49 protein-coding genes and 2 tRNA genes (1 of these 51 running past the window's edge) are annotated in these 57,671 nt (G+C 52.6%); 21 read left to right on the forward strand and 30 right to left on the reverse strand.

Features of this window, described 5'->3' with window-relative positions; genetic code table 11:
• On the forward strand, nucleotides 1-479 hold a 479-nt coding region (locus tag H5P30_RS08045; RefSeq protein WP_185692435.1), incomplete at its 5' end, for a transposase.
• 169 nt (nucleotides 480-648) lie between these two features.
• Here the strand turns inward: H5P30_RS08045 and H5P30_RS08050 are convergent.
• The 4 genes from H5P30_RS08050 to H5P30_RS08065 all read right to left on the reverse strand — a co-directional run bounded on the left by H5P30_RS08050 (nucleotide 649) and on the right by H5P30_RS08065 (nucleotide 7,211).
• Nucleotides 649-4,434 carry a FlgD immunoglobulin-like domain containing protein gene (locus H5P30_RS08050; RefSeq protein ID WP_185692436.1) on the reverse strand — a complete coding sequence of 1,262 codons (3,786 nt, stop codon included), beginning with the start codon at nucleotides 4,432-4,434 and terminating at the stop codon, nucleotides 649-651.
• Between the two features lie 85 nt (nucleotides 4,435-4,519).
• Nucleotides 4,520-5,473: a Gfo/Idh/MocA family protein gene (locus H5P30_RS08055; protein ID WP_185692437.1), complete on the reverse strand. Its 954-nt coding sequence runs from the start codon at nucleotides 5,471-5,473 to the stop codon at nucleotides 4,520-4,522.
• 7 nt (nucleotides 5,474-5,480) lie between these two features.
• Entirely contained in the window at nucleotides 5,481-6,524 is a 1,044-nt protein-coding gene (locus H5P30_RS08060) for a Gfo/Idh/MocA family protein (RefSeq protein ID WP_185692438.1), read from the reverse strand.
• A gap of 285 nt (nucleotides 6,525-6,809) precedes the next feature.
• Entirely contained in the window at nucleotides 6,810-7,211 is a 402-nt protein-coding gene (locus tag H5P30_RS08065) for a hypothetical protein (RefSeq protein WP_185692439.1), read from the reverse strand.
• A gap of 70 nt (nucleotides 7,212-7,281) precedes the next feature.
• On the opposite strand from H5P30_RS08065, the gene H5P30_RS08070 reads away from it, so the two are divergent.
• Nucleotides 7,282-7,464: a hypothetical protein gene (locus tag H5P30_RS08070; protein WP_185692440.1), complete on the forward strand. Its 183-nt coding sequence runs from the start codon at nucleotides 7,282-7,284 to the stop codon at nucleotides 7,462-7,464.
• Nucleotides 7,465-8,058: 594 nt separating this feature from the next.
• Nucleotides 8,059-10,203 (forward strand): glycoside hydrolase family 52 protein, encoded by a 2,145-nt coding sequence (locus H5P30_RS08075; protein ID WP_185692441.1) that lies wholly within the window; start codon nucleotides 8,059-8,061, stop codon nucleotides 10,201-10,203.
• Between the two features lie 272 nt (nucleotides 10,204-10,475).
• On the opposite strand, the gene H5P30_RS08080 is transcribed toward H5P30_RS08075, so the two are convergent.
• Entirely contained in the window at nucleotides 10,476-10,616 is a 141-nt protein-coding gene (locus tag H5P30_RS08080) for a hypothetical protein (RefSeq protein ID WP_185692442.1), read from the reverse strand.
• Nucleotides 10,617-10,768: 152 nt separating this feature from the next.
• On the opposite strand from H5P30_RS08080, the gene H5P30_RS22825 reads away from it, so the two are divergent.
• The 9 genes from H5P30_RS22825 (at nucleotide 10,769) to H5P30_RS08125 (ending at nucleotide 21,623) form a co-directional block, all read left to right on the forward strand.
• Nucleotides 10,769-10,993: a helix-turn-helix domain-containing protein gene (locus H5P30_RS22825; protein WP_185692443.1), complete on the forward strand. Its 225-nt coding sequence runs from the start codon at nucleotides 10,769-10,771 to the stop codon at nucleotides 10,991-10,993.
• 656 nt (nucleotides 10,994-11,649) lie between these two features.
• On the forward strand, nucleotides 11,650-14,982 hold the full coding sequence (locus tag H5P30_RS08090) for a hypothetical protein (protein WP_185692444.1): 3,333 nt from the start codon (nucleotides 11,650-11,652) through the stop codon (nucleotides 14,980-14,982).
• Nucleotides 14,983-15,062: 80 nt separating this feature from the next.
• Nucleotides 15,063-16,970: a polysaccharide deacetylase family protein gene (locus H5P30_RS08095; protein ID WP_185692445.1), complete on the forward strand. Its 1,908-nt coding sequence runs from the start codon at nucleotides 15,063-15,065 to the stop codon at nucleotides 16,968-16,970.
• A complete protein-coding gene (locus H5P30_RS08100) occupies nucleotides 16,951-17,184 on the forward strand; it encodes a hypothetical protein (RefSeq protein ID WP_185692446.1) in 234 nt (77 codons plus the stop codon). The genes H5P30_RS08095 and H5P30_RS08100 overlap by 20 nt, the downstream gene beginning before the upstream one ends.
• A 650-nt stretch (nucleotides 17,185-17,834) precedes the next feature.
• Entirely contained in the window at nucleotides 17,835-18,941 is a 1,107-nt protein-coding gene (locus H5P30_RS08105) for an AI-2E family transporter (RefSeq protein WP_185692447.1), read from the forward strand.
• Between the two features lie 96 nt (nucleotides 18,942-19,037).
• Nucleotides 19,038-19,114, forward strand: a tRNA-Met gene (locus H5P30_RS08110).
• A gap of 41 nt (nucleotides 19,115-19,155) precedes the next feature.
• On the forward strand, nucleotides 19,156-19,425 hold the full coding sequence (locus H5P30_RS08115) for a GIY-YIG nuclease family protein (protein ID WP_185692448.1): 270 nt from the start codon (nucleotides 19,156-19,158) through the stop codon (nucleotides 19,423-19,425).
• 115 nt (nucleotides 19,426-19,540) lie between these two features.
• Entirely contained in the window at nucleotides 19,541-19,696 is a 156-nt protein-coding gene (locus H5P30_RS08120; RefSeq protein ID WP_185692449.1) for a GIY-YIG nuclease family protein, read from the forward strand.
• 418 nt (nucleotides 19,697-20,114) lie between these two features.
• A complete protein-coding gene (locus H5P30_RS08125; protein WP_185692450.1) occupies nucleotides 20,115-21,623 on the forward strand; it encodes a sulfatase family protein in 1,509 nt (502 codons plus the stop codon).
• A 549-nt stretch (nucleotides 21,624-22,172) separates the two neighbouring features.
• Here the strand turns inward: H5P30_RS08125 and H5P30_RS08130 are convergent.
• The 3 genes from H5P30_RS08130 to H5P30_RS08140 all read right to left on the reverse strand — a co-directional run bounded on the left by H5P30_RS08130 (nucleotide 22,173) and on the right by H5P30_RS08140 (nucleotide 26,413).
• Entirely contained in the window at nucleotides 22,173-24,149 is a 1,977-nt protein-coding gene (locus tag H5P30_RS08130) for a sodium:solute symporter family protein (protein ID WP_185692451.1), read from the reverse strand.
• 168 nt (nucleotides 24,150-24,317) lie between these two features.
• Nucleotides 24,318-25,319: a glycoside hydrolase family protein gene (locus tag H5P30_RS08135; protein ID WP_185692452.1), complete on the reverse strand. Its 1,002-nt coding sequence runs from the start codon at nucleotides 25,317-25,319 to the stop codon at nucleotides 24,318-24,320.
• An 83-nt stretch (nucleotides 25,320-25,402) separates the two neighbouring features.
• Nucleotides 25,403-26,413, reverse strand: a complete 1,011-nt coding sequence (locus tag H5P30_RS08140; RefSeq protein ID WP_185692453.1) for a LacI family DNA-binding transcriptional regulator — start codon at nucleotides 26,411-26,413, stop codon at nucleotides 25,403-25,405.
• A gap of 267 nt (nucleotides 26,414-26,680) precedes the next feature.
• On the opposite strand from H5P30_RS08140, the gene H5P30_RS08145 reads away from it, so the two are divergent.
• From H5P30_RS08145 to H5P30_RS08155, 3 genes are all read left to right on the forward strand, one after another.
• Nucleotides 26,681-30,109 carry a hypothetical protein gene (locus H5P30_RS08145; RefSeq protein ID WP_185692454.1) on the forward strand — a complete coding sequence of 1,143 codons (3,429 nt, stop codon included), beginning with the start codon at nucleotides 26,681-26,683 and terminating at the stop codon, nucleotides 30,107-30,109.
• A gap of 86 nt (nucleotides 30,110-30,195) precedes the next feature.
• Nucleotides 30,196-31,059: a hypothetical protein gene (locus H5P30_RS08150; protein ID WP_185692455.1), complete on the forward strand. Its 864-nt coding sequence runs from the start codon at nucleotides 30,196-30,198 to the stop codon at nucleotides 31,057-31,059.
• A gap of 184 nt (nucleotides 31,060-31,243) precedes the next feature.
• On the forward strand, nucleotides 31,244-31,972 hold the full coding sequence (locus H5P30_RS08155) for a type II secretion system protein (RefSeq protein WP_185692456.1): 729 nt from the start codon (nucleotides 31,244-31,246) through the stop codon (nucleotides 31,970-31,972).
• A gap of 176 nt (nucleotides 31,973-32,148) precedes the next feature.
• On the opposite strand, the gene lipB is transcribed toward H5P30_RS08155, so the two are convergent.
• From lipB to H5P30_RS08170, 3 genes are read right to left on the reverse strand one after another with little or no spacing between them, the layout of a single operon-like run.
• Nucleotides 32,149-32,796, reverse strand: a complete 648-nt coding sequence (gene lipB, locus H5P30_RS08160) for a lipoyl(octanoyl) transferase LipB (protein ID WP_185692457.1) — start codon at nucleotides 32,794-32,796, stop codon at nucleotides 32,149-32,151.
• Entirely contained in the window at nucleotides 32,789-33,298 is a 510-nt protein-coding gene (locus H5P30_RS08165; protein WP_185692458.1) for a DUF456 domain-containing protein, read from the reverse strand. Before H5P30_RS08165 ends, lipB begins: the two co-directional genes overlap by 8 nt.
• A complete protein-coding gene (locus H5P30_RS08170; protein ID WP_185692459.1) occupies nucleotides 33,295-35,355 on the reverse strand; it encodes a DUF748 domain-containing protein in 2,061 nt (686 codons plus the stop codon). The genes H5P30_RS08165 and H5P30_RS08170 overlap by 4 nt, the downstream gene beginning before the upstream one ends.
• A 430-nt stretch (nucleotides 35,356-35,785) precedes the next feature.
• Between H5P30_RS08170 and H5P30_RS08175 the strand changes: the two genes are divergently transcribed.
• Together H5P30_RS08175 and H5P30_RS08180 are read left to right on the forward strand one after the other, a co-directional pair.
• Complete coding sequence (locus H5P30_RS08175) at nucleotides 35,786-36,883, forward strand: SGNH/GDSL hydrolase family protein (RefSeq protein WP_185692460.1); 1,098 nt, start codon at nucleotides 35,786-35,788, stop codon at nucleotides 36,881-36,883.
• 507 nt (nucleotides 36,884-37,390) lie between these two features.
• Nucleotides 37,391-38,086: a carbonic anhydrase family protein gene (locus H5P30_RS08180; RefSeq protein WP_185692461.1), complete on the forward strand. Its 696-nt coding sequence runs from the start codon at nucleotides 37,391-37,393 to the stop codon at nucleotides 38,084-38,086.
• A 273-nt stretch (nucleotides 38,087-38,359) separates the two neighbouring features.
• Here the strand turns inward: H5P30_RS08180 and H5P30_RS08185 are convergent, their stop codons facing one another.
• From H5P30_RS08185 to H5P30_RS08195, 3 genes are all read right to left on the reverse strand, one after another.
• Nucleotides 38,360-39,730, reverse strand: coding sequence for a GH1 family beta-glucosidase (locus H5P30_RS08185; protein WP_185692462.1), 1,371 nt, complete (start codon nucleotides 39,728-39,730; stop codon nucleotides 38,360-38,362).
• 140 nt (nucleotides 39,731-39,870) lie between these two features.
• Nucleotides 39,871-40,626 (reverse strand): helix-turn-helix domain-containing protein, encoded by a 756-nt coding sequence (locus H5P30_RS08190; RefSeq protein ID WP_185692463.1) that lies wholly within the window; start codon nucleotides 40,624-40,626, stop codon nucleotides 39,871-39,873.
• A gap of 14 nt (nucleotides 40,627-40,640) precedes the next feature.
• A complete protein-coding gene (locus H5P30_RS08195; protein WP_185692464.1) occupies nucleotides 40,641-42,152 on the reverse strand; it encodes a sulfatase family protein in 1,512 nt (503 codons plus the stop codon).
• A 224-nt stretch (nucleotides 42,153-42,376) separates the two neighbouring features.
• Between H5P30_RS08195 and H5P30_RS08200 the strand changes: the two genes are divergently transcribed.
• From H5P30_RS08200 to H5P30_RS08210, 3 genes are all read left to right on the forward strand, one after another.
• Nucleotides 42,377-42,452, forward strand: a tRNA-Thr gene (locus H5P30_RS08200).
• Between the two features lie 599 nt (nucleotides 42,453-43,051).
• Nucleotides 43,052-43,450 carry a hypothetical protein gene (locus H5P30_RS08205; RefSeq protein WP_185692465.1) on the forward strand — a complete coding sequence of 133 codons (399 nt, stop codon included), beginning with the start codon at nucleotides 43,052-43,054 and terminating at the stop codon, nucleotides 43,448-43,450.
• 53 nt (nucleotides 43,451-43,503) lie between these two features.
• Nucleotides 43,504-44,097, forward strand: a complete 594-nt coding sequence (locus tag H5P30_RS08210; protein ID WP_185692466.1) for a hypothetical protein — start codon at nucleotides 43,504-43,506, stop codon at nucleotides 44,095-44,097.
• Nucleotides 44,098-44,229: 132 nt separating this feature from the next.
• On the opposite strand, the gene H5P30_RS08215 is transcribed toward H5P30_RS08210, so the two are convergent.
• The 15 genes from H5P30_RS08215 to H5P30_RS08285 form a co-directional block, all read right to left on the reverse strand.
• The gene (locus tag H5P30_RS08215) at nucleotides 44,230-44,505 is read right to left on the reverse strand and encodes a hypothetical protein (RefSeq protein WP_185692467.1); all 276 of its coding nucleotides are present in this window, start codon (nucleotides 44,503-44,505) and stop codon (nucleotides 44,230-44,232) included.
• On the reverse strand, nucleotides 44,502-44,852 hold the full coding sequence (locus tag H5P30_RS08220) for a hypothetical protein (protein ID WP_185692468.1): 351 nt from the start codon (nucleotides 44,850-44,852) through the stop codon (nucleotides 44,502-44,504). The genes H5P30_RS08215 and H5P30_RS08220 overlap by 4 nt, the downstream gene beginning before the upstream one ends.
• Nucleotides 44,849-45,097, reverse strand: a complete 249-nt coding sequence (locus H5P30_RS08225) for a hypothetical protein (protein ID WP_185692469.1) — start codon at nucleotides 45,095-45,097, stop codon at nucleotides 44,849-44,851. The genes H5P30_RS08220 and H5P30_RS08225 overlap by 4 nt, the downstream gene beginning before the upstream one ends.
• A gap of 354 nt (nucleotides 45,098-45,451) precedes the next feature.
• The gene (locus tag H5P30_RS08230; RefSeq protein WP_185692470.1) at nucleotides 45,452-46,405 is read right to left on the reverse strand and encodes a hypothetical protein; all 954 of its coding nucleotides are present in this window, start codon (nucleotides 46,403-46,405) and stop codon (nucleotides 45,452-45,454) included.
• Nucleotides 46,402-48,033, reverse strand: a complete 1,632-nt coding sequence (locus H5P30_RS08235; protein WP_185692471.1) for a phage tail tape measure protein — start codon at nucleotides 48,031-48,033, stop codon at nucleotides 46,402-46,404. The genes H5P30_RS08230 and H5P30_RS08235 overlap by 4 nt, the downstream gene beginning before the upstream one ends.
• 6 nt (nucleotides 48,034-48,039) lie before the next feature.
• The gene (locus tag H5P30_RS08240; protein ID WP_185692472.1) at nucleotides 48,040-48,390 is read right to left on the reverse strand and encodes a hypothetical protein; all 351 of its coding nucleotides are present in this window, start codon (nucleotides 48,388-48,390) and stop codon (nucleotides 48,040-48,042) included.
• A gap of 289 nt (nucleotides 48,391-48,679) precedes the next feature.
• Nucleotides 48,680-48,952, reverse strand: coding sequence for a hypothetical protein (locus H5P30_RS08245; RefSeq protein WP_185692473.1), 273 nt, complete (start codon nucleotides 48,950-48,952; stop codon nucleotides 48,680-48,682).
• 3 nt (nucleotides 48,953-48,955) lie between these two features.
• The gene (locus H5P30_RS08250; RefSeq protein WP_185692474.1) at nucleotides 48,956-49,513 is read right to left on the reverse strand and encodes a hypothetical protein; all 558 of its coding nucleotides are present in this window, start codon (nucleotides 49,511-49,513) and stop codon (nucleotides 48,956-48,958) included.
• A complete protein-coding gene (locus H5P30_RS08255) occupies nucleotides 49,510-49,713 on the reverse strand; it encodes a hypothetical protein (protein WP_185692475.1) in 204 nt (67 codons plus the stop codon). Before H5P30_RS08255 ends, H5P30_RS08250 begins: the two co-directional genes overlap by 4 nt.
• A gap of 30 nt (nucleotides 49,714-49,743) precedes the next feature.
• Entirely contained in the window at nucleotides 49,744-49,992 is a 249-nt protein-coding gene (locus H5P30_RS08260; protein WP_185692476.1) for a hypothetical protein, read from the reverse strand.
• Between the two features lie 48 nt (nucleotides 49,993-50,040).
• The gene (locus H5P30_RS08265; RefSeq protein ID WP_185692477.1) at nucleotides 50,041-50,505 is read right to left on the reverse strand and encodes a hypothetical protein; all 465 of its coding nucleotides are present in this window, start codon (nucleotides 50,503-50,505) and stop codon (nucleotides 50,041-50,043) included.
• A 3-nt stretch (nucleotides 50,506-50,508) separates the two neighbouring features.
• Nucleotides 50,509-51,108 (reverse strand): hypothetical protein, encoded by a 600-nt coding sequence (locus H5P30_RS08270; protein WP_185692478.1) that lies wholly within the window; start codon nucleotides 51,106-51,108, stop codon nucleotides 50,509-50,511.
• Nucleotides 51,109-51,307: 199 nt separating this feature from the next.
• On the reverse strand, nucleotides 51,308-53,242 hold the full coding sequence (locus H5P30_RS08275; protein ID WP_185692479.1) for a toprim domain-containing protein: 1,935 nt from the start codon (nucleotides 53,240-53,242) through the stop codon (nucleotides 51,308-51,310).
• The gene (locus H5P30_RS08280; protein WP_185692480.1) at nucleotides 53,242-53,553 is read right to left on the reverse strand and encodes a hypothetical protein; all 312 of its coding nucleotides are present in this window, start codon (nucleotides 53,551-53,553) and stop codon (nucleotides 53,242-53,244) included. Before H5P30_RS08280 ends, H5P30_RS08275 begins: the two co-directional genes overlap by 1 nt.
• Before the next feature lie 826 nt (nucleotides 53,554-54,379).
• Nucleotides 54,380-55,639 (reverse strand): tyrosine-type recombinase/integrase, encoded by a 1,260-nt coding sequence (locus H5P30_RS08285; RefSeq protein ID WP_185692481.1) that lies wholly within the window; start codon nucleotides 55,637-55,639, stop codon nucleotides 54,380-54,382.
• A gap of 700 nt (nucleotides 55,640-56,339) precedes the next feature.
• Here H5P30_RS08285 and H5P30_RS08290 point away from each other — a divergent pair.
• Nucleotides 56,340-56,756, forward strand: a complete 417-nt coding sequence (locus H5P30_RS08290; protein ID WP_185692482.1) for a hypothetical protein — start codon at nucleotides 56,340-56,342, stop codon at nucleotides 56,754-56,756.
• A gap of 190 nt (nucleotides 56,757-56,946) precedes the next feature.
• Here the strand turns inward: H5P30_RS08290 and H5P30_RS08295 are convergent, their stop codons facing one another.
• A protein-coding gene (locus tag H5P30_RS08295) for a YbcC family protein (RefSeq protein ID WP_185692483.1) crosses the window boundary here: on the reverse strand, nucleotides 56,947-57,671 show its 3' end. The gene runs 1,699 nt beyond the window's last position; 725 of the gene's 2,424 nt are visible here — the last part of the coding sequence; the start codon falls outside the window, past its right edge; it ends in the stop codon at nucleotides 56,947-56,949.

The following is a 57,671-nucleotide window of genomic DNA, read 5'->3' on the forward strand; positions in this document are numbered from 1 at the left end:
TCAGACCTCACAAACTCTGGAAAAGCGAGTATAAGTGGAGTTACTGTTACGGAGCCCTCGATGTCGTCGATGGTGAGAGTGTTTTTTTACAGACACCGACGGTAAACCTGCAATGGACCGAGCAGTTCCTTCTGCAGATCAAAAAGCAGTTTCCCGGGCACGAACACATCGTCGTTTGGGATGGGGCTGGTTTTCATCCGCAGTGCAGCTCCCACGAACGGGTTCCGGAGGGGATCTATCCGGTGGCTTTGCCACCTTACAGCCCCGAACTCAATCCGATCGAGAAACTCTGGGACCTAATCCAGGACCATACCTCCAATAGACTCTGGCCCACGATCGAAAGACTCGACCAAGTGGTCGCAATGCACCTGAATGATTGGATCGCCGATCCCATCCAAGTCATACGCCTTGTCGGAAACGGCTGGATACGGGCTTCAGCAAACGGTTCTGCCGCAATATTAAATATCAAACCTTTTTAGATTAGGTATAACCTACAAGCAACCCTTCTCGGTGAAGAGGCCGTCCGTTTACCGATCTATTGCCGGACAGCCATAGCTGCCCTTACTCGAGCAATGGAACGGAACTATCATGCCGCCTCAGAGATTCTGAGTCGCTTGAGGTTACGGATGTTGACGTCCTGTGGCTCGACTAGTCAGCAATCCCGATCACGCCCCAATTTTTCGGGTTGAGTTTCGCTTCCGAGGGCACATCGGACACCATACCGGTGTTCTTGTCGTGCCAGTAGAGGCGGGAAACTCGGTTGGTGCCGGACGGGTCTGAGAAGATGACTCCGACGATCCCAGTGAGATCCTGATCCAGGGATGGGTCGATTCCGAGGTCTTTCAAAGGCACCCTGAGGAGAACACTGTATCCTAGCATTCCTTGGTTTACGGATACTTTTGCGTCTTTAAGAATCTTAACCACGTCAAATTCCTGGGCGTTGCCGGGATTGTTACTGACGACGTAGGTCATCGGATTCTGCGGGTTTTCGGCCTCTTTCTGCCAGTAGATCACGGTGTTCTTGCCATCGATCGGAGCGACAAGAAGGCGAATGGGGCCACGCCCTGGTACGTCCAGCTGGAGGTCGACCGCATCGCCTCCGATAAAGGCATGAGTGAATTGCTTTTCACCATTCTTCCACGGATTTGTATCGTTGACCTGCCAGACGACGGCGAGATCTTGGTTGTCGCGGGCCAGTGCGGCTCGGAACCAGCGGGTCGGATCGCCCGCCTCCTGGACTCGGAAAGTTTCGGCCCCCGTGATCAGTGAATCGTTCGACCGGGTGTCGGCTTCCGGGGCGGATTGAGGGAGTTTGCGAACTTTGGCGATCTGAAGGGCTTCCGGCTCCACGTTTCCTTCTGCGGCTCGTTTCTCGGCCAGAGCAATGCCTTTGAAGATCTGCTCTTCGTTGACGGAGATGGTTTTCACTTCCTTCTCGATCGTCTCACTGCCGAGGAGCTCCATGATGCGGTAGGACGAGCCTCCCGGTTGTAGAAGAATACGATCGTTTTCATCCCTCCAGATGAATCCGCCGAAGGATTCACCGCCAAGATAGGTTTCGTCGAGGGTGACATCACCCTTAATATCCTGAAACAGGTTCGAGAGAAAGAGTCCATCCATTGTCATGAGAAACCACTCTCCCCGATCTCCGCCGATGGCCGTGACGCTGCCGACTTCGGGAACATCCTCCACGACCCCGTTGGTGCGGAATGGGGCGATGAGGAGGCCCCGGCTGGCTGCTGGTGCGTCGTGGCGACCATAGGGATTTGGATAGCTGCCGGTCTTTCCATCGACCGTCGAGTAATTGATCCCGTCGGAGAGATTTCCCTCCAAGTCCATAACGATGGTGCCCGAACGGCTGGACCGGAAATCCGGGTCGAAATGATTTTCCGGAATCTCCGGTTGGTTTAAGTCATAGACCGGAACACCACCCTCGGTGAATTCTTGAACACGGAAGACCTGTTGGTCGGGCGTGATGAAGGTCATGTCTGGACGCATCCATCCATTACTCCAGTAGTGAAGACGGGCTTCGAAACCCTCGACCACTTCGCCCGGATCCTGCTCACCGTTTTCGTTGAGGTCGGTCCAGATCTTGCCGGGTTCACGGTCATCGCCTCGCCCCGAGGGATAGTCGATGCGAACAACGGGGGTGAAGACTCCCTCGTCGTTTCTCTTGGCAATAATTACGTATCTCTGCTTGTTGTATCCAGGAACGGATACCGCGTACTCGTAGCCGTTGAACTCGTAGACCAGACCGCGAGTCTTAGCGAGAGCCGGATGGAAGAAAAGAGGTTGTTCCTGAGTAGGACGATTCTCGATATCCGGATCGGGATCGAGCTGGAACTCCACTCCGTGGGCAATGAAGCGGTTCGAGTCGTAGGTCAGGGGAAATCCGGCCATGGCCCCGTAGTCGGCGGCGCCCCAGAACTGTGCGATGAGTTCGCCGTCAGGAGTCCAATGGGTGATGCGGCGGCAGGTGCCGGAGGCTTCGGCTAGCCAGAGATTGCCATCGGAGTCGAAGTCTAGACCGAGAGGGCGGATAAGATCCTCTTGCACGAATTCACCGGCTGGGCGTTTCCCATCCTTAGCCTCATAGGGCGAGCCGATGGTTTGTACGAGGTCTCCTTGGGGGTTGAATAAGAATACCTGGTTGGTTGCTTGATCGCTGATGGCATAAGTTGATCCATCCTGGCTCAAAGCGAACCGAACCGGGTCTTGCAGTTTATCGCTTTGAAAAACGACCTCAGTGGGCTTCCCTTCTTCGTTGAGCACGCGGATGGAGCCGTCCTCGAAGAGTCCGCGCAGAACTCCATTGCGATCATCCACGGCGATGAGTCCAGGGGCTTCGAATTGGCCTTCCAACGCCCCGGTCGATGCGTCGAGTCGGTAAAAGCTGTTGCCACGAATGAATACGAAGACCTGATCGCCGATTACCGCGATGGTCCCGTCTTTGACCTCCTCGTTCTCAATGGGAAGGACAGAGTTCGGGCTCTTGTCGTCATTTTCAAACAGAACAAGATCCCCGGTTTCCAAATTGTAGCGACGAATGACAGTCTGCTTGATCCAGCTGTCGCGGGAAAAGGCGTAAGCGTATTTCTCGTCGAGGGTGACATCGATCAGTTCATAGGAGTCGTTCCACTGGATTAGGCCATCGGAAGTGATGTTCATTAAACCGGAAGATCCCTCTGTGCCGGTAAAGCCGAGAAGAATGGTGTCGCCCCTTGTCGCAGCGGTAGTCGGGTAGCCGTGGTTGCTGCCCCAGATTTTATGGCCGGTATCAGTCGGCCACGGTGGAGTGGCGGCATTGTAGACACTATTGAGGATTTGGAGTTCGAATGGTTCGTGGTCGACGATGGTGACCGTATATTCACCGGGTGCGACAGGGTTGCCCTGGTCGTCGAGGCCGTCCCAAAAATCAGTGTTTTCCCCAGCTTCGCGCGGGAACTGTCCGAAGAGGTTTCGCACTCGCTCGCCGTTGGCGTTGTCGATGGCGATGGTCACCTCTCCCTCCTTCTCCAGAGTATATTGGATCGGAATGGAGCCTTCGGTCTCGTAGTTGACGAACATCTTAAGACGCTCGGCTTGAAGTTCCTCTTGGGCTCTGGCAATTGCCAGGTCACCCTCTTCGCTGATCACAGCCCGGCCCCATCCGTCGCGAGCCCGGAAGAAGAAGATACGGTTGACCTGATCATTCTTTAGATTGTCCGCCAAGCGGTGAGAAAGCTTCGTCCCGTCGCTATTGCCCCACATCGCTTCGATGCCAAACTTGAACTCTTCCCCGGGTTCAAGCGGTTCGCCGCTGGTACGAAGATAAGACCAGGGCCAGAAGGCTTCCATGTTGTAGCCTTCTCCATCCTCCCATTCCTGAAAGGCGATCTCGCCCCCAAATTTCTCCATTGTTGTACCATACTTTTCCAATTGGTCCGGACGGTCGGGGCCGGTGCCGTCGTAGGGAGGCTTGGATTTAAATCCGCCATGCTTGACGATCATGTAGGGCGTTTCCTCCGGAGTGGAATAGAAGAGATTGATATGCATCTGGTGCTCATCCTCTTCGCCATCCTCAAAGATGACGCGGGTCTGCATCGCGTCGGACCGCCAGCTTTGCATGAAGTCTTTACCGCGGGTTCCATTCTGCAGAGATGAAATGTCATGGAAACGACCGAGTAAGTAGATTCCTTTCTCGTCCCACATCAGTGAGGTCCAGACCGAGTATTTGCCGACGAGGGTGGGATCGTTGTAGCTCCAGATGCTTGCGGAAAGATCCCAGTCGCTTGTCTCTCCGTCGATCACCACTTCTCCCGGCGCGGGAACGACGGTGATCTCACGGTTGTTGGATGTTGGGTTACTCGCGTCGCCTTGAGCAGGGAGGCTTGAAGCGAAGAATATGCCTGAGGCTGAGAGGAGTAGCAGGGCTGCTTTTCGATAGACGGTCATAATTGCTGTTTGTGGGTGAGATTCGATGGATTACGGATTTTGGAAAGATGAATGAAAAAGCTGTGAAGGGGAAAAGTGACGCGGGCTATACGGTCGACTTGGCTCGGATGACCCAGCGGGTCGGGGAGAGCTCTGACTCGAGCGTGATCGGCATCTGGCCTTGCCCCAGGCAATCGCGCAGCACCATGCTCAGCCAGTCTTCGGAGAGTTTCTCTGTGTCGAGGGGACCATGATCCTGATCGCCGATGACGAGACGAGTGATCTCCCCGCCGGAGCGAGATTCGACGTATCCCTGGGTCCCCAGGATTTTCAGGCCTTCCTCCCCCCAGACGCCGGAGCCGGGTTGGTTCAAATAGTTACAGCTGACCGTGGCGACCCCGCCGTTGGTGAGTCGGGCGATGATTGAGCTAGCCATTTGCAGTCCTCCGCCAGTGATCGGATTGCCTAGGCCGGTTTCAATCGCCTGAATCGATTGAATGGGCGTGCCTGCCACGTGCTCGATAAAGCGAAGGGCATGGATCCCGTTCTGACAAATCAAACCGCCGTCGAGTTCTTCGTCCTGTGCACGCTCAGGGTAGTAGGGGTAGGACTTTTCCGAGATGACCTGTACTACCTCGCCGATTCGGCCGCTCAGAACCACATCGCGCATGGCGAGGTAAGGCTGGCCGAAGGCGGTGCCGGCCATTTCGTGAAAGATTTTGCCTGTTCTGTGAGCAGCAGCGAGGATCGCATCCAGTTCGTCTTCGGTCAGTGCGCAGGGTTTCTCTGCATAGACATGCTTGCCTGCTTCGAGGGCCTCAATAGCGTGCTGGGCCTGATCCGATCGGCGGGGCGAGCAGAGACAGACGAGGTCGATTGACCTGTTCGCCAGCATGGCCTCAAGTGAATCGTATTCCTGAATCTGATGTTCCTCTTTGAGTGTGTTTGGAAGTTTCTCGCGGGGGAATTCAGCGATGGCGATCAGTTCAGCCAGCGGATGCTCGACCAGATTGTTGTGAATCTGGTGCCCGTTGATTCCGTAGAGTCCGATTCGTAACATAATTCAACTAATGTTTGACCTTCTCCACTTGGCTGCTGTTTTGGGCGCGGATCATGGCTTCGATGACTTGCACGCCATGCACGATGGCGTCGGCCGGCGTGCTGGTGATGTCGCGCGTGCGCACGGCTTCGCAGAAGTCGGACCAAGCGTATTGGCCACTGCCGCCGGGTTGACGCCATTCGTGGGTTGTCTGCTGGTTGTCGGCGTCTACAGTGACCAAGCGCAAGTGAGACTCCTGCATAGCGGTGCCGAAGTCCTGAATATCGCAGTTACGATAGATGCTGCCGTTCTCGTAGTGGAGGATGAGCGAGTTGCCGTAGTGCTGGCCGTTTTTGACGCAGAAGCTGGCGTAGATATTGCCGATCGCGCCGTTTTCGAAGGTCATGGAGAGGTTGGCGTTATCCATGGTCGGTCGCTTGGTGAAGACCCGAGTGCCGAGCACCTGCAGAGATTCGATGCCTCCCGCGATACGGACCATGTCGTTGATTAGGTAGATGCCGAGGCGAAATATCGGGGCGACCGGGCATCGCTCCGGGTCGTCCAACCAACTGCCATCAGCTTCCTCGCGGTAGGAGGCGGTGGCCTCTCCGCCGAAATAGACCAGTTTACCCAAGTTGCATTTTTGCTCCCAGGCATGGATCTGCTCCATGAAAGCGTTCGGCTTGGGGGTAGGGGAGTTGAGATGGATAATTCGTCCGATCGATTTGGCCTCGTCCAGAACGGCTTTGGTCGCCTCTGGATCCAGCTCAAACGGTTTTGTGGTTATCACGTCCTTCCCCGAACGGATGATGTGACTCAGCAAGCCGGCCCGTCCCTTGGGGCCCGTATAGAGGCCTACAACATCGATATCCGGGTCGGCTAGTAGCTCGTCCATGTCGGTATAGCCTTTCACGGAATACTGTTCGGAGTATTGTTGAACCTTTGCGGCATCGAGATCGCAAACCGCCCCGAGAGAAAGATGCTGGGAGGCTGAGCCTGAATCGAGGTCTGATAAAATATGACGACCAAAATTGAGGCCGATGATTCCTATTCTGAGGCGTCCTGATTGCATGAAATAAAAAAAAGTGGTCCCGGAGCCTCTCGAATCTGTGAAAAAAGGAGTCGAAAAGGATAGGGGCAGTTTTCTTGTAGCACGACATACTTCGTGGTGGAAATACATACACTTTGAATACGATTGGTGGATGGAGGTCCCAACGTCGGAAAGACCCTATCAGAAGCGTGCTCGTTCGCCCGCTGGCTCCCTGTTTACTGGAGGTCGAATTTCTGAAGGCGAATCGAAAGAACCCGAGATTCTAGGGAGAGTTCTTCGCCCGATGTTTTCGCTTCGCTCCGATGCCTAAGGTTGCGAGAGAGCTTTGAGCTTTAGAAAGCGGTGGCCATCGGGTCCCTTACTGATCGAGGCGATGGTTTCTTCGTCGTCGTAAGAATATTCGAATCCATGGTTATCCCAGTGGGATAAGTCGTCGGACCAGAGTGGTTGATATTGAACGGAGTCGCGCAGCGGTTGGTAGCGCAGGTGGATCATGGTCGGTTCCACGTCGATCTGTGGTAGGACCGTGATGTCGAATGCCTGCGCGTGTGGGGTGAGGGAGAACTCCACGATAATCTTTACCCCGTTCTCGTTGTCGTCGGCGTCTTCGTCGGATTCGCTACCGGAAAGTTCCTTTTCCTCGACCCAGTGGGGCGGAATGGGACAGTTGCTGTCCGGACCGGCGGATCGGGATGTCTTTGCCAGCATCCGGCGGTTGGGAGCCGAGAGTGAAACGGATGGGAAATGGCAATTGTTGCCGTTTTATGTAGAGCTGTAGGTGGCGACTACGGCTGCTTATACCGGTGAGTTTGCCGAGGAAGTGGCGGTCGACGAGGATGCGCCGGTCATGTTAGACGCGGACGAAGTGAAGCGCGAGCTTCGCTGGGCCAATGACATCTGGCCGAATGACGGCTTTCAATTGAAAATCTATTCGCCTTTTGGGATGACGGAATCGCCGTAGACTCTGTCTGATCAAACGGCATACCGGCTATCAATTGCGGACCCTCGAAGAGACGGTACCAGATTTGGTCGGTTTTGCATTGGGCCGATAGATGGGGTTTGCCGCGTATCCTAAGTCGATTGAGCGTCGTCTCCAGGCTCTGTGTATCTTTTCTCCGAAGACGTGAACGCATCACCGGGGCTGCACTTGCTCGGTTCGGGGATGGGTGTCGTAGGAATTTTTGGGAGAGGGAGTCTCGTTTGGGATCTAAATCGTCACCGGTACTTATTGTGGCACCCGTGTCGAACGAATCGTTGATGAACCCTTTGGCACTTAGGTATCCACCTGGGAGAATTGGGCAGCAGCAAAGAGAGAAACAGGCTTCAAGTAGTGCGTGGCTTATTCAGGATTGTGTTAGGGGATATGCTCTATTTTCATGTGTTACTTGTGGTAACTTCCAAACGGAATTTGTAGAGTTTGGTATTCTGGCCTTCTGAGATCGCTTCCTAGAACTGAATCTAACTGTTTCAACCCGTGTTTTGCTTTGTTGTTGATATATTGTTGTAAATCAATATAAATAGGACAGTATTCAGTTCTGCTGCATTTCGTTTTATTATGTCTGCTCATTATCATACCCAGCACGCGCCGATGGGCGCTTTTGCGAGTTTCACGATTGGTCTTCCACAATCCCGTGGGGGAATGGGACAGTCGTTGTCCGGCCCGGCGGATCAGGATGTCTTTGCCGGCTACCGGAAGCTTGGTGGTGAAGGCGCCGCAGATGAAAAGTGGCAATTACTTCCGTTTTACATTGAGCCTGATGTGCCGGCTGCGGCTGCTTATACCAGTGAGTTTGCCGAGGAAGGGGCGGCCGACGAGGATGCACCGGTCATGTTAGACGCGGACGAAGTGAAGCGCGAGCTTCGCTGGGCCAGTGACATCTGGTCGCATGACGGCTTTGAATTGAAGATCTATTCGCCCTTTGGGCGTACGGAATCGCCGGAAACCTTATCAGAGGAGGTTGCACGTCTGGCCTTTGCCCCAGTGGTGCAGTTGGAGGTGGGCTTTGACAATCGAACTAGCTCTAAGGCGGTCGAACTGGTCTTTGGACTCGGACATGCGGCTCATCAATTGCGTCCTCTTGAGGATACGGCTCCGGATCTGGCTGGTTTTGCACTGGGTCGGGGAATGGGCTTTGCGGCAGATCCGGAAATGATTGATCGTCGTTTACAAGCGCTGAGTATATTTTATCCAAAGGCATGTACGGACCATCGGGGGCTGCACTTGCTCGGCCCGGAAGGCGCGGTGGTGTTTCGGGTTGGAGCTGGTGAGCAGGCAAGCTTTCCGGTTTCGTTAGGATTTTATCAGAGTGGGGTCATGACCACTGGTCTAACGGCGTCCTACTATTACACGAAGCTTTTCGACGATTTGGAATCGGTGTTGCGGCATGGTCTTGCCCAGCACGCATACTATCGTGAGCAAGCGGAAAATCGCGATGCGGAACTGGCGAGAGCCGATTGGCTGAACGCTGACCAGAAGTGGTTGATTGCGCAGGCCACCCACAGCTACTGGGGTAGCACGGAACTGCTTTGGGACGAGACGGAGAAAAAGCCACTCTGGGTGGTTAACGAAGGGGAGTATCGTATGATCAACACCTTCGACCTGACTATCGACCATGTGTTTTTCGAGCTAGATTGGCAGCCCTGGGTGGTGAAAAACACTTTGGATCTCTTTGTGGAACGTTACTCCTTTCGTGACAGCCTGAATGTGCCCGAAGGTATCGATACCGACGGTGGGATTTCCTTTGTCCACGATATGGGGGTGATGGATCAGTTTACGCTGCCGGGAACTTCCTGCTACGAGTGTGGTCAGATTACGGGCTGTTTCTCGCAAATGACGATGGAGCAACTGATCAACTGGGTCTGCTGTGCTGGCACTTATGTGCTGGCGACCGAGGACCGCGAGTGGTTGCAGGCCAAGCGGGCGACTTTCATCGCCTGCGCCGAAAGCCTGTTGCGCCGGGATCATCCTGATGCGGATCTACGCACGGGGTTGCTCAAATTCGACAGTGATCGTTGTGGTCCGGACGGCGCGGAGATCACAACTTACGACTCACTTGATGTTTCTCTGGGGCAGGCGCGCAACAATCTGTATATTTCTGTCAAAGCCTACGCGGCATGGTCGCTGTTGGAAAAAGTTTTTGCTGAGGCGGCATTGGGCGAGACCGAATGGCAGGCCCAAGCTGTCGCCGCGACGGATCGGGCGGCTGGCGCGATCGCGGCCAAGTTTGAAACTGACTGCGGCATGTTCCCTGCTGTCTTCGAGGACGGTAATCGTTCCCGTATTCTGCCTGCAGTAGAAGGCCTTGTCTTTCCGCACTACCTCGGCCTCGTGGACGGGCTGAAGACGCGTCATGCGGAGCTCTTCGACAAGCTGGGGCAGCATATGCAGAATGTATTGCAACGAGGGGTCTGCCTCGATGCCAAGACGGGAGCTTGGAAAATCTCCAGTACGAGCAAGAATTCTTGGTTCAGCAAAATCGCGATTTCTCAGCACGTTCTTCGTTCAGTTTTTCCCGGCTTGGAAGTTGCCTCTGAAGCTGGCGCACCTGCCGATGCCGTGCACGCAAGGATGCAGCAAACGGCCGTGATCGGACAGTACGCCATGGTCGATCAGGTCAATGTGACCGATGTGGTGTCAATGGGCAGTCGTTATTATCCAAGGATTGTGACGAGTTGTCTTTGGTTGCGAGAGGGAAAATAATAGAGCAAATGTAACGATCGTATAGCTAGCTGGCGATCGCTTACATGACTTTGGATAATTATGATACACTCTTGAAGGTGGAGGGTGCCTGCGTCTGGGATGTGAGGATGGGATATCTATTCCGGTGAATGGTTTGAGAAGTGAAGACGCCAGAGCCTGGTCGAGGAGGCAATTAGTTTGAGGCCGACGCGGAAAGGGACATAGCCGACGTTGTAGGCTCGGAAATACACCTGATTCCAACCTGATTTGAGGGTAACTGACTTATACCGAATTTAGTAAGGTTTGACCGTTATGGTGCAGCACAGAATCGAAGCAGCGTAAGGCGCAGGGATCTGATTCGTATCGAGATACGCTCCGATCCCTGCAACGCCGCGACCTTCGATTCTGGGCGCATCCCCCTCGCTCAGGCTCATTTCTCATCCCGCCATAACTATCAAAACTTCCTAAATTCGGTATTAGAGGACAATTTTCGGGTGTACATATCTGGATCATTTCCGTAATCCTGCTCGGGGTCTTCCAGATTAAGCGGCTCACCGTTGAGCGACCAGCGGATATAAGTCATGAAGTGTCCTTGGAGTTCGAAATCAATCGGCATTTCTTCAGGCGAATAGATCCAAGTGGCGCCATACCAGACCTGAGCGCCGTTGCCGAGGACGATGCACGGGTCGGAGAAATTGGAGAAAGGGTAGGGTGGTCTGATCCCAAGCGATTTGCGGAGAATTTTCGTCGGCACTTCGGAATGAAAGCGAGTGAGTATCGGAGGCGGATGCTAGGACGGGATCGATGTTGAGCCGGAGGGTGGCTTTCGGCACATGCGAAAACAAGTAGGGCTTTCTTTGTAGATATTTTCATTGTGGATATCTGGTTGGAATTCGTTTGAGACCACACAGTTGTCCAGGGAGGATAACCTGAGGGATTCGGCGAAGAGTTTATACTTTTGTAAGCTGAAGGTATAAATTCAGTGACTGTGGTTGACGCATTTTCGTTATAGAATGCACCTTTTGCGCGTTTACTGTTGGAACGTAAACCTCGGAAAAAGTTCGATAATTTGAATGAGGCCGTTTTGACTATGTCAAATAGTTGTAATCGTTTTTTATGGCTCGGTCGTTAGCACCGATCTGGACCTTGTTCAGAGAAATAGGGGTTCTATTGAGCACTTTGGAGGGCAGAGTTCTTGGTTTATGCCTCGTAGTGAAAACGTTTTTTTAGTAGCTGACAGCCATTGAGTTTTCTCCAGGCTTTTGGGGCTGTCGGGGGTGGGATCAGCACTTGGGCTGCTTGTTTTGCGGAGATTTCGGATGGCGTGAAGTATTTTTATTTATATTGACATAGTCAGATGGGTTGTCTCAGTTTTCCGTCACTTTCTGGTGCTTGCGTTCAAGTTCGACTCTAGACGCGAGGCTTCATCAATCACCCTACAGCCCCAATTTATCCATGAATCATAGGATGACTCATCGCCTGGCGACTGCTTGCTGCGTGTTACTATCACTCACTTTGGTGGCTTCTGCTGTCGAAGTTTTACAAAACCCGGGCTTTGAGTCCGGCACTTCTCAATGGTCTGGCATTTCTCTGGAGACGATCGAAGTTTATTCGGGCTCACAATCCGGTAGGATCAACCAAACCTCCTTTTGGCGGATGATTGGGCAGTCGGTTGATTGTGAACCGGGTCAAATCATGTCTTTCGGCGGCTACCTGAAAAGTGAGGATATTGTTACGAGTGGCGGGGGGATTCGGGTGACCTTTTATGATTCGGGGAATCAGGCGATTTCCACGATTTCAGCAGGCAGCGTGTCTGGCACGCAGGATTGGACCTACTGTGAAAATACGGTTCTCGTTCCTACCGCGACGGATTATGCAGTCATTCAACTATATGTAGGGCAAAGTCATTCGACTTACGGGCAGGTCTACTTCGATGACCTCTTTTGTGACCTATTTTCGCACAAGGAGGTAATCATCAACGCGAACGGCGGTTTTGAAAATGGGTTTGCTGGTTGGCATAAAGGCCATGCGAGTTCCAGTAGCAATGCTTACGAGGGAGTGAACGCTTCGGCCATTACGCATGGCAGTTTCTGGAAAAATTCCTGGTATGAGTTTGATTGCGACCCCTCGAAGGAGTATGCGGTCTCTTTTGCGGCAGCTTCGGAGAATGCCACATCGAGTGGAATCATCCAGATTCGTTATTACGATTCCAGTGATTCGCCAATATCAGCCGATGTTTTACTTTCCCTCAGCGGAACCAACGCTTTTGCGGTCTACTACGCGGATGGCATCTACCCACCAGTAGGTGCGGATTATGCACGCTTTTATTTTTCCGCAGCCAAGCCAGGAGCGGGCATTTCTTATCTCGATGATGTCTTGATTTCCACAGATGCATACGAGTCTAGTCTCGTATCGCCGAACTTTATTGATCAAGCACTCACTAATTTGACGCCAGACCCTGGTATGGAAAATGGTGTCTCGGATTGGAGCGGGGGCGCAAACGTTGAAACAACTGTTGTGGCTACTGGCCTTCAGGCGGCTAGATTCGACGGAGCGAGCTTTTATAAATCGTATTCTCATGATTTGATTCCAGCAGACGAGGGCACTTATTATATACTTTCGGTACTCGCTGCGATCGAGAATGTTTCCATTAGCCCGTCGATAAAAATTTCATTTTTCGCTGCGGATGGAACGACGAAATTGGGCGATACCGACAATATTATCGATATTGAGGGTACGGCTCCATACCGAGCCTTTTCCAGTCCTTACTATCTGTCACCAGCTGGAACTGCATATTTGAAAATTTCAATTTCGTTTCCAAAAGAGAATTCGGGCGCGAGACTTTACTTGGATGAAGTGAATCTCTACGAATCAGAGAACCTGTCTGTTCGCTTAGTGCCGACTTATCAATCGGTTGGGGTGTATATTAGTCGCGAGGAACAGATTGCCAATGAAGTGGCGCACGTCTACTATCGAGAGACGGGCACGACGCAGTGGTATGAAGCCTACAAGCCGGAGTTCGACGCCACTCGTGGTGAGTATCGCAGCAGTATTGTCGGGCTGAATGAAGCGACTGATTACGAGGTGCAAGTTGTGCTGGAAGCCGATGGTATAAAGTTTGATGAAGCGGGTGCCCTAGTGGCTACTTGGGATTCTACCCCAACCATTGCGCAGACCATTTCAGTTGCCAGTCTCTATACGGGTGGGCAACTCCTGATTGAAGATATGCATGGTGAGCCCGATGGATGGATCAAGATTGTGGGCACCGGATCGAACGATATCGATGGGGGCTATGCGGATGATATTGCTTTGAGAGTTCTCAACAGCAGCTACTTGATTTTTGAGGGTATCGAAATTGAGGGCGGTCGTCGTCACGCGGTGCAGGTGCAGATGTCTGATCAGATTCGTATCGTTGATTGCGAAATGTCGGGTTGGGCGCGCCAGCCAAATTACATGGGAGGAGTCTACTCTTATGAGACGCTCGAGGATAAGAATAAGGGGAAGAAGTTTGCGATCAACAAAGATGCGGGCGTGCATCTGTATGAGAGTTCACGTGTGACGGTAGAGCGTTGCTATATGCACGACCCGCGGACATCCGCCAACAATTGGGAGGGCCGCAAGCATCCTGCAGGTCCAAGCGCGATCTATGTTCAGAACATTACGGGAACCAGCAGTAAGATAATGAAAGGCAATTTCGTTGTCCGCTACAATGATTTGATTGGTAGTGATGAAATCCGTTGGAACGATGTTATCGAGGGCGAAAACAACAACCAAGAACGTGGTTCCTTCTATCGCGACAGTGATATCTATGGCAATATGTTGGCTTTCGCTAATGATGACTCCACCGAATTGGATGGTGGGCAAATGAATATCCGATTCTTTGGTAATCGTATCGAGAGTTGTTATGTTGGGTTAAGTCTAGCGCCGTGTATTGTCGGTCCGTCGTACGTCTATCAGAACCTTATGTTTAACCAAGGGGACGACCGAAACAGTTGCTTCTCTATTGTTAAATTGGGTGGGGGGACGACCTACTCGAAGGGCAAAAGTTTCTTCTTCAACAACACGATTCATGGAAAGGGCAATGGCTTGACGAGTGTCCGCTTTGGGGATGATTCCAACTACTCCATGTTTCTGGGTCAGACCCGCAATAATATCATTCGCACGACCAACTCGAATCCCAAGTACAATAGGACGATACGCGATGAGGAACAGAACCCTTGGAATGATTTCGACTACGATAACTTGTCAACTCAAGGCAGTTCCACGGCGAGTACGGAATATGCCGCGGGCCAGGAAGCTAATGGGATACTCGACGACGCGCCGACCTTCGTCAACGCGGCTGTCGGCGACTTCCGCCTCGCGAGTGGTTCATCAGGTATTGATGATGGCCTGGGTTTGCCCAACTTCGCTGACCAATATCTAGGTAATGCTCCAGACCAGGGCGCTATCGAACATGGTGACAGCTCGATGTTTCCCATCCGTCCCATTGCAATTCATGCTGACAAATACTTTGTTGAACTGACTGGCGTCGCTGGTGGCTCTACGACACCAGTCGATGTGACGTTGACAACGGGTACGCTCAGTAGCCCGCTGGGCTACGAGGTCCGCATGAATAATACCGTGGATTGGCTCAGCGTGGCTCCCGCAACTGGCACTCTCTCTGCGCACAGCACTGAGTCGCTGACGCTGACTCTGCAAACTGCAGGCTTGAGTGCCGGAGATAAGCTAGAAGCGACCATTTTGGTTAAACTGGAGAACGGCTTCTCTGTTCCCATTACTGTCAATGCTGAAGCCCTCTAAACAAACGTAGTCATTTAATCGACTCTCCGTAGTTAGAATGGAGATATATTAAATATTTCAGCCTGACTGTACATTGAATTATGATTCCTATACTCTTTTTTCAGCGCCTTCCAATAGTGGCACTGAGTTTAACCTCCTTTTGCTCTCCTGACCTCTTCGCCTCTGATTCTGATCTGCGTTTCTACACCCGCGAAGTTAGAATTCAAACGAGTGACTATACCGGGAAGCTTACTCTGTGCCCACTTTATGATGACCGGGAATTAGCGATTACAACTCGTTGGGATGATAGTAATCCGCGTCATTACAGGATGCTGAAACTGATGGGTGACTATGGTTTCCATGGAACGCTTTATATGAACCATGGTATGAATGGAGAGAAGTCTTTGGACTTCGATCAACTCAAAGCCCTGGATGCCGACTTGGGAGCTCACTCGATGACGCATCCTCGTTTAGCCACGAATCTATCAATCAATCAGATGTTTTGGGAAGTTGCCGAGATTCGGGCAATTCTTGAATCCGAGCGGGATCAACCGATCAACAGTTATTGTTTTTCCGATGGTAATTTTCGGAACAGAGCCCGGCCCTTTATGCAGGGAGAAATCGCTAAGAGCTTACAACGTGTTGGTTATACTCATAATGTCTATGCACGATTCGCCGAAAGCATACCGGATGAACTCGATGCCGTTTCGACGGTTAGTCCTATTTCTGCCGGTGATAAAAACCCTTCGATGAAGAAGTTCGATCAGCGGTTCGAGCAGATTATGAGCGACCCGAATGAATGGTATGCTGAAGCTCCGTGTGTCTCTATTGGAGTTCATGTTTGGCTGTATAATGATGAGAGTTGGGGTGAAATGGAGGAGATTTACAAGAAATACGCCAATCGAGAGAATTGGTGGTATTGTGACCAGTCAGACTATGCGGCCTATCAAAAACTGTTGAAGCATACCTCATGGGCAGTGACTGATCGGAAGGACAATGAAGTCACCTATGAGATTCGGGTGCCCTATGCATCCGATCTGGGCTCCAATAGTCCTTTGAGCCTTCGCTTCTCAGTGCCCAATTCCAGAGTCTTCGTAGACGGAGAACTTGTCATGGCTCGGTCTGATGACGAGGGGACCATTTTTCATCTGCTGCCTCCTGATTTCGCCCAAATTCCACGGGAAATTTCTTATTTTAGAAATTTGACTAACCAGCCATCGCAACCTGCGGGATCAGCGTCTGAAACTTCATTAAGAGCGTGGCTTTACCTTGGGGCAAATGATCAACTCCAGTTGCAGATATCGAATCGTTCCTCGGTCTCCGTTGAAGAGGTTCGTCTCAGTTATATTTTGCCTCCGAAATACGAGAACCCACTGGCCGAGAATTTGGTCGGTATTGCCAGCGGGGAAACCCTCAAGTTGGAGCGACCGCTTAAAGTGATTGGGTCCGGCGAATATCTTTGGGGTGTGCCTTACTTGCTGTGTCAGATCGATTACCTCGCCAATGGACAAGCAGAGCGAGTGTTCGTTTCTACTTTTGATCAGGCAGTGCAGCCGCCCTATGAGGCCGGGTTTCGAGATGATTCATTCGTTTCGGGAATTTTCACGGATTTGAGTATTTCGGAGAGGGCAGCTGAATTGTCCGAGCCTGGCGCCGCAAAACTTGCGAGTCTCGCTTGGTATGGACCGACAGAAATGGAACGTCTTATGTATAATCGGTATGTTCTCGCAACGGATTTACGACTCAGCGATGAGCTAGAATCTGCCCCATCCGGTGAGCGTTATTATTTCATTATTCGGGAGCTCGTTTCCGATCAAGGGGGAGTGCTGGTTTCAAGGAGCTTCGCCCGCTTGAAGGGGGTCTATTTGAATGGCCGCAAGGTGCCCAAATCTGAGAGAGGAAATATTCCAATTCAACCGGGACTAAATCGATTCGTGACAATTCATAAGGTAAATAATCGGACTGACAGAAAGCGCGATTACTTTACCTATGAAGTTCGCAGTCATTGAGGAAGGTCTTCGGTTTCGAAGCGTTTTGATGTCGAGTCAGGGTTTAGCTGTTATACCGAATTTAGGAGGTTTTGATAGTTATGGCGGGCGGAGAATGAGCCTGAGCGAAGGTCACGGCGTTGCAGGGATCGGAGCGTATCTCGATGCGAATCCGATCCCTGCGCCTTGCGCTGCTTCGATTCTGCTCTGCACCATAACGGTCAAACCTTACTAAATTCGGTATTAGGGGAGGGGCTCATTTATCAGAAATCTGTTAACCTAGTTAGTAGTATTGGGCTCCTTCACATCTCCCCGCAGGGGAGGGGGTAATTTGCTGGAATGTCAGAATTTGCCAGTTAGAACCTATTGATGATGAGGATTTCTAGATCAAAAGAGAGCCCTCTGTAGATTTCAGCGGTGCCGAGATTGATATTTGATCTGCTTGGTAGAGGGTAGAACCTAGTTTTTCGGTTCCGCCGGTCGTGAGCCCGCAAAGTGAAAATGATCTAGTATGCTTCCTCGCGGCGACAAATAATATCTTTCTGCGTAAGGCCGCAGTCGCAGATACTCTGCTCTGGGCCGTTTGTTTTCATCTTTCGATAGGTGGACTCAGGTCCGAGAAATCTCCTTTCGATCAGCTCCCATATTTCGCAGCTGTGGTTTTCATCTCCTTTGGTTTACTCAATCTCGAATCCACTGAGCGGGAGTTGGGCCATCAGACAATTGGTATGCATCTGTTTCGTGGATTTATTGGGAATGAAGCAGTTTCACAGGTAGCACGCACGCCGGATGCGCGATGCTCAAGGAAGCACGGGAAGCCAACCTGTAATCTTTAGTATGTTTGGAGTCGCCCGGAGTCAGAAAATTATGACAACCTTTTCCATTATGAAGCTTCTCCGTGTTGCGATGGCGATGATCATCGTTTTTCTGGTTTTTCATCTTCTTTATGTCGGGCAGTCGCTCCTTCTTCCGTTGGTGATTGCGGGGGCTGTCGCCTATTTGATCAGTATTTTTGGGCGGACCATTTCTTCCGTTCGGATTGGAAAGTGGTCGATTCCGCATCCCTTGGCTGTGGTCTTGGCCTTGGCGGTTATTTTGCTTTCCCTGAGTTTCGTGGTTCAGTTGATCACGGTCAATATCGGCAAGGTGGTTAATGCGGCCCCTGGGTATCAGCAGAATCTCGAGGTTCTGATCAACAAGGGCTATACCTTTTTCGGAGTAGAGCAGGCTCCGAATCTTAAGGAGTTTCTCGGGCAATTTGACGTTCGGAAGTATCTGCAGAGTTTTGGAGGAACCGTTCGGGCTCTCCTCAGTAGTACGGGCATTATCATTGTTTATTTGGTTTTTCTCCTTCTCGAACAGCGGACGTTTCCCGGGAAGATTCGTTCTCTGGTGACTGATCCGGATCGTCAGGATGACACCTTCGCGATCATGGAGAAAATTCGGGATGATATCCGCCTCTACATCGGGATTAAGGTTCTGACAAGTGCGGCCACGGGCCTTTTGAGTTACCTCGTCCTCCACTTTGTCGGGGTTTCTTTTGCCAGTTTCTGGGCGGTTTTGATCTTTCTTTTGAATTTCATTCCCACGATCGGCTCCATCATTGCTACGGCTTTTCCCTCCCTGCTCGCCTTGGTTCAGTTTGAAACCATGGGTCCCTTCATTGTCACGGCCTCGGTATTGACTACGATACAGTTCTGCGTTGGCAGTTTGATCGAGCCGAAGTTGATGGGGAATCGTTTGAATCTCAGCCCGATCATTATTCTCGTGTCGCTCGGTCTTTGGGGGTCCATCTGGGGCATCCCGGGAATGTTCCTCTGCGTGCCGATCACCGTGATCATTATGATTGTCTGTTCCTATTTTCCCGAAACTCGATTCGTTGCCATTCTTCTATCGGGCAACGGAAAGGTAGGAGGTTTGAATCGGCAGATTTCGGATCTCTCCGACCATCAGTCGGGAGAAGAAAGGGAGCTCGATTTGGCGAAAGAATAGGCTTTGCAGACGGTGACGGTAAGAATTTTTATTTTTCTCAAATTTATCCTTGTCAGAAGATCGTCTCTCCATCTTAATTCAGGGTTTTTACAGCACTGCAGGGTGGAGCAGCCCGGTAGCTCGTCAGGCTCATAACCTGAAGGTCCTAGGTTCAAATCCTAGCCCTGCACCCAATGAAGGCCGCGTCCGAAAGGATAGCGGCCTTCGCCATGTCATGAGCAAAGAGTATCAAGTTTACGTCCTCGAGAACGCAAAAGAACGTCGCTACATCGGCCTTTCGGAGGATGTTGATCATCGTCTCGGTCAACACAATAACGGTGAGTCAAAGTGGACAGCAAAGCATGGTCCCTGGAAGCTTATTTGGACGAGCAGCCGACTTTCGCTTTCCGAGGCGAGAAAGCTCGAAAATAAGATGAAGCGACAGAAGAGCGGGATCGGCCTGCAAGTAATCATGGATGAGTATAGCGGCTCGTCAGGCTCATAATCCCGCGTCCGCGGGATCCTAGGCCAGCAAAGCTGGTCCCACTGAGCGGGATTCAAATCCTAGCCCTGCACCCAATGAAGGCCGCATCCGAAAGGATCGCGGCCTTCGCCATGTCATGAGCAAAGAGTATCAAGTTTACGTTCTCGAGAACGCAAAAGGACGTCGTTACATCGGTCTCTCGGAGGATGTTGATCATCGTCTCGGTCAACACAATAACGGTGAGTCGGAATGGGCCGCCTTTCGGGCGCCGCGGTATCTTCTCTCTAGGTAGCGAGCCATGGCCTCATGGCTCCCACGTGCTGAAGGGTTGGTTGCTTGGATTCTGACTTGGGTGCGGGTTGGGTCAACCCGCGCTACCTTGGGTCGGGGCCTTCACTTGACGCTCTAGCAGGAACTTTTTTCCATATCCATCAAGCCGAGGTGGGTCCTGTGGTCGCGCTTATGTGGGATTCGCTTTCGTAGGCGACAAAGACTTCGTCCCTGGGTCGCTGTATTCTCTCCATTCATAGGCAACTTTGGGGCTACTAACTAAAATTATCGATTAATTTAGTATATATTTTATTCGATAATATATGATGGATGTGCTGGTGTGTTTGTGGCGATGGGTGACTCCATCGACATCGGAGAATCCCTGTAACCGTTGGTGCACTATGCTTATGAAGGAGAGAAGGAATCGGACAAATGTACTCATGATCCTGGCGGATCAATTCAATGCCAGCTGGATGGGAGCTGCGGGGCACGCGCAAGCGATAACGCCGAACTTGGATAAGTTGTCAGCGGAGGGTGTTTCTTTCTCCAACGCTTATTGCCAAAATCCGATTTGTACGCCCAGTCGCGTCTGTATTGCATCGAGTCAGTATTGTCACAACCATGGTTATTACGGTTTGAGCGGAAATGCCAACCCGGACTTGCCTAACTTGTTTCGACACTTTCGGTCTGAGGGATACCGGACGGCTGCCTACGGAAAACTACATTTGCCCTGTGCTCCACGAAATTGGATCGCCGATGATGTGGACGAGTTTGGAGACACCTATGAGTCTGCTGACAATATTCATGGCCAGAGCGAGTTCTTGAGCGGGCTGGAACGCGACGGTTTGCGGGACTTGGAGGACAGTTGGCATAACTCTAAGAATTACGGGCGTAGTGGAATCCCCATGGATGCAATGCCTTCGCAGCTTCCGCTGGAGAGAACTCAGGAGATGTGGTGTGCCGGTAAGGCGATGAGTTTTATGGAGGAGAGTGGAGAGATGCCATTTTGCATCCAGGTTTCGTTGCAAAAGCCTCATCATCCTCTGTTGCCCAATCCTCGATTCTGGGAAATGTATCCTGAGGATTTGGAGCTGCCTTCGACTTGGAATTTGCCGCCCAATGGCCGTCCGTCTCACTTCCGTGAGCAGTGGGAGGAGTGTCGGAAAATGCAGCCTGAGTTTGGTCAACCCGGTGAGGACATCGAGGCCCTCTATCGGCGGTGCTGGCGCGGGACACTGGCCTGTGTCACTCAGGTCGACTATGTCATCGGCCAGTTAATGGAATTTTTGGATGAGCGTGGTTTGCGCGATAATACGATCGTGGTTTTCGGTAGCGACCACGGTGCCTATCATGGTATTCATGGCATCTTGGAAAAAGCTCCGGGTATCTGCTCGGACGAAGTCTGCCGTGTCCCGATGATTTGGCGTATCCCCGGCTTCCCAGGTGCAGGCAAGGAGTGCAAGGCGCTTGTCGAGAATATTGATATCGGACCGACCTTGGCCGAATTGTGTGGTACGAGGGAGATGAACTATGCTGATGGTAAGAGCCTGTGCCCATTGGTCGATGGGTCAGTCGACTCGGTGCACGAGGCTGCCGTGACCGAAAATGCATGGAGCAAGGCCGTTCGCTGGGATCGCTGGCGACTGGTCCATTATCCGGCGGGAATGTTTGGGGCGGAGCCTGAGGGCGAATTGTATGACCTTGAGAGCGATCCTTCCGAGCGGGTTAATCTTTATGACGATCAGGCTTATCAAGAGCAGGTCCGTATTGGGATGACCCTGCTGACAGACTGGCTGATCAAGAGCATGCGCGTGACCACAACGCCGATGCTGGTGCAGACTGTTAAGAAGCTGGGCGAATCAAGAGTGGTGCCGCAGGAGAGTGACGGGCGGGCTGCCAATGCCTTCCAACCCGGAGGCCGTAACGATCTACTCATCAACTACCTCTAATAGAATCAGGAATCGGTAGGGTGGAAAGCATGCGCCTACTGTGTTTCCATTCGAATCGTTAGCCAACTTTGCTCTTGCGAATACGCCAGATCGGTAAGGCACGCTCCCCAGGAACCCGGCTACAAGGGCGTTTATTCTAAACTGATTGCAGTCGGGCGCCACTTTGAAGGTTGTGGAGAAGCTATCCTTCCTTGTCGGAGATGGGTTTTACGACTCTCAATATCGAATCTAGGTCTTGGGAAGAATTCTCCAACTGGTAGAAGAGCGGTGGGAGCTCTGGGGTGATGGAGATTTGTTGGTGTGATAACGTCTTCTTCGTCGCGAATCATTCGCGTCATTCCTAACCAGAAGTGTCGGTGATTGCTTGGCCGTTGCCTCTCGGTCCGCTAGGAGAGGGCGTCCAGATTCCTCATGAGCTCGCCTGACTTTGTCCGGACGTAGCTGTTTTGGGGAAACATCCGAGGGAACGGGAGGGCTGTCTCCAGGCCGAGATCAGACTGCAAGGTTCATCCGTATTTACGGAAAACTGTAGGTGTAACTTCGATTTTTCTAATCCGAAGGTCCTAGTTGCTTGTGGACCGTGCCGTCGTCTTCTGGATTGCGGGCAGTGGACTTTAGCTTGCGAACCATGATGAGGATGTCGCGAATACCTCCAATTATAAACCATACGACAGTGATACTGGCGACTGTGGCGTAAAGGTAAATGTTGACCTTCCAGAAGCTCAGCCAGCTACGATCGGCGATGCCAACGATCAATCCCCATGTCGTGCCGATGATAAAGGTGATAAACCAACCCATCGTCCATCCGACGTTCAGGTAGTAGATTACCCGGTCTCCCCGTGTGTACTCTTGATTGAAATTGAAGATGCGATGGAGCCAGTTGCGTGTGTCCCGGACGATTTCCCTGTTCTTGCCGTCGTCGTCTTTGCTGTTGTCGCCGTGAAGCATTTTATTGATAGGGAAGGGCTCTTTGCAGGTGAGCAAGGAGACGGTGATGTACGCGGCGATGGAGGAAAGGTAGGAGATCATAGCCAGCCAGGCTCCGTTGAGGGGGAACTCCGGCCTGATATTGGTGAGGGCGGGGACGTCTCCCCAGATCTGCTGCAAGGTAATGCCTGCGGCAGCTACCAACCAGCCAGCTGTCATCGCGGCCCAAGCGCCCTGTGTCGTTCCTCGTTTCCAGTACAGTCCGCCGATGATGACCGCGCCCGATCCGCCCAGATAGATCGTGCCAGTCAGTAGAAAGTACATCAGTAAGTAGTCTTTGAGCGGAAAGTACAGGCTCCAGAAAAATGCGAATGTGGCGACTCCGCAGACGGAAAGCCTGAGCAGTCGCATGTGGGCTTTGGTGGAAAGCTGTTTTTTGCGGAAGGGGAGGATCACGTCCTGGATGAAGATACTGCCCCAAGAGTGAATCTGCGTGTCGTCGGTGGAGATGGCTGCTGCTATGATCGCGGCCCCAAACATGCCGAGCACTCCGACAGGCAAAATTGCCGAGAGTAAGATGGGAACTCGCATTTGCTCCTGAGCTTGGGGGTCTTGGATGGCTCCGATTGCGCTGTTGACACTGTCAACCAACTCGGGCGTTCCGCCTCCATTCAGCAGGACGTAGGCGCAGATCGGCGCGAACAGCATCAGCATATAGGTGATCCCGTTGCGCCACTCAGCGAGGACACGGGCCATTTTGGCCTCGTGCGGACTCTTGGCTGCAGCATTGTAGCCTTGGTTGCCTTGCCAGCCGAGGCAGTTGTAGACGAGTTTGAAAGCGAAGATGAGGAAAAACCAGACCGTGAAATCGGTCAGCTCGTGCTGGTCGAAGGGGTTAAGCATCGATTTTCCCGTTGGGGCGGCTTGCAGTACTGTTCCGATACTGTCCCACGAGACAAAGGTGATCAGTATGAAGAAGATGACGAGGAAACTGATGTTCAGAAGTATGGACTGGAAGAAATCCGTCACCATTACCGCAATCAGTCCGCCGAACAGGGTAAAGCAGACCGCGATGCTTAGGGTGATACCCATGATGACGGGCTTGGTCTGCCAGATGAAACCGAGAAACTCAAAGCTGTCTGGGAGGCCGCAGAAGTGGATTAAAAATAAAGCGGTGATGCCGGGGAATACTCCGTAGTTCAGGATACCCGAGACCCAAGCCAGAATGCCTGCGTAAACACGAAAATTTCGGCTGTAACGCATCTCGAAAAGCTGCGCCATAGTCATAGCCTGGCTTTTTCGGTAGCGGTAGACGACCCAGCCGGAAAGGGCGATGATCATTGCGATAGGGGCCATCATCATTCCCCACCAGGCTCCGCCGAAGCCGGCCTTGTAGAACTTTTCAAAGTTGGCCACTACAGCAATGGCTCCTAGGGCGGCCATGCCGTCAGCCAGTGTGAGCAGGTAGCGTCCGGCGCAGCGGTTGGCGGCCAGAAAGTCCGAGACGCTGAGAGTGAGCGATTTTGCGTAAACGGCGACCGCGAAAAGAAATACGCCGAATGCAATGATGATGGACCAGTCGATTAGGCTGAAATTCATAGGGTAATGGAAAAATAATTACACAGGTGTTTTCCTGTGGCCCTGGGACGAGCTGCGTGACCAGCCCGGAGGGGCAGCAGAAAAATCGTTGAAAAAAAGTTGGATAGGGGATTAGCGATCTCCTGGCGGCGTAGGCTTCAGCGGCCTAAACGGGAGGTGAAGGCAGATTTACACGCCGTGGTCGTAGTGCAGGCGGATGTTGAAGGATGCTTCACCCGGATCTTTGGGTTGGACGGCGACAGTTAGAACGGGGGGCTCGTCGGGTTGTATGAAAAGATTTGGGCGTTCGACGCGCTCAAAGGCTATGCTGCGTCCATCGGTGGATTGCAGTGTCCGGCTAAGGACCAAAGGCGGATCGCTGGGGCTCCAGTCAGTGCCATTTTCAGACTGTAGCAGCACGACGCTGGTCTCACGGGAGGGGGACAGAGTGCCTTGCATGTCTTTGACCAGGCAGAAGTACTCATTGTCTTCCCGCCATAGGTAGGGATCTTCAAAGGCAAAGTCAGTTTCATCAAAATCGAAAATCGGCGTGGGGTACTTTGTGAATGGGCCCTCGGGAGTATTTGCCCAGGCCAGGCCGTGGAGAACGCGTCCACCGAAGGGCGGTTTTCCTTCACCGACGCCCTTGTAGATCATCATGAAGCGCCCATCAGAGGTATCCGTTATCGTCGGATTCGAAACCATGAGTGAATCCCAAGCGCCCGGGCTAACATCGAGAGCCGGGGTTTTTTGGCGTATCCAGGGGCCATTGGGGTGGTCGGCGATGGCGACTCCTATGCGCTGATTATTGCGGTGGGTCCACCATTCTCCGTTTCCCGCATTGCCCATATAGTATAAGTAGTATCGTCCCTCGAATGATTTGACGGTTACGTTGTGGAAGCAATGGGCATCCCAGAGCTGACTGTTCCTGTCTCGTGGCCACAATCGTTCGACAAAGGTGAAAGGGCCTTTGGGGGAATAGCCGATGGCATGTGCGATTTCGGAGTGGGTGACCCAAGCATCATAGCCTTCCGAGACAGGCCAGCGACTGTAAAAGAGGTGGTATTGCTCGACGTCGGGGTCTTTGAGCAGCGAGCCGCACCACACATGCCAACCATCTTCGCGAAAGCACTCTTCTGGACTAAAAGGCTTGGGCCCTTCTCGAAAGAAGTTGCTGAACTGTGACTTCATTGGGGGAAGCACGGTGGGCGAACACGGTTTTTGTTGTGGCATATCTGGCAAGGGCCTGGATGACTAAAAATGAATGCGGCGGGTCAACTCTTTGCTTCCGAGACTGTGCCTCGGTCTTCGTATTGTACGGGAAGCACGAGCATGCCGGGGCTGGTCGAGTGTCCTTCGGCTTTCTGGATTAGGCGCAGGACTCCCTCTTGTCCCACCTGATGCAACGGGTACAGGATAGTTGAAATTTTAGCCTCCGATTCGGGAAGGCATGGGTCTATGCCGATGGCGATTAGGCTGATGTCTTCGGGGACGGAATAGCCTGCTTCGGTCAGGGCGCGCATGACTCCGAATGGTTTCGAGAAACCGGAGAAGGCTGCGGTGAATTTCTCACCTGGGTTCTCGGAAAGGTATTTCTTGACCGCTGCATAGCCTTCTTCGGAGGAGTCACCTTCGCTTTTGACCATGATTATGTTTTTCTCGCTCAGGCCGGAATAAAGAATGGCTCGGTTGAGGTGCGAGGAGACGAAGGGCGACTGTTCGTCTGAGTAGGAGGATTTGACGCAGAGTATTTTGCTGTGATTCAGTTTCTTCAGTATATCGAGAGTCAGTCCGAAGGCCGCTTCGTAATTGGGGATGACCGAGTCCCAGCTTGAATCGACTGTGCCGTTGACGATGACGACCGGCATCTTGAGCTTCTTGAGTTCGCTCAGGAATTGGCTTGGTGGTGGGCCCAGGACGAGAACGCCGTCTGCCTTTCCGCGGGTAAATATGTCGCTGTCCTGTAGGCAGTCTTTGTTGTGGAGGCGTTTGATGATGGCGTGGAAACCGCGTGCCTCCATAGTTTCCTCGATACCGCGGTAAATCTCAGAGAAATAAGGGTTCTCAAAACAGCTCCTGAGGTCCTGAAAGGTAGCGACGATAATTGTTTTACTTAGGCGTGTGCGCGTCTTGGGCTTGTAGCCGAGTTTGCTGGCAGCTTGTTTCACCTTGTCGCGTGTAGTCTCCGGAATTGAGATATCCTGTCGGTTATTCAGGACCATTGATACTGTGGAGAGGGAGAACCCGGTTTTGCTGGAGATATCTTTGAGTTTTGGTGCGCTCATCTCTGTTTACTAAAATAGGTGGGGAAAAAATGGAATCAGTTTAATCGTGGGGGCTGTGGGGTGGATGTTTTGTCATTGAGACCTATCGATCGGTTTGGGCCAGAATCGAGAAGGAATATCCAGATGACAGTTCTAATGAATACCTATAACTAAAACATAGATAAATTTTAGCAAATAAAAAAGTTGAAAATTTTATCTACCTACTGTTGCTTTCGAAAATTCCCCGAATTGCTTACGAGAAGACCCCGATCTGAACCAATTGCCCGTATGTTTACCCGTAGTATAAAAATTTTTGGCGGATGTCTGGCGACATTCCTCGTGTTGCCGGAACATGGCTTTGCGGAGTCCAAGCCTCTTCTGATCGAGGCCGAGGATTTTGAATTCCCTGGCGACTGGATTCCTGCTTGGGGAGCGGGGCAGAACTTGCTGGGAGTCGTGAGCCACGAGAGTAATCATCCCCAGGACGCCTTGACGGTAGTCGATCTGCCGGAGTCGGGTGAGTACACGATCTGGACGAACTCGCGGGACTATGCGCACGACAAGCCGAAGAGCCGTCGTTATCAGCTTCGGGTAAACCAGATCCCAATGGATCGGGAGTCGGGTACTCATGGTGGCGAGGGATGGGCCTGGGAGCGGGTAGGGCGATTATCTCTGGAGCAGGGCGAAAATGTGCTTGAGCTTCACGATACGACGAATTTCTACGCTCGATGCGATGCGGTCTTGTTGACTCAAGACGCCAGCTATGACCCTAACGATGATCCCAATGTGCGCCGCTTCCGCGTTTCTCCGAAGCGAGTGGGGAGCGGTACCGATGGGGATGCCGGAGAGCCAGGAGAGGTTCGAGTTGACCAGACTTGGAAAGTTGAGGCTACCCTTGAGGGGCCTGTGGGTCGTCTGCGGTTTTTGAGTGGAGTGGATGCCGGTGGCAAGCCAAGGGTCGTCCGTCAAATCGATCTGTGGGAAGAGGAGGGGTTTATGGCGGAACCCGTCAACGCTGCGGGTGAGACACTGACACTGATCGAGGCGGATGGAGATCCCGAGATTTCCTTCGGTCGCATCATTCCGTATTGGAGCAACAATGGGAGTGTGCTTGAAGTGGGTGGAAAAACCTATCAGGTCGTCGGCGGTGATGATTTTCGGAACCCCTTCCGGGCGGGTTACGCTACGGTATTGGTTGCGCGTGCGGTCACCGATGTCACGGAGGAGGAGGTTGCCGTGCGCTACGAAGGTCCTGGGGGAGAGAAAATTGTGGGTGTGTGGAGTTTGTCGGATGAGCCGAATGTGGCGAAGGTGAGGTTCTCTTTCTCTCCGGAAAAGGCCGGTTTTTACAGCCTCGCTCTGTCTGCCTTTAGTCCTAGCGCTCGCGAAGAAGTTGCCGATGTGCAACTGCCGCCTCTCTATCAATTTCAGCGCCTGCCGGCGAGTCCGACGCTGGTCCCCAGCACTTTGACGCCGGTGCCCGCAGCGATTGTGGAGTTCGAGGGTGGGCAACCGCAGACGGCTTTCGTCTCGGGCGATCCCGCAGCTTTTCCGCTGGAGTGGGGGACGGGGATGAGTTCCATTTACGGCTTTTCGCTGCTCAATGTTCGAGGAGAGGTTCAGTTGGGGATTTTTGCCCCTGTATTGGGAACCGAGCGTTCATACTTTGAGGAGGGCGAAGAACTCTCTGTCGATTTTATCGTTGGCGCCGCTCCGAGTGACTGGAAGGCCGTTTTCGAATTGATAACGACTGATCTGTATGGCTTTCGCGATTACCGGGAGCAATATACCGGTTCGTTGACCGACGCGGTGTTGAATATCATCGAGCTATTGGCCGATGATGATGCTTCAGGCTGGGATCCCGAGCTGAAGGGCTACTACGATATTGAAGGGGATCCACATATCAGTCCTGTGGTTGCGCAGGCTTCTCCGTTGGCAGTGTTATCGGCCGCCGTGCTGACGGAAGATGAAGACTTCTATCTGAAGCGGGCTCTACCAGGTATCGAATACACGCTTTCGAGACTGGGTTTCCGCTATTCCGGAAAGCCGGGTTCGCCGCACTTCAATGAAAAAAGTGATGAACAGTTTGTTCCCTTCAGTCCCCAGTTTAATACGGCTTACTATCAGGGGCTGGACGCGTTGCTCGGCGGAAAGAACCCTTGGATAGGGGAGGCTGTACTGATGGAGGGAGGGAGGCTTCGTCCTACCGCAGGCTATGCCGTACCCATGCCGGGATGGACGCAGTATCTTGCCGCCGAACGTCTGAAACCCGGCGAGGGTTATCTTGACCAAGCGATTCGGGGGGCGGACAGATACATTGCGCAAAAGATTGATGCGCCTCAGAAGAAACCGGTGGGGGTTCGTAATTTTTACAACACGAATTTTTACCCCTATTGGTGGGATCTATTGGATCTTTATGAGATGACCGGTGATGAGAAGTATTTGGAGGCGGCGGAGGATATGGCCTACCAAACCATGGCGGGCATCCGAATTTTTCCTTCTGTTGAGGACGGGCTTATGACGATTCATCCTGGAGGAGTCTTTCAGGGGGACAGCGCCCTGCTGTGGAAAGGTCAGGAACGTTTTCGACTGGGCTTTCCGACTCAACCCGGCGACTTTCCTGAACGCTTGGTCTCCCAGGCTCAGGTTTCTCCGGTCGGATTGGGGCTTGAGCAGCCGACAACCCTGTTTGGGGCGGAGAAAGCGAATCGGCAGATCATGATGACCTCTTGGAGTCCCAGTCTGTTGCGACTTTACGAGCACACAGGCAACGAGCTTCTGCTGCCTTATGCGCGAAATGGGATTATCGGTCGTTTCTCCAACTATCCTGGCTATTATTTGGGGGGCTTTACGGATGTCGCTCAGCAGCCGGATTTCCCATATGTTGGCCCGGATATCTCTTCGATATATTTCCACCATATTCCGCCCCATCTGGCGTTTGCTCTCGACTTTCTGGTTGCGGAGGCGGTCGAGCGTTCGAAGGGGCATGTTCGCTTCCCTTGGGCACGTCAGGAGGGATTTGTTTGGTTCGATAATCGCGTTTACGGCATGGGGGAAGGGGAGATATTCGGTGAAAAGGCCCGTCTGTTTCTTAACTCCGAAACCGTGCTCTTGGATAACCAGCAAGTAAACTACCTGACTGCGAAGTCGCCGGGAATGCTCTGGATTATACTCATGAACGAGGATGCGGAGGCGGTTAACTGCGGGGTCTCTCTACTTGAAGGGGCCCAAGTCGATACCGCGGCCACTGGGACAGTCTACGAGATGGATGGAACGGTGAGAGAGATTGCTGTGGAAGATTCCGCAGTGAGCCTCTTGGTTCCAGCCAAGGGAGAGCTTGTTTTGGCTTTGCCGTCGCGAATTGCGGTGTCTCAAGAGGGCTACGACCGTATTCCTCCGGTGCGTGATGGTTTTCTGAGTGTTCCGTTGGGTGAGCCTTGGGGGACTCTTTACGCTTTCCGAATTCGTTCACCTTTTGGCGTGGACTCGATCTATGCCTATACGAGCCGCTATGTGGGGGAAGGGGCTAACGTAATCTTGCGCATGCTGGACCCGCTCGAGCTTGAGGAACGGCGTTCGGGTTTTCCCTATGAGTTTACTGTTTACCCTATCAATCCGGGTGTTCCCGTTCGTTTTGAACTCGAACTGCACCGTCCAGGTGCTGAACCGGAGGTTGTGGGGCCACTTGGCTTTCCTGCTTCAGGAGTAATGAAATAATTTGACTAAATTAAATATAGAATTTAGTGATTTAATGTAGTAGATTGTTTATTCCCTTCTCAAAGCACCTCAACCCTATCATCACCATGAAGTATTCTGTCCTCCAATCACTCCTAGTCGGTGGCATCGCCTTGGCTGCCACCTCGGCCTCCGCCGTCGATATCTATTCCAATGATTTTAGCGGCGCTTCGCCTTTGGCGGGTTGGGACATATCCCAACCAACTGGCTCGAGTGCTGGAATTTCCAATTCCGAAGGTAACCCGCTCCCGAGTCTTGACGTCAGCGATACCAGCACCTCGGCATTTGCGGAAGCCGACTACATGGTCTCCGGCATCAGTGCGGCGTCCTCGTCGGGCGATACGCTGAGGACATCCTTCGATTGGAATATTAATTCTTTCGCCTGCTCGTTGTCGAATACCGCTGCCAACCCACGGGTGGTTTTGCGGAATGGTGACTCGGACTTTGTCACGTTGGGCTTTGGCCGCCGGGGTGGATATCCGCAGGGAGTTGCCTTGTTCTTCTATGTCACGGAAAGCGCTGGCACCGTTATCCCTACGAGCTCAGATACAACAGCTGCAGCGATTGGCTATAACGGTAGTAGCTGGGATGCTGGCGCTTCCTTTGGGCAATATGATGGAACAACTCCTGGGAATAACAATACGGATGGCTGGATACACTTCGAGCTAAACTACACCTCAGGAGACGATACGATCTACGGAACGATGGTCAGAAATGATAATACGATTTCCTTCTCTTGGTCTGTGACTTCGACCACACTTGAGAGCATGGACGAGCTTGAATTCCGTGTGATGTCGGGAAGTGCTTCAGAGGCGGAGTTCGGCATCGACAACATAGGGATCTCGGTCATCCCCGAGCCATCTCAGTCTGCTCTCGGTCTGGTCGGCGGACTGGTGGTCCTGCTCTGCTTGGGCCGTAGAGTCCGCCGTTAGTCATCGGAAGGCCAGGAGCAAAAATAGATCTGCATAGGTGGGTTTGTTTGGGGAACTGAAACATTAGATAAGACTCGTTTTTGCTGTATTTGACCATTTTGGTCAGGGAGGTGCGTTTTTGAGCATCGTGCCTCAGCAGCTCAATTGCCCTCCCTCCCTTTAGCTTAGTTCACCCCGTTGCCCGATGTTACCCCGAGTAATAAGAATCCAAAGCGAGAACTCCGAATTTCAGTCTCTCGCAAAAAGAGAACGGAAGGCTCTTCTTCCTGAGTTCAGTCGAAAGACAGGATTTTCCCTCATTGAACTTCTAGTCGTGATCGCCGTTATCGGCGTCCTCGCATCGATTGTTTATGTCGTCATCCAGAGTAGCGTGAATAAGGCCAAGACGACAAGATCGCTGGCGAACCTTCGTGAAATCAATAGCGTCGCTCTTCTCTACACCTACGATCACTCGGGCAATTATCCTCAGACCTATGATCGCTACGACCCGTCTACCAAGACGGGAACAAACCTAGGCTGGGGTGAAAAAATCTGGCCCTACGTTGTGGGAAGTGACGATATTCCCTGGCCCGGCTTTGGGCCACTTCAGGAGGGCACAATCTTCTGCTCACCCTTTCTCGACATGGATAATCCTATGGACCGTTCCTATGCGATGAACAAGATGGTTGAGACCTCGGTGGCTGAAAACTACGGACCAAATTATCGCAAATACAAGCAATTGGAGAACCCCAGCAAAACCATCATCTTTTCGGACGCGGATAAAAGAAGCTCACTGACCTATGATCAGGTAAGTTTCGATAGTAACGGTAAGTTTAATGTGGTTTTTCTGGACGGGCATACTGAATCGCTTTTACCAGAAGATATTCCGGAGGACGAAACCGATATTCTTTTCAGCGGATTCGGCGACTCCTGAGCGCACCGTTTATTTCAATATTTTTTCTTGGGTTTGCCGCATCCTTCGTTCTCCCGCTGCCCGATGCTAGTTGAAGCTACGAGATATTTACCGTATCCAAGCGAACGTAGCCATGGCGATGGGCTCTGAAGCAACTGATCTACAGTGGGAAATCGGAATGACCGATTCGAACTCACTTACTCATTGCCAAATGATTTCAGGAACTCGTCTTGAATGCGTTCCTGAACTTCCTCCAGAGGGATCTTCTGGCCGAGTTCCTGTTCGAGGGAGGTTACGGTGCCGTCGGTGATGCCGCAGGGGACGATGCCGCCGAAGTGAGCGAGGTCGGTATTCACATTGAGGGCGAAGCCGTGGAAAGAAATCCAGTGGCGGGCGGCCATGCCGATGGCGGCGACTTTGCGTTTCTCGACCCACACTCCCGTGAGACCGTCGCGCCGTCCGCAGCTCAATCCGTAGGAGGAGACGACGGCGATGATGAGGTCCTCGACTTGGCGGAGGAGGAGGTGGAGGTCTCGGCTGACGGAAAGGTCGATGAAAAGGTAGCCAGTGATTTGCCCGGGGCCATGGTAGGTGATGTCGCCGCCCCGATTGGTCTCGACCACTTCAATACCATTTGCTTCCAGGAAGCTGCGGCCGGCGATCATGTGTTGCGCGGCGCCCCGCCGTTTCCCGACAGTGAAGACGGGTTCATGTTCGGTGAAGACGAGGGTGTCCGGACGTTGACCCTCCCGACGTTCTTGGAGGGTTTTCAGTTGGCGTTCCAAGGCCTCTCCGTAGCGGGTGCGGCCCCAGTTTTCAAATCGGACTTTCTCGGTCTCAGGCATGGCTCAGGTGTCGGATGAGGAGGAAGGCAAAACCGACGATGATGAAAAAGCAAACGGCGAGTTTGGTGGCGAGGGCCACCATGGCCCCGAGAAAGGTGCCCCAACCGGCTCGCCCCGCGTCCTTAAATCCGCGTCCCCCGAGGATCTCTCCGATAATTGCCCCTACGACCGGACCGAAAAAGATCCAGAAAAGGGGTGGGGGGAGGAAGATCCCAACGATTCCTCCGATCAAGGCACCAATCGATCCTTTCCATGTGGCCCCGTAGCGGCGGGCGCCGACGATTGAGAGGATAAAATCAAGGATGAGGGTGAGGAGAGTCAGCCCCAGCGAGATGAGGAGAAAGGTCGTGCCAGGTGAGTCTTCGGGAAGCCAGAAATGAAAGATCGCCACTCCGGCGAAGACGAGGACCGGCCCCGGAAAAACCGGGAGGATGGTGAGGATAACCCCCGCCGCAAAGAAGAGAAGGGTCGTCGCGAGCGGGAGCCAGAGATCCGGGCTCATTCGTCAGTCGAACTTTCAGGAGTTTCGGTTGCCGCCGTAGAATCGCCGGTTGTAGTCGAGCCTGCACTGGTGGCTCCAGATTTCTTATTTGTCGCTTTCGCCTTAGACTGCTTTTTCTGTTTCTTGGAGTCCTTCGACTTTGCCGAGCTCTGGGTGGCAGCATCGGTGGTATCCGAAGAACCCTCCCCAGTGTCCGCAGGCGTATTGAAGGTTTCCGTATCGGATTTGATGGCGGGTGCGTTGGAGTCTGGTGGGAATTTTCCGTTTTGTAGCCACTCTTCCGCGCCCTTTTGAAACTCTGCGTGGCGTTTGCTGTTGGAGAGGCGCCAATCATTCGTGCGGGCTCCTCCGGTGGTGGAGTCATAGGCGTTGCCGACTCCCGAGACTGCAGTTGTGGCCGATTTTCCAACCGCACCAGAAGCGGTTTTTACGGTTCCAACCGTGGCTTCTTGGAGGCCTTGCCCAGCTTCCTTCAGATTTCCCTTCATGAGACCTTTTCCAGTATTCAGGAGTCCTTTTCCGAAGCCGAGAACGGTGTCTCCAGCTCCCTTGGCTAGATCGCCGGCAGCCCCTGTGGCGCCGGAGACGATGTCCATGCCGCCTTTAAAGGTGTTACCCGCAAGGTTGCCAATAAGTTGACCCGGGCGGCCAATGACGTTGAGCAGGGCTTTTCCACCGTTGATTCTGGGTTGGGTCGGGGTGCCGCCGATTTCAATTTTCGTGACGACATTGCTGCTACTGGTGATCTTGATTTCACCAGTCAATTTGTCGGGGGAGGCAAACCACTTTGTGTAGAGGTCGAAGGCGGGACCTCCGATGGCGCTTTGGACGCCCGTTGGAACCACCGATTTGACGGTCGAGAGTTCGAAGCCAGTCAGCTGAATGGCTCCAGCGGTGACCGGAAGACCGTCGCCGATAATGGTGGATTTGGCGACGCCGGAGAAGATGGCGTTTCCGATTTTATCCTGCTTTTGTTCAATCTCGAAGCCGAGCTTTGCGCTGACGACCTCATCCTGGACTTTTTTCAGCAGACCATCCGGATCGAAGCCGATATCATCCGCAGTGACGTAAAAGTCGAGAAGGGTGACGTCGAGGGGCTTCTTCTTTTTGTCCTTGGGCGTGTCGAGGTAGTGAATCTTAAAATTCTTGAGCGAGAATTCTCCGATGTAGATCGGTTCGGTCTCAGAATCGGGGGCTTTGGTTTTTGCAGTCTTCGGAGTGGGCGCAGCCATGGTTTTCGTGGCTACAGTCGGGGGAGTCGCATCTGCGGTAGCGGTGGCTGTCTTTTCTTTCTTCTTTTTCTCCTTTTTGGATTTCTTTGAGGAAGTATCATTGGCCACGGGTTGGTCGGGGTCAGCGATATCCTTGTTGGTTTGGTATTCGATGATCGCGTCGGAGAGTTGAATGAGGGCGAAGTTTACGCCGGCGGGAAGATCTGCAACCGTTTCCTCGGGATTTACAGTGATCTCTCCGGAGTGAAAGTTGAAATCCTTGATCGAGTATTGGTTGAGGGCTTTGGGATCGCTCGCATCCGAAAAAGAACCCGCCAATTGGGAGACGGTGATCTTGTCTACCTGGATGGCTTTGCCAAAGCCTCCTTCAGACGGCTCCTCGGGCGGTTTCTCTTCGTCCGAAGGTTGCATTACCTTCAAGTCTTCGAAGGAAAATTTACCGTTTTTGTCCCGGCTGGTATGAACTTCGGGAGATTCGACGGTCACCTCTCGAATGACGATGGTGTCTTTGAAAAGAGATCCAGTGTCGATGTCGATGAAAAGGCGGCCCAGCGAGAAAAGTTTCGGCTTCTCGGGATCGCCGGAAGGATCGGCGACTTGAACACCAGTCACCTCAATGTCACCTTTCCAGAGGTTGATCTTAATGTTTTCGACCGAGGCGTCGGTGCCCAAAATGCCAGGCAGCTGAGAGTTGGCGGCCCATTTGGCGGTCGGGGAAAGGAAGAAGGTCAGAAAAACTAGAATCCCCACGATGAAAATCGCGACGAGACCAAGGAGAAATTTGAGGATCGAGAAACCCTGAGAGGAGGAGGAGGTTTTGTTCATCGATTGATGATAGTGAGCGAAAAACGAGGATAGACAAGTGAGATTCCCCGTGGGGAGCATTCATTGCCGGTAGATTGGAGGCACTTTCGCAGGGGAAAACTGTATCTCGATGAAAATCAGTGAAATCGGTCTGTTGAGGGGAGTCATAAAGTACACCGTTGCACTGGGACGTCCCTTTGAAAGGTAAGACGATGATCCAGAGAGCAGATGCTAGCATTTATCAACCTATTCATTCAGTTTGAGAGGCTCTGTGTAGCGGACCGTCTTTCGTTGGCGCTCGAATATGGTTTCAGCGAGGAAGACTCCTCGGGAGAAGTCCGAGATTGATTTGAAGATGTTGGCTGACAAGATCAAGGGTCCTGAATCGAGAGAATTGCGCCTCAAGGTATTTCGCGGCGTTTTCTCCTATCGTCCCCTCAATTTGTTCCTCATGAATCAGTCATCTGCACTCTTCTCCGGCCGTCGGATTCTTTTGACGGCTTGTGTCGTTTTCTCCGCAGGATTTTTCTCCGCGGTTCAGGCGGAGTCGGTTGATCCGGATGATGAAGCAATCCGCTACGTTGGACGATTTACGGAGGACTACCGTTTTGCTTGGACCGGTGCGGAGATTGAGACGCTCTTTCAAGGTTCGACGATCGCTGCGGATCTTCAAGTCGTGGCCGCGCCTCCAGCGGGTTTAACGGTGGTTGTCGACGGAGAGCCTCATTTCTTGAAAATAGGTCCGGGGCGTGGAACCTATACATTGGCCGAGGGACTGGACCCGAACGAGGTTCATCGGATCTCAGTGGTCAAACGAAGTGAAGGAGCTCGGGGCACGGTGAAGTTTTACGGTTTCGAGCTTCCGGATGGAGGCGAGCTAATGAGACCGGATGCGCCGGATCGGCGAATACTGGTCATCGGAGATTCGATCACCTGTGGCTATGGAAACGAGGCCTCCGATCCCAAAGAGGGAAATACCGTAGAAAACGAGAACGGTTACATGTCCTATGCTTTGATCGCAGCTCGGGAGTTGGATGCGGATGCGATGCTCATTTGTTGGTCGGGTCGGGGAATGTATCGCAACCGCGGTAAAAATAACGATCAAAAGGGAACTTTGCCGATGCTTTTTGACCAAACGTTGCCGTTTGACGGAGAGATCGAGTGGGACCATTCCCGATTCGTGCCGGACGTAATTGTCATCAACTTGGGAACGAACGATTCGGCCGAACTTAACGGGGCGAAACCTCCGCTTCCCAAGGAGGGATTCGTGGAGACCTATACAGAGTTTCTGAAGAGGCTTCGTGAAATGGCACCGGATTCTGTTTTGATTTTATCGATCGGGCCGATGCAATCGGGGCCGGTCGCTGGATGGCTGCCGGAGATTGCGGAGGAGTTCGATAATGCTTCCGTTCTGATCTATTCAAAATTCCAAGGGAAAGAGGATATCGGAGGTCATTGGCACCCCAGCGTGCTCAAGGATCAGAAAATGGCCCAACAGTTGGTCGAAGTGATTGAGGCATCGACGGGTTGGACGACCGGATCAAACTAATCCGGAGTGAATGTGAGGTTTCCGGGAATCGGAAACATGGGGTAAATCGGGAGATGGCGAAAGGTGGAAGCCTTTCAGCCGCTCGATGTCGGTATCCTGGTTCGGTGGCAGGTCGGGATAACAATCCGGGGGCGTTTGTTAGTGAACAATTGTCAGTGATCGGGGGGACGGACTTTTCGCGTTTTGGGAAGGTGAATCGAGGTTCTGGTCCGATGTTTTATCGGTAGCATGGGACGAAGAAGTGAGTGGACAATCTCTTGCTCCTTAATCAGCATACATTCTCTCGCTTTCAATAGAATACCCCCCCATGGTTCCCCATCCCTTTTGTTTTCGAGCTCCCTTGAGAGGGAGTTGCGGGGAACTTGTGTCCATCGAGGACGCTTACGGACCATGGCATTGGCTTTCTCACTTTTGGAGAAGTGGATCTCTCGAGCCTCATATTGAGGTTTATGACCTTCTCTAAATGTAACCCCGAAACCCTAACTACACACATACTCAGAACCACACATGAAAACAAAAACTAGCATTGTTTTACTTGCCTCATTGATTTCCTTTGGAGGACTCTTTGGGGAGAACCTTCCCCTTACCCAAGAGGAGCAAGCCGCACTGACTCCCCAGGAGGTCCTTCAACGGCTGATGGATGGGAATGCCCGTTTCCAAGCCGGAGAAACCTCTGACCCCAATGTGGAGAAGCGGGTGCAAGCTTCCGCAGGAGGACAATATCCCGAGGCGGTGATTCTCTCTTGTCTCGATTCCCGTGTTCCTCCCGAGTTGGTCTTTGATAGCGGAATCGGCGATATTTTTGTCGGCCGGATTGCCGGTAACATTGAAAACGATGATCTTCTCGGTTCGATGGAATTTGCCACCGCTCTTTCTGGAGCCCGCTTGGTGATGGTATTGGGACATACGAGCTGCGGGGCTGTCCGCGGCGCCTGTGACGGAGCTGAGTTTGGCCACCTTACCGGCTTGTTGGAGAAGATCGAGCCAGCCATTGAGCAGGTCGAGGATTTTGACGAAGATGAACGTTCGGGGACGAATTCTGAATTTGTCGACGCCGTCGCTGCGGAAAATGTTCTTTTGACGATGGCCAATATTCGCGAGAAAAGTGAAATTCTCGCCGAATTGGAAGAATCCGGCGACATCATGATCGTGGGAGGTATCTACGACTTGGGCACCGGATCGGTGACTCTTCTCGAAGAGTAGTTCTCCTCGTTGCGAGGCTCCATCTGATTCCAGAAGGTATTTGCCCAAGAGGGACCGCGAGGTCCCTCTTTTTTTTTGAGCCTTTCGTTCTTATACCGAATTTAGTGAGTTTTGACCGTTATGGTGCAGCGCAGAATCGAAGCAGCGCAAGGCTCATTTCTCATCCCGCCATAACTATCAAAACTTCCTAAATTCGGTATTAGTTCGACCTCCTTCTCGGGCTTGTCGGCGAGGGCCTCTCTGTAGTGGGTAGGGCGGTAGCCCGTCCGAGTACTAACGCCCCAAGTCGTCCCCGATGATCTTCTGGTAGGCCCGGAAGGACGCTTTTGGTGTCCTTTCGAGGGTTTCAAAATCGACGTAGGTGATCCCGAAGCGCATGTCGTAGCCGCGGGTCCACTCGAAGTTGTCCATCAGAGACCAACAGAAATAGCCTTGGACTGGAACGCCATCCTCGTCGCGGGCTGCCTTCATGGCGTCGGTGTAGCCTTGGAGGAAATTTGCCCGAAATTGATCGTCGACCGCTTCCTCGCGGCTGTTGGCTGCGACCGAGCAGCCATTTTCGGTGACGTAAATGGGGTAGTCTCCATAACGCTTGTGGATCCAGTTGAGCAGGTTCCGGAATCCCCAGGGGACCACGTACCAGCCCATGCTGGTTTTCTGCCAAGCCTCATCGGCGGAGAGAGATACCTGCTGGTCATCGCTCATGCCGCCATTGCCTTCTCCGGGAGCAATGCCTCCTTTTTCTGGGGGGCGGGCCGAGGCGTAGTGGGTCGTGTAGTGATTCAGTCCGATGAAGTCGACAGACCCCTTCACCAACGCTTGCTGTTCGGGAGTGAAGGAGGGGAGGCGGTCCCCGAGACGTTCTTTCATGATCGCCGGATAGTCGCCCAGGATGACGGGATCGGTGAGCCAGGCGAAGAAGAACTCCAGAGATTCCTGGGCCGCAGCCCGGTCGGCTTCGTTATCGGTCAGTGGCTCCCGCCAGTCACAGTTGTTGGCGAGCCCGATCTGACCGGGATAACCGCCTTCGCGGAACTCCTTGACCGCCATACCGTGGGCGATGAGAAGGTTGTGGGCGGCAAGATAAGGTTCAGTATTGGACACGCGGCCCGGGGCAAATTCTCCGTTTCCGTATCCCAGGACGGCGGTGCACCAATTCTCGTTAAAGGTAATCCAGTGGTTCACACGGTCGCCGAAGGCGTCGAAGCAGGTCTTGGCGTAGCGGCAGAAGGCTTCACTGGTTTTTTCCGAGAGCCAACCGTCGTTTTCCAATTGGAGGGTGAGGGGAAGGTCCCAGTGATAGAGGGTGATGAAGGGGGTAATTCCCTTGGCGAGGAGGCCGTCGATCAGGCGGTTGTAGAACTCGATGCCAGCGGGGTTTACGGATCCTTTGCCGTCGGGAATGATGCGGCTCCAGGAAAGGGAGAAGCGGTATCCGGTAACTCCGAGCTCGGCCATGAGCTCAATATCCTTCTCGAAAAGATGATAGTGATCGCAGGCCACATCACCGGTGTCCGCATTCTTGATCTTCCCGGGAGTGTGGGAATAGGCATCCCAGATATTGAGGCCTTTTCCGTCTTCGAGCCAGGCTCCTTCGATTTGATAAGCCGCGGTTGCGGTTCCCCAGTAAAATGGTGTTTTCATAGTAGGATAGAGTTGCTTCTGAACCCTATTGACTTGCCGAACGCCCCGGGGAGTCAACGGCAATTCGGAGGAGGTGGGGAGGCGAGGTGTGCACCAGTAACTCTTCTTCTAAACCGGTGAAGAAGGGTTTAACGGAGGGGTCAACCGACCTTAGTGGCCTTGAGGAGATTCTCCCTGGATGATGAGAGGTGCCGAGTCAGTTCGGCGAAGCTTTGATCCGCTTGGGTTTCAGTGAGGCATAGGAAGAGGCTTCCCCGGTGGGGACCTACTTGGAAGGGAATCGCGATGCGGCAGATGCCGGGCCGGGCGAGGGAACGATCTCGGAAAATCTCCGAATCGGGAGAGGTTCGGAAGCGGGTGAGAGACTCTTGGAGTTCCGCTAGGCTTGCAATGCTGCTCAGAGGCCCTCCGACCATTTGTCGCTGTTCCTCCGGGGTCATCAGAGAGAGAATGGCGAGGGCGCCAGCATGGTCTCCTTCAAAATGAAGGGTATGCCCGGGATGAATGATCGAGACGGCTCCTTCGGCGACCTGGCTGGCGACCACGATCAGACGATCGTTCAAGAAAGTCGCCAAAGCCGTGGATTCGTTGGTGATTCGGCAAAGTTGGCGAACCGTATTCTCCGCGACACTTTGGAAACCTCCCGATCCGCCGGTGCAGAGCTGTATCCAGTTCTGCAGGGCAGGACCTCGGACATAGCCGACCTTGCCAGACCGGCGCACATAGTCGGCAGCTTCGAGGGTCTGGAGAAGGCGGGAGAGGGTGGCATCGGTCGCCCCAGGGAGAGTTTGACGCAGCTCCGAAAAACGGACCGGTTCTTCCTCCAGAGAAATCCTTTCCAGGACTTTGATGCCACGGAGCAGGGTGGAGGAAGAAGGGTTTTGGGGCGCGGCCATATTCGGGAAAACCCTTAGGCTGGTGCGATTCGGGGCATTGGCAAAACTTCTTTCGCCATTTCCGCCTGCACAAAGGCTTGCAGGAGTTTGGCTTTGACCGCCGCATATTCGGGGTCGCTCCAGCGATTGTGGATCTCGCCTGGGTCAGTTTTGAGGTCATAGAGCTCTCCGCACTCGAAGGCGCGGAAGACTGTTATCTTGTAGCGGTCATCAATGTAGGTCTTGTGTTCGGCTACGCCCGGTTCGTGGTTGTCCTCGACCAGGGTGTGGGATCGCACCGCGGATTGCGGGTCGCGCCAGGAGGGTAGCTGGTCGACGCCGGTCATAGCGTAAGGTTTGTTGATTCCGGCAGCGCTGAGCATCGTTGTCGGCAGATCGACCAGACTCTGGAGTGCCTTCGAACGGCCGTTTTTCGGGACCTCTCCGGGCCAGCGCACAAGGAAGGGAACCTTGACCCCGTCATCGTAGTGGAAGGGGCCCTTGGCGATCAAGCCATGGTGCCCGAAGTAGTGCCCATGGTCGGAGGTGAAGATGACCAGGGTGTTGTCGGCGATTCCGAGCTCCTCCAAGTGGTCGAGGATTTTTCCGACGTAGTGGTCGAGGGCCGACACCATGCCGTAGTAAATGGCGATGTCCTTTGCCAACTCCTTCGGATCGTGGGAGTGGTCCTGAACCCCATGCATCCATTTTCCGTGAATGCCGTAATCTTCCTTCTTGCCCCCTTCGAGACTCAGCTTGCGGAAAGGGCTGGCATCCGGATCGTCGAGCTCGGCTGGATCCAGTGACGGGACGGTGATTTTTTCCGGATCATACATCTCGCTCCACGGTTTGGGAATGAGATAGGAGGGATGGGGGTCGAAGAAGCTCGACCAGAGGAAGAAGGGCTGGTCACTTTGAGCGTATTCGCTGAGGTAGTGATTCGTCCGTTCGCTGATCCAAGTATTGTAGTGATACTCTTCTGGGAGGTCCCATTCGTGCTTCCGGGGGCCCTGACTTCCCGTGGGTTTTTGGAAATAATCGCGCCAGTTTTTCAGGCCTTTCTCTTCCATCCAGAGCGCGTAGTGCTGGCCGACGTGGGCTTCGTCCGTGTGGTTCCGGGCGAGCTCGAAATCATCGAATCCGTAGAAGGGGCCCTCGAAGTTCCGCCAGAAATCCAGATCTTGAAGAGTGGGGTAGGACTCGAGGGAGGGAAATTCCTCGGTGCTTTGGAGTGGTTGGAAGTGGGCCTTGCCGACGAGCCCGGTCCGGTATCCGTTTTTACGCCAAGTATCGTTCATGGTCGGCCGGTCTTCGAGAAGCTTGGTCCCGAGGGTGTAGGCACCGTGCTGACTCGGCCATTGCCCGGTGAGGATACTCGCCCGAGTCGGCGTGCAGGTTGGGTTCGGGCAGTAGGCTCTCTCGAAAAGAGTCCCTTGGCGGGCAAGGCGGTCGAGGTTCGGGGTCTGAATCTCGGGGTTGTCGATTCCCAGCGTGTTCCAATGCTGCTGGTCGCTGGTGATGAGGAGAATATTGGGTCGGGCTTTCATAATACCAAAAATAGAAGTAACTACAATTAGTGATAGTATTCGAGCCGGGCAATCCAATAGTCGAAAAAAGGGATTCTTTGCTGGGAGGATACCTGGATTTCGGCCGCTTCCGCGGTTCCTCACTACGATCGGCGCAGGAGGAGGGCCGGAGAGAATTCCTTCCCGCTGGCCAACAATTCTTGCTTGTCATCGTGAAGGACATCAGCACTGTACTTTCTTTCGCCGCCGGAATAGCTCAGCTGGTAGAGCAACTCATTCGTAATGAGTAGGTCGTCGGTTCAAATCCGACTTTCGGCTCCAGGCGTAAATCCCTTTTTAATAGCGGCTTGTGGGATTTTTTCTTTTCTTGTTTAGATTCCTTCTTTTTTGAAGGTGCCCGGAAAGTGCCTATTTTGAAAAGGCTGCTGAAATCCGATATGTGGGAAAAATTTTGGTGTCGATCCCTTCCGACCGTTCAGCTTTGCTTTCTGACGAACACGAAAAAGCCCCGCCCGATAGTCGAGCGAGGCTTCTGCTTCGAAAGTCGCCTTAAGCTCAAAGGTTGTCTTTCACGCTTTCCCAGAGGTCCGTAACACCTGCTTGGAATGCCTCTAAGACTTTTTTGCGAACATCTCGGAAGTGGCACTCGGTACCAAGAGTCCATTGCTCTTTGCTAAAGTCCGCGCCGCACATTCTCACTCCCGAAAAAATGGATTGGAATTGCCCCAATTTCTCGTTTTTGTGCATTTATGACTAATGTACGCTGAATTTTCTCCGGAAGTGAAAAGCTTGCAGTCTACTCGCGAATTCAGATAACTCGTTTCTATGAGCGATGACCCGAAACCCCCGCCGCCCCCAGCACCTATTCCTGCCCCCACGGGAAACCCTGGAACACGTGATCTAAATCCGACACGGTAGGAGTGAGTTCGAACAAAGAGATCTGGGAAAGCTATACTCGATACACCAAAGATCTTACCGAGTACTCACGGAAACTGGGATTCGCCGGCGTTGCGATATTTTGGATTTTGAAGAATCCAGACGGTTCATTTTCGGTCCTCATGAAGATCGCTTTGATTTTTTTCATCCTCTTTTTCGTGTTCGATATAGCTCAGTCCTATGTTGGATCTCGTCGGCGTCTAGAATGGAACCAGTCCGAAGAACAAAAGATGTTCGCGAAGTATGAGACGATCGATGGCGAATACCACTGGCCCAGAGAGCTTGATATACCTGCGCAACGATATTTCCGGCTCAAGGTAGGAGCATTGATTTCTGCTTACTCCCTAATCGTTGCGGAAATGATGCTTCGGTTCGTCCAATGAAAAGATTAAAGAACCTTTAACAAGATTCGACACCATAAAGCCCCCCATAGAGCATGGCTAGTATTCTCACCATCCTGAAAGATATCTTCTTCTTGGTTGGCGCCATTGCGGGGCTCTTGGCTCTATTTCGGCAATTTGTAGAGAGCAAGTTCAAGAAAGACCTCGACCGACTGAATTCTATACTCTCCAAATTTAGTGCTAGTGAAATAATGGACCTTGAGTATTTGATCGGAGGAGCCCGTAAAATTCCTGACAGTGTCTTTTCCCCCTTCGAGAATCTCGCGAAACAAAGGAAGATCAGCTGGAACGAAGTTTGTTTTACAGGACCATTACGGAAAGAAATTCAGTCGGAACTTGAATGCCTTGATCAGGATTACCTTTCTCTCAGAGAATTCATTCAGACACCCCACTGGGATGGATCGAACTGGGACTTTAGATACTATTGGACCTTCGAAAAGAATAGCTTCTCAGAACTGCAAGGCAAAGGCTCCTATCCGGAACATCTAAAGATGGCCGAAGAGGCTGCAGAACGACTCCGAAAAAGATTTCAAAGGGTCCAGGCTCTGGCTGACCTTCACTTCTATCAAGCTATTGCTTCCGGTTTCACCGTTCCTCGATTGTTCCGAGCACGAGGGCTAGAACTGTAAATTGAATAGAGATCTACCCAAGCAGCAACATTGCCCGGGCGTGGACCTTCTTCCTTTTCGGGTGCGAATACTGATTCCACCGGAGTTTCATTCCGATCGATGTATCTGCGAACGCAGCGGATTTCATGAAGCTCACCTCCTCAGCTTTTTCTTGATGTGGATCGCCCGTTTCGCCGCATCCACGGAGGAGGTCAGAAACTTCCGGTCTTTCCCGGGGTTGAGGTATCCCCCATCGACATAATACTTGCGAAACGTCGGGTAAGAAACCCCGCAACGGCGGGCGGCTGCCGCTCCCGAGAGACGGGCCGGCGGCTGGTGCAGTGCCTCGAGGATCGCATTCTGAGTCTCCTTCAGCGACTGAAGCTCCGACAAGATCATTCTCTCCCCTTTAGTCATCCCTTCATTCATCGGTATTCCTCCTGATCTGTGACTTCGATCTCAATTTTCCTTAGAAGGTCCGGTGCGACCTTTGCGGCAGGTCCTGCTGCCGAAACCATCCATTGTGCAATATCACAAATGGGTTTAGTTCCTAGGAATTCAGGAAATTCAGAAAAGGGTATCTGAAACCAGTGCGCTACCTCCATACTGTTGCGGTGCGGCCTTCCTCGGAAGGTTACTCTCAGGATCTTATCTTTCCACGCTCTTCTTAATGGCTCTGCACCTGGATAAACTGGTTCGTCTTCGTCGGACCAACGAGCAGGCGTTTTTAGAATTTTCCCCCGGAAAAGTTGTCGTAGCCTCTGTTCACGCTTCATGCTGCTTTCTCCTTCTCAGGTGCGAATGCTGATTCCGGAGTTTCGTTCCGGTCAATGTATCTGCGAACGCAATCGATTCCATGGGCAATCATGATTTCCCATTCACCTTTTTCAGCTTCTGTGGAGAGCCTCAGACCTTCCATGAGGTAAGTCTTAGCGGCTTCTTCTCGCGTGATCCGCAGTTCAGCAGCGATGCCATCAAGAACGGCGGCTTGTTCATCAGTCAGCTCGATTCCGATTTTCATAGGGTATACCTTTACAATAGACCGCCCGCGCTGCTCAGGGTTCTGAATAGGCCACATACGGCCTCCCCAAGCGAACACGCGGGCGGAAAGTGTATTGGAATATTGTATGTGTTGAGGTTCAGAATTCCCCGGGCCTTTACGGCTTAAGATTAAATAAGCACACTATTCAGTATTGTCGCAAGCACAAAAAAGGCCGGCGGGGTAAATGAGGAAATCCCCCGCCGGCCTATCCTTTTCTTTCATGAACCCTATATCAGAAGTATGGAAATTCTAGTAATGTATCTTTGATACAATTACGTAATTGTGCGTAATGCTCGTTTTTGGCTGCCATCGATGCAGGAGTTTTGCCTCTCTTCACCCGCTGATGGGCTCGTTCGTCTTCAGGTGTTCTGGAATTGGCCAAGGCTCGGGCGGGGCAACATAGAAATAGGCATTAGAGCTTTTGCTGATTTCTTGGTTGAGCACAGCGGTGACATCAATCGGGATGTCTTCCCCGTCGATATCCGCGGATTCCTGGGTTGAGATATTCACACCAAAGGAAATGTTGCCGAGCTGCCGAGCTCCTGCTCCGGGAACAAAGTTGGTCCCGTCTTTAATGACTTGGCCTTGATAAACTTCAAAATCGACGGTGATGTCTCCAGTTCCGATCTCGCCATACCAGAACGCCCTCAACCGGAAATCGATTGCGGCATCCGGCAAGTCTTCGCGGAGCTTCTTGAGGTCCACGCGTACGGCCTCTTCGCCGATCTCCAAGGTGTTATCGCCTGCCCAGAGAAGATAATCGGTTTTGCGACTCCCATCTCCGACTGGTTCTCCTCTACTCCAACCAACGTCCTGCCCGAAATCGCTGGCTCCGGGAGTCAAATTGGCTGTGCGCGTATCGAGGTCACGACCCCCGACGTCTTCCCAGGAATAGCGGATGACAATATAATCAGCGTCCTTGATCAGCTTCGTCACATTCACGTTGCAGCGGGCCATGGGAAACATCTTCTTTCCGCCGGCTTTCCACTGTGCTGGAAGATCCCCGGAGTAGAGGAGGGGCCCGCTTCTTTCGGCGATCACCGCGCTGGCCTCCTCGCAATCCGTGTTCTTGGCACTGTGGAGAGATTTCATCGGGTATGAGGCTTTGGTTCTCCAGCCCTCGCTGGTGATCTTCACGATGGCTCCCTTACTCCCACCGGCCTGCATGCTTCCTCCGGTAGCTCGTGGGTAGTCGATGGCCCGCAATACCTTCTTCGAATCAAACCCTGCTGCTACGAGGATGTCAGCGAGCTTGACTCGTGCTTCCGCTGCGCTTTTTCGAATCATTGAAGTTTACTTTCCAACCGGCCCAGGCGCTTTTCCATGGAGACAATTGCTTTCTGCCAAGCCGGTTCTCCCTGGGCTTTGTTACCGCCGCCTCCGCCGCCTTTCTTCATGTCCTTGGTCTTGGACTTCTGGCGATCCTTCTCAAGGGCATCCCGCATCTCCTCATCGGTGAAGAACCGGCCTTTCTTCCCTTCGCGGAATTCGCGGAACCCCTTGCCATCGGGGGTGTTCTCACGCTGGAAATACAAATCTTCCTCCTGTTCGGCACGGGCTTTGACCGCTTCGCGAAGATTCTGATCGCTGGATAGATCGCTTGTGGCGGCTCCACCGGTCGTGGCCGTGCCCACACTCCCACCTGAGCCCCTGGCACCGGCGGTTGCTGGATCATTTAAGGAGAGAATTCGATTCCTAGTTTTTTCAAGTTCCAACTGCTTCTCGGTCAGCTTCACCCCAATCTCCGCTCTTTTGGCTGAGTCCTCTTCCAGACGCCCTTTTTCTCTAAGCATCCGGATCTCTCCCTCAAGTTTCTCCGCCCGCTTATTCTCAAGAGCTATCACAGCCTTCGTTCCGCCCTCCTGTTGAGCTCTGATCATTTCCCGATCAGCTTCCAGCTTTGTAACCCTAGCCAGATTCTTGCGGACGATTTCCAGATTGTCAGAGATCTCCTTATTGCGACGTTCCCGGGCCTCTTCAATAGCATCGTGAAGCTTAGCCAACTGGTTCTGCATTTCCATTTCCTCACGTTGGCGAATCTTCTCCAGAGTAATTTCCCGCTCCTTTTCCTTCAGTTCCTTTGCCTGTTTGATCTGCTCTGCTCGAAGCCGATCCTGTTGAGCCCACTCAAGGCTTTGCTCTGCAAGTTCGGCCCGCATTTCGGACAAACTCAAAGTTGTATCATCGATGTCCCCGGTGAGTTGATTGACGATATCACCGAAGGATTCCCCCGCATCGGCAGCAAATTTGAATGTCTTCGCAATGTAGGACACTCCATGGAGTCCGATCTCGGTGAGTTGATCTTTCAATTCCTCCGCATCCTTGATCATTTCACTTTCAATACTCAGTTCGCTCATATCATTGCGAAGCTTTCGGAGGCTTTTGCTACCATCCTCCAGGACATTCACAAATGCAGCACCTTCCGAATCAAAGAATTTGAAAGCCAGCCGAAGTCGGTCACTCTCTTCTCGGGTGTCTCTCAGGCCGTCTGCAACCTCGTAGAGGATATCATCGAATGATTTGGCATTGCCTTCTCGATCCCGCAACTCAATGCCCATCTCTGCGAACGCTTTTTTCGCTTCTCCGGATCCATTTCTAGCCTCGGCAAGCCGACGATTGAAACGTTGCAGGGCCATATCCGTCGTGCCCGCTTCAATGCCAGCCTTTTTTAGACCAGCTGCACGAAGCTCCTGAAGCGCGTCAGTAGTGATCCCGATCGTATCCGCTTTCTTTCCGATGCGGTCCATGTAATCGACGAGGTCGCCGAGCTTACCTACTGCGAAACCGGCTGCGGCCCCTGCGAAGAGTCCTTTCATCGTCCGGGCCAATCCCTTCCCCCGTTTCTCAACCTTGTCGGCCGCGCGGTCAAAATTCCGGGTGTTCCCTCCGAAATGTGCAATGATCGAATCGTTCATCAGAGTCTAGATCATGAGCTGAGCAATTTCTTGTTCGTAGGCCTCAATCTTCAGGAGGATATCCCGCTTTTCGGCTTGGATCTCTTCGATCAATCTCCGATTTTGGCTAAGGCCATTTTCGATTTCGCCAATGATCAAGTCGGTGAGCGCTTCCAGCGATTTTTTTGGAAACTTCACTGCGACTGAAATGGCGATGTCCTCGAATCCGGTTCGTGGGTTGAAGCGGGCTAGCAATGCATCGAATTTCGCAGCCATTGTGCGGCCCTGGCTCATCGAGCTGTTTGCCGTTTCTTTCACGAGTGCAGCAACCAGAACCGAATGGCCCTGGTGTTTGTTGGAAAAATCTTTCAATTCCATGATTGATCCTCAGCTATTTCCCGGACTGGGGAACACATTGGCGAGTTGTCGATCAATTGCCCGGCATGCTCGCGAGATTATAGGGTCATCTGCGAATTCCAGAGACACTTTGCTTATTGCCAAACGTGGTTCCAAGGTCTCCTCCAAAATTGCTTCAAACTTGCTGAGTGCTGGCTCTGGGAGGCATCTCACGATCATCTTGCCAAGAACATCAGAAGAGAAATCGACCATCTCCTGATTGAGTTCTTCGGTCGGATTGGATCCACAATCCGGATTCTGTGGGCGACGATCACTCATTTGCCAGACTCTTGTAACCCTCGTAAAAGTTCAGTGCTTTCAACACATGTTCGGCGTCGACGGTTTTCTCCTGATCTAACAACTCGCAGTAGAGCGCGGTGAGAACATCGTCCAGTTCGTCGAATTCCTCTGTGAGCGCCAAGAATCGACCATTTTGAGAAGGAGGGATGTAGGAAACGACCCTTTCTAAGATCTTTGCCAACAGCTCTCGACCGCGTTCTTGCTCGAGGAAAGTATAATCTTCTGGTTGTTTTTGTTTTCTCATATCCTAGAGGTGGCGTTTCGCGAGGCTGGAGACGATCGATTCGGAAGACCGACCCGGATAGAACGACGAGAAATTGAGGCAGCGCTCAACGAATCCTTTGGTGCTCCCGGGAGTCGCTTCCGCGGCCGCCTTTACCGCGACCAATCGAGCGTGAACTTTGGAGGCCTCGAATTCTGATTCAGTTCGCTCCACACTTTCGAGATGCTCAATGGCGTTGGGATATTCTTCCAGACCCGAAAACTTCCCTTCCGCGGCCAGATACCTCTTGTTTTCGGCCTCAACTTTCTTCGCCCGCCGATTATGCAAGCGGGACACTTGAGCAAGAATCTTGTCAACGGTGCGGCTGGGATAGAGCTTGGCTAGCACGAGTCCCTGCTCAATGTCCTCAGTGTCGTGATTCTTGACAGCCTTGATCGCATCTACGACCTGGGTCATTTTGTTCGCAAGACCTTTGGCTTTTGCCTCTCCTTCAGCGTAGAAGGTTTGGCGTAGATCGGCAATCGCTGATGGATGATCGACCAGTTTCTGAGCCGAAGATGTAAGTGATAGTGGTAGTTTCATAGTTTCTTGTTCCGCTGCATGGCGGCTCGCTTGATTGTTTCAGGTAGGAAAAGCTTCCGCCGTGGGCAGACAAAATCCGGAGTAATCTCACCGGTAGACACCATCCGATGAGCCGTTCGCAAAGAAACTCCGAGAATGAAGGCCGCACCTGAAAGCGTATGCAGGTGAACCGGCTTGGGCTGTGGGTTATTATGTGCCATTTCCTTTAGGTTCGGGGCGTCAACCGGAGGTTAGAAACGGTGTCCGGAAAGACGACGGCGGCGGGAAATCGGAACGTACTGTGTCTGCTCCTCACCAGCCTTCGGCAACTGCGCCTCAGCTTCCTCCAGACGCTTGGTTAGGACTTTGAACATTGCCCTGATTGCCGCTTTTGTTGGGAGTCGCCCCGTCTCATCGCGGGGAATGTCGAGTCGCCGGATCTCCCAGCGCGTAAGGCCTGAAAGCGATTCCAGTTCCTCAAGTGTGCTGTACTCTTGCATAAGTTATTGAAGCGGAAACGGAAGCGGAACTTTTCAGGATAGAATCTCTCAAAAACGACCGTCGGCGCGCCCTACCTCTGGAAAATTTTTCTCAAAAAAGGACCCGTGATTTTCTCTCATCCAGGCCAAGAGGCGCTCTGTGTCGGTCCCCCCGGGGGGTAATTTTTCGAGAATTGTTGTCCGGTGCTTGCCGATTGCTTGCTTGCTAACTCCAAGCCTGGATGCCAGGGAACTGAGACTTTCCCGCCTCTCAGTCAGTATGTGGTGAAGCGCAGCAAAACTCGGTGAGAGGCCGGCCAAGCCGACCAGGAAAGCCTCGATGGCCTGCAGTGTGTCGCGTCGAGTTCGTTCGGCAGCGATCTCATCAAGCAAGCCTACCAGCTCCCACGCTGTTTCTTCCCCGACTTCTTGAATCAGGAGATCCATGGCCGGACGGCCCCGTGCATCGTGCACGAGGCGTCCGAATCCTGGACCATCGAGGGCGCCGTTTTCGAATAGTATCTGACGCTCCATCGATCAGAGATTTGACGAGGCAACCTCCTCAACTTTAGCAATGAATTCGCGGAGCGTTGCGGCGGCCACGTTGTGATAGCGTTGACGAGAGAAGGGAGGTTTAACCGGTGCGAGTGCCTTGCTCGCCAAGCCGAGACTCTTCAGGATGCGACTCAGATTCATACCTACTGATTCATCGAGCCTTGTGGGATCGAGATCTTCAGCCATCTCATGAGCACGTTTCTCGGCGAATTCATGTTCCACTTTCGACGCCCTTGAGATGGCCTCGTTAACTGCCCCGTCTCTGACTCCCCACAATGCGCGCTTTGTCTTCTCAAGGTGGCGACGAGCGGCGACGAGTGCGCTCTCGGCCCCGATCCTGGAGGAAGTGGCGTTACCGATTTCACTCGGTTTTCCGTCCTCGATCGTGGCGGCTTCTTTTTGTTTTGCTTGCGCGAGTGCGCTCTCGGCCTTTTCGAGTCGAGTGGTCGCGTCGGCTTGATCCTTCTCGAGCTTTTCGAGCTGATCGAGTTCTCCAGTGAACCCGACATAGCCGGGTGTCCGATGATTGAAGTCCGAGTAGGAGATTTCCTGGTCGAACGGATTTTTGGTTTCTGTGGTCATTGTCTTATTTCTTTGGTTTGACTGAACTCCGACCGAACGCGGTCAGAGTGTGAAAATTTAATTTCAAGATCTGCATGGGCAGGGGGATCAGTATCACCGGCCTTATATATAAGGCCGGGTGATCCTTGATACCGATCCCTGCCCGGTGGGTTCATGATCCCAGAATGATCCCGAAATGATCCTTGATCCTTCATCACTTCTAAGACCGCTTTCTCTCTGAGTTTTTGGCCGATTCGATCTCCTGACGTGCAGTGATCCCTAGGCCGTAGAGTCCGGTGGCTGCGTTGAAGCTCAATGCCGATGAGGGATCATTGCCTTTTTGATCCCGATTTTTACAAATCCAGCGCTTCGCAGTAGCTTCAGATTTGGCTGTATGTTTGCAGAATGCTTCGACGAGATCGCCGTGTTTCCAGCTCTTCCATGGATCGCCGGCGGCAAGTTCAACGATGATCGCGCGGGCTTCCTCCGCTTTGGCATCTGCCTTTGCAGCCATCGCGCTTTCAACCTGCACATGCATCCCAGCCTGATCATTCCACTTCATGCGGATTCCCTGTAACTTTGGAATCGGGGCCCGGCGGGTTTTCGCAGTGTAAATCACTGTCGTCTCTCCATCCGGTTCCCGCTCCATGCGGAGCACGGTCTCAGATTTTCGCTCGAGATAGCTGCCGAGGTGCCCGCGCATCTTCTCACTGCCCGGGTTGAAATGGAGAATAGTCCAGATCACAGTCCGGAACTCGTTCGCAAGACGGTGAAGCTCTGTGACGACACCCTGAACCTCTCCGGGATCGTTGACGTCGTTACAAACGTCGCCGACTCCATCGAGCCACACACTGTGGATCTCATCGAAAGATTTCTGAGCATCGGCAAGAATGACTCGGAGAGCGTAGAGGATCCTTCCCGGATCGGTTCCAACCATCGGAAACGAGAGGAATCGCTTTGGCATGCTTTCGAGTCCGGCCCTACGTAGCGAACGCATTCCGACGATTTCAAATGCATCTCCTCGAGACTGTTCCGAGTCGATATGGACGATCGCACCTTTGCGCTGCGGGGATTTCCAGCCCAGGACACTCTCTGGAGAAAGGCCAGCGGCAAGACCACCGACCAAAAGAGCCGTTTTCCCGACCCCCGGCGCTGCGGTCAGGGTGCAAAGGTTTCCCGGGTGCGACACCTCAGTACCGGAAAACTCGTAGAGGCAAGGTTCTGGAGGAGGAGGATTGCTCGGATCAAATCGAATTTCTTTCAACCACTGGCGGACCTCATCTCCTTCCTCTACTTCCTCGTAGGGCGCGGTCGACTTTATCATCTGAAAAAGTGACTCGCTTGATCCTCCTTCCTTTTCAAGCCAATCGCTTACGTCACCTTTCGGCAATTTCGACGGTGCAAGGATGCGAACTTCCTTTGCTTTTCCGTAAATGGATCTCGCTACGCGAAGAGCATGCTTCTCACCGGATTCATCGTTGTCACGAAGTATCACGACGAACTTTCCTTGGAATAGGTCCGCGAAGCTATCGTTCCACTTTTCGGCGCCTCCGCAGTTCGTAGTCGCCGCTATTTTGAGTTTTGCTAGGGTGTCGGCGTCCTTTTCTCCTTCGACGATGCAGACCGAATTTTCGTCTTTCCATTCCGGCAGCCGATAGAGGACAGGTTTCACACCTCGCAAGCCCCATCCTTTAGGAGTCCCCTGGACGAATTCCTTTTCACGCTCTGGATGCTCGAGACGAGCAACGAAATGAAGATCGGATCCGTGTTCGTCCTTGTAATGGTAGCGAGCCGTTTCCTTGTAGCCTTCCGCGATCAGAGTGTCATACCTGCACCGGCTTACCTTGCGTTCAGGTTTCGAGCCTTTCTGAACTTGGCTTTTTGGTTTCAGCTTGAGCCATTCGCCCAGAAAATTCTGCGCTGCTTGTATATCTCCGTCGAACTTTGAGACCGCAGCCAGATCAATGATTCCCCCGCCATTTTTGTCCACGTGGTCGAACCATTCATCTTCGTTGATCGCGACATTGGGCCCATCTCCACCTCGCCAAGTGGCCGGGATCCGACTGTTCGAATCTACCTCAAGCCCCAGAATCTCCGCGGCAAATCGAACGCAATTGCCGCGTTCTTTGATTTCCTCGAAAGAGTAGAAGTTCATCAGTTCTTCTCTTCGTTTCGGTTGTCCGAGAATCCCACCCAGGGACCATGGGCGACTCCCATTGCCGAAATCATCTCGAGAACGATCGGTAGCGGCCCCTCCATATATGCCCACCCTTGATCGTCGGTCTTGCCGAATCGGGAAAATGCTTCTGCGCGAAGTCCTTTCGGGAAAACAGCGTGGGAGGTCTTTCCAATCCGCTGAGCCCGGTCTTTAAGTTGGTCCCGGACACCGGCACGAATCGCTCGCAGTTCAGCTTCGGTATCGTCGAGGATCACCGAGACGCCATTCGGAAGAGTCTGCGCCTTCATTTCCGGCACCTCCGAGATCTACCGCGGCCCGCGGAAACCCGTTCGAACAAACGAAGTGTGCTGCCGGAGAATCGACCTTTCTTCGGGGCTCGGTTCCTGAGACGCTTCATCGAGCACCTCCCGTCGTCAGACGGTCGAAGGCGGCGTCCGCTTTTACTACTGGAATTCTAACGCATCTTGGGCTTAGCCGGATTACCGGGATGATCCCAGCTGAGATATAGTTGTCGAGAGCTCGGATTGAAAACGAATACCGTTCGGCGGCTTCGTGCCTAGTGATCAGCTTTTTGGCTGTTTCTGCATGTGCTTGCGCGTTCATGACGCACAAGTCTCTTTATTTTTCTATTATGTCACGGGGACTTGTTTTCGGGTTTTTGTCCCGACCGCTGACGCCGGTGTTTGATGGTGTCCCCGCAGACGCCTAGTCCCTTGATAATTCCAAGAACATCTTCCGAACTGACTTGAAGCGTTTCGCCTCTGCTTTCCGCAAAATGAAATTCATCTAGTCTGAGTAACCAACCACGGAATTTTGTGAGAAATCCGGATTGTTTTCCGTCTCCAAGAGCAAATTCTGGATATCGTGAGATAAACCGAACCAGGGTTTCCGAGTCAGTCGAAGGCATGTCATCCGGATGATCTTTGTCCAGGTGTCTCCGCGTTAGAATGGCTGCGTTTTTCTTTGACCATCGACTTGCTAGCGTTGCCACTGCTGCTCTTCTCTCGTCTAGACCGAATTCAGGTCTCTCTCCGGTCTTTGCCTCCCACTTGTCGAGCTCGCGATCTATTTTCGATCGAATGAAGTCAGAAATGGGTCTCCAGTCTCGTGTGCTCATATTGTAATCGCTTTGATTGCGGGGTTCAAAATCTCCGGACTGATCGTCCAGTATCGAAGGGCCTGTGCTTTCTCTACGTCGGTGTCTAGGTAATGACCGAATGTTACATCTGTAGTCCCATGGCCAAGATTTGCCCTTAAAGCGTCCACGCTTCCGTTGATGCCCCTATGATAGTAAGTTGCGTAGGAGTGTCTTAAAACATCGGCATCAGCTCTTTCGAATCCGGCGAAGCGTCGGATCACCCGCCATTTTCGTTTCCAGTTAGAAGGTGCAACTTTTCCTTGGCGGTCCTTTGCTGGGATCAGTTTCAACCATGACAGCAAGTTGTTCTCAATGTCGACATAGCGACCGGATCGGGTCTTTGAGTCGGTGGTTCGAACTCGAATGGTTTTCCGGTGAAGGTCTATCGCATTCCAGTAAAGATTTCCGAGTTCGACTTCGGGGCGAAGGCCGGCGAAGGCTAGAATTGCAACGGCACTCCGAGCATCATTGCAGTCGAGACGCAGGTCCTCGGGGAGGTCCGTATTCTTCGTGTGGTCTTGGCATCCTTGCTTGATTGCCTGGATAACCTGTTCAGGAGTAGCGATCGAGATTCCCTTTTGTGCAGTCGCGAATTTAGGAATTCCGTCAAAAGGGTTGTTTGTGGCAACTCTGAGCGTCCGAATTGCGTAAGAGAACATTGGCTTCGCGTGAAGGATGGCCGTGTTCCGGCTAGAAGCGCTAGAAAAGTCTTTTCGGAGGATTTCTTCGATATCGTCCTGGGACACATCTGAGGCCAAGGCAGAATCAAGAACTTCAGCAATCTTCTTTGCGGTCGATCTTTTGGTTTGGATGGTGCGAGGAGAGTAGGCGCGGCCCTTCGAGTTTGTAGCGGTCTCAAGATGGTCTTCATATCGCTTCCAAAGGTCCCTCATCGGCATTGAAGCATTTCGAATATTCTCTCGTTCGGAATATTCGAGAGCGACTTCCGTTAGTGTGACTCCGTAGGGTTCGAGGATCTCGGATGCTCTAGCGGCGTCTTCTGCGAGACTTGCTTTGATCTTCCGTCCGGCCGTGCCCCATTGATCTGCCATTCCTTTGATCCGGCCTGCCTCGACGTCTGCAGCTCTTTTCGTGTCGAAGAAGAGACGCTGCCGTTTTCCAGTCGGACTTTTTGCGGCCGGAATACTAATTCGCCAGCGCCCCTTCGATTGATCAAATACCGGAGTCAGAGGCCGAGCTTTTGGAGCTCTTTTTCGTGCCGCTGATTTCTTCATGATAGGCAGGATAGTGCCTATGGTGCCTAATTTGCAAGCGCTTTAGTGCGGTTCTGTGCATTTCCTTGCAATATAAGTTGTTGAAAATCAATAGAGGTCGTTCAAGATTATAGCATTCGTAATGAGTAGGTCGTCGGTTCAAATCCGACTTTCGGCTCCATTTTCATGGAGCCTTTTTTCGGGTCTATGCCAAAGTCTGGGGACCGGGCACAATTTCTGATTATTATTCTCTAGGATTATTATGTTCATCAGCACTGAGCGAGGACGCTCAGCCGGAAATTTTCAAAGTTTCTGAAGCCGAAGGCTCTTCTTTGATGGAGTTGGCAAAATATCCAAATTAATTGTGTGGAGGTCATCAGGGGATCAAGAATTCTCGAAAGCAAATGGTTCCTCTATTTGCCTACACTAACCAATTGGGGAATTGGATTATTCTTCCTTGGATCGAAGACCCTGACAGGCTTTTATAGTTGGACGATTCAGACGCTTTTCCCAACGAATCATGAAGATCCTTATCAGAACTCTGCCCCTCTTCTTGGTCCTTTCTCTGATGGCCTCCGGGCCTCAGGCACGCGGGCAATCGATCCCGGTCCAACGTAAAGTCGTTGTCAATCAGGAGAGACAGCGAAGATTCGTAAACTCTGAACCAGAGGTCGTCGTACACCCGCAGCGAGAAGCTGTCGTTCCTCCCTCTTCACGGACTGTGGTTGCCGATACTGTTTCTTTCTCGGAATCGTCTCTAAAGGGGAACATAACGATTTCTTTGAAGATTTTTGAGGACGGTGAGGAAATCTCACATGTGGAATTCCAGACGATCAATGAGTTATCTCAGGTCCGGGTCATGGTTCCAACAAGCAGCGACGCAATATCCAATCTCGAGTTCGTCAGTTTTATATCACCCGTGGGTAGCGATCATTATAGGGTCCAATTTTCATATACGGGCGAAATGTGGTCTTCGGTTGATAATGGGGGGAGGGTAGGTGAATCGTTCAGTTGGTCTTCCAAAGTGGAAGTCGAGAAAGGAAAAGAGGAGGTGTTGATGAGGGATGGGTCAATTACCTATACATTGAAGGCTGGCGATGAGCTTCAGAAGCTAGGGCCTTTGGGACTCGAAGAGTGAGTTTTTGGGGCTGGTCACCCTAATGAGCGAGGCGGAGAGAGAATAAGATCGAGCATAGAAAAGAGATCGAGTTCGGAGGTCCTTGTTCGGACTTGACGAGACCTATACATCCACAACGAAAACAAACTCGGCTCTCTCACGATTCCCTCCATAATTCTGTGGTTCTTCTGAGTGGGCCTTATTGTTCGCCCTAGACCCGTTCCAAGCTGGCCCTCTTGTTTTCGACTTGGGAAACTTTCCATTCTCCGGAAGGCAGTCGGTAGCTGCAGGAGTGGCCGTTGGCTCCCAGGGAGAAGAGATGGAGCCATCCGTTATCGAGAAGCTCTTTCAGGGCGGGCTGCCGTTCCAGGATGGTATCGAGTATATCCGGATCGGCGGCCACGAAGGCGTGGAGGCGGGAGGGTTCGTGCATCAGTTGCTTTCCAGTGTGGACGGATTGCAGGGGAAGTCCGGGGCGTAGATCATTTTCATTGCCGAGGGCGACTCCGAGTCCTCCGACCACATTATGGATGCCTTTGTGTCCGCTGCCGAAATGGGTGTTGTCGACCGAGGAGGCGTAGTATTGGAGGTTGATCCAGCTCCCGACAACCAAGGGGCCGGCGAGGATGGACTCGAGGAGTTTGCCCTCGGGATCGGCGCCGGGATCATATTCGTGGAGGAATGCTTTGCCCTCGAGGTTGCTGCTTTGAGTCCAGCTCCGTGGTGCGACGATGAAGCCGGCGTTTCCGGCCAGGCCCCATTCGGGCCGCACTTGAGACCAGTCGGTGCTACGGGCGCGAATCGCCTTAAAGGTTTCGGTCGAGTTGACGTTCAAGTCTTTTGCGCGGGTGGCTGCCGTCCACAGCCCTGCTTGATCCAGACTGTGGCGGAGGGTCTCGAGAGTCTCCTTGTGGGAGGAGGGAATCGATTCGAGGT

The organism is Puniceicoccus vermicola (assembly GCF_014230055.1).
In the GTDB taxonomy this organism is placed as follows: Bacteria; Verrucomicrobiota; Verrucomicrobiia; order Opitutales; family Puniceicoccaceae; genus Puniceicoccus; species Puniceicoccus vermicola.

Bases quoted from the DNA above. Each gene is read 5' to 3' on its own strand.
- H5P30_RS08050 (WP_185692436.1), bottom strand. From the start codon at position 4,434: ATGACCGTCTATCGAAAAGCAGCCCTGCTACTCCTCTCAGCCTCAGGC.
- H5P30_RS08055 (WP_185692437.1), bottom strand. From the start codon at position 5,473: ATGTTACGAATCGGACTCTACGGAATCAACGGGCACCAGATTCACAAC.
- H5P30_RS08060 (WP_185692438.1), bottom strand. From the start codon at position 6,524: ATGCAATCAGGACGCCTCAGAATAGGAATCATCGGCCTCAATTTTGGT.
- H5P30_RS08065 (WP_185692439.1), bottom strand. From the start codon at position 7,211: ATGCTGGCAAAGACATCCCGATCCGCCGGTCCGGACAGCAACTGTCCC.
- H5P30_RS08075 (WP_185692441.1), top strand. From the start codon at position 8,059: ATGTCTGCTCATTATCATACCCAGCACGCGCCGATGGGCGCTTTTGCG.
- H5P30_RS08080 (WP_185692442.1), bottom strand. From the start codon at position 10,616: ATGAGCCTGAGCGAGGGGGATGCGCCCAGAATCGAAGGTCGCGGCGTT.
- H5P30_RS08090 (WP_185692444.1), top strand. From the start codon at position 11,650: ATGACTCATCGCCTGGCGACTGCTTGCTGCGTGTTACTATCACTCACT.
- H5P30_RS08095 (WP_185692445.1), top strand. From the start codon at position 15,063: ATGATTCCTATACTCTTTTTTCAGCGCCTTCCAATAGTGGCACTGAGT.
- H5P30_RS08100 (WP_185692446.1), top strand. From the start codon at position 16,951: ATGAAGTTCGCAGTCATTGAGGAAGGTCTTCGGTTTCGAAGCGTTTTG.
- H5P30_RS08105 (WP_185692447.1), top strand. From the start codon at position 17,835: ATGAAGCTTCTCCGTGTTGCGATGGCGATGATCATCGTTTTTCTGGTT.
- H5P30_RS08115 (WP_185692448.1), top strand. From the start codon at position 19,156: ATGAGCAAAGAGTATCAAGTTTACGTCCTCGAGAACGCAAAAGAACGT.
- H5P30_RS08120 (WP_185692449.1), top strand. From the start codon at position 19,541: ATGAGCAAAGAGTATCAAGTTTACGTTCTCGAGAACGCAAAAGGACGT.
- H5P30_RS08125 (WP_185692450.1), top strand. From the start codon at position 20,115: ATGATCCTGGCGGATCAATTCAATGCCAGCTGGATGGGAGCTGCGGGG.
- H5P30_RS08130 (WP_185692451.1), bottom strand. From the start codon at position 24,149: ATGAATTTCAGCCTAATCGACTGGTCCATCATCATTGCATTCGGCGTA.
- H5P30_RS08135 (WP_185692452.1), bottom strand. From the start codon at position 25,319: ATGAAGTCACAGTTCAGCAACTTCTTTCGAGAAGGGCCCAAGCCTTTT.
- H5P30_RS08140 (WP_185692453.1), bottom strand. From the start codon at position 26,413: ATGAGCGCACCAAAACTCAAAGATATCTCCAGCAAAACCGGGTTCTCC.
- H5P30_RS08145 (WP_185692454.1), top strand. From the start codon at position 26,681: ATGTTTACCCGTAGTATAAAAATTTTTGGCGGATGTCTGGCGACATTC.
- H5P30_RS08150 (WP_185692455.1), top strand. From the start codon at position 30,196: ATGAAGTATTCTGTCCTCCAATCACTCCTAGTCGGTGGCATCGCCTTG.
- H5P30_RS08155 (WP_185692456.1), top strand. From the start codon at position 31,244: ATGTTACCCCGAGTAATAAGAATCCAAAGCGAGAACTCCGAATTTCAG.
- lipB (WP_185692457.1), bottom strand. From the start codon at position 32,796: ATGCCTGAGACCGAGAAAGTCCGATTTGAAAACTGGGGCCGCACCCGC.
- H5P30_RS08165 (WP_185692458.1), bottom strand. From the start codon at position 33,298: ATGAGCCCGGATCTCTGGCTCCCGCTCGCGACGACCCTTCTCTTCTTT.
- H5P30_RS08170 (WP_185692459.1), bottom strand. From the start codon at position 35,355: ATGAACAAAACCTCCTCCTCCTCTCAGGGTTTCTCGATCCTCAAATTT.
- H5P30_RS08175 (WP_185692460.1), top strand. From the start codon at position 35,786: ATGAATCAGTCATCTGCACTCTTCTCCGGCCGTCGGATTCTTTTGACG.
- H5P30_RS08180 (WP_185692461.1), top strand. From the start codon at position 37,391: ATGAAAACAAAAACTAGCATTGTTTTACTTGCCTCATTGATTTCCTTT.
- H5P30_RS08185 (WP_185692462.1), bottom strand. From the start codon at position 39,730: ATGAAAACACCATTTTACTGGGGAACCGCAACCGCGGCTTATCAAATC.
- H5P30_RS08190 (WP_185692463.1), bottom strand. From the start codon at position 40,626: ATGGCCGCGCCCCAAAACCCTTCTTCCTCCACCCTGCTCCGTGGCATC.
- H5P30_RS08195 (WP_185692464.1), bottom strand. From the start codon at position 42,152: ATGAAAGCCCGACCCAATATTCTCCTCATCACCAGCGACCAGCAGCAT.
- H5P30_RS08210 (WP_185692466.1), top strand. From the start codon at position 43,504: ATGGCTAGTATTCTCACCATCCTGAAAGATATCTTCTTCTTGGTTGGC.
- H5P30_RS08215 (WP_185692467.1), bottom strand. From the start codon at position 44,505: ATGAATGAAGGGATGACTAAAGGGGAGAGAATGATCTTGTCGGAGCTT.
- H5P30_RS08220 (WP_185692468.1), bottom strand. From the start codon at position 44,852: ATGAAGCGTGAACAGAGGCTACGACAACTTTTCCGGGGGAAAATTCTA.
- H5P30_RS08225 (WP_185692469.1), bottom strand. From the start codon at position 45,097: ATGAAAATCGGAATCGAGCTGACTGATGAACAAGCCGCCGTTCTTGAT.
- H5P30_RS08230 (WP_185692470.1), bottom strand. From the start codon at position 46,405: ATGATTCGAAAAAGCGCAGCGGAAGCACGAGTCAAGCTCGCTGACATC.
- H5P30_RS08235 (WP_185692471.1), bottom strand. From the start codon at position 48,033: ATGAACGATTCGATCATTGCACATTTCGGAGGGAACACCCGGAATTTT.
- H5P30_RS08240 (WP_185692472.1), bottom strand. From the start codon at position 48,390: ATGGAATTGAAAGATTTTTCCAACAAACACCAGGGCCATTCGGTTCTG.
- H5P30_RS08245 (WP_185692473.1), bottom strand. From the start codon at position 48,952: ATGAGAAAACAAAAACAACCAGAAGATTATACTTTCCTCGAGCAAGAA.
- H5P30_RS08250 (WP_185692474.1), bottom strand. From the start codon at position 49,513: ATGAAACTACCACTATCACTTACATCTTCGGCTCAGAAACTGGTCGAT.
- H5P30_RS08255 (WP_185692475.1), bottom strand. From the start codon at position 49,713: ATGGCACATAATAACCCACAGCCCAAGCCGGTTCACCTGCATACGCTT.
- H5P30_RS08260 (WP_185692476.1), bottom strand. From the start codon at position 49,992: ATGCAAGAGTACAGCACACTTGAGGAACTGGAATCGCTTTCAGGCCTT.
- H5P30_RS08265 (WP_185692477.1), bottom strand. From the start codon at position 50,505: ATGGAGCGTCAGATACTATTCGAAAACGGCGCCCTCGATGGTCCAGGA.
- H5P30_RS08270 (WP_185692478.1), bottom strand. From the start codon at position 51,108: ATGACCACAGAAACCAAAAATCCGTTCGACCAGGAAATCTCCTACTCG.
- H5P30_RS08275 (WP_185692479.1), bottom strand. From the start codon at position 53,242: ATGAACTTCTACTCTTTCGAGGAAATCAAAGAACGCGGCAATTGCGTT.
- H5P30_RS08280 (WP_185692480.1), bottom strand. From the start codon at position 53,553: ATGAAGGCGCAGACTCTTCCGAATGGCGTCTCGGTGATCCTCGACGAT.
- H5P30_RS08285 (WP_185692481.1), bottom strand. From the start codon at position 55,639: ATGAAGAAATCAGCGGCACGAAAAAGAGCTCCAAAAGCTCGGCCTCTG.